General features: G+C 37.5%; 40 protein-coding genes. 8 read left to right on the forward strand and 32 right to left on the reverse strand.

Translation table 11 applies throughout. The features are described from left to right. Nucleotides 1–40: 40 nt before the first annotated feature. The 16 genes from B3P23_RS07030 to B3P23_RS07105 all read right to left on the reverse strand — a co-directional run bounded on the left by B3P23_RS07030 (nucleotide 41) and on the right by B3P23_RS07105 (nucleotide 26,094). A complete protein-coding gene (locus B3P23_RS07030) occupies nucleotides 41–403 on the reverse strand; it encodes a DUF7674 family protein (RefSeq protein ID WP_153195441.1) in 363 nt (120 codons plus the stop codon). A gap of 600 nt (nucleotides 404–1,003) precedes the next feature. After that, nucleotides 1,004–2,344, reverse strand: a complete 1,341-nt coding sequence (locus B3P23_RS07035; protein WP_293925227.1) for a DUF5125 domain-containing protein — start codon at nucleotides 2,342–2,344, stop codon at nucleotides 1,004–1,006. Between the two features lie 11 nt (nucleotides 2,345–2,355). Next, entirely contained in the window at nucleotides 2,356–3,828 is a 1,473-nt protein-coding gene (locus B3P23_RS07040) for a glycoside hydrolase family 30 protein (protein ID WP_293925228.1), read from the reverse strand. 39 nt (nucleotides 3,829–3,867) lie between these two features. Then, on the reverse strand, nucleotides 3,868–5,391 hold the full coding sequence (locus tag B3P23_RS07045; RefSeq protein WP_293925229.1) for a RagB/SusD family nutrient uptake outer membrane protein: 1,524 nt from the start codon (nucleotides 5,389–5,391) through the stop codon (nucleotides 3,868–3,870). 10 nt (nucleotides 5,392–5,401) lie between these two features. Then, the gene (locus tag B3P23_RS07050) at nucleotides 5,402–8,389 is read right to left on the reverse strand and encodes a SusC/RagA family TonB-linked outer membrane protein (RefSeq protein WP_293925230.1); all 2,988 of its coding nucleotides are present in this window, start codon (nucleotides 8,387–8,389) and stop codon (nucleotides 5,402–5,404) included. 241 nt (nucleotides 8,390–8,630) lie between these two features. Further along, on the reverse strand, nucleotides 8,631–10,259 hold the full coding sequence (locus B3P23_RS07055) for a DUF6377 domain-containing protein (RefSeq protein ID WP_293925231.1): 1,629 nt from the start codon (nucleotides 10,257–10,259) through the stop codon (nucleotides 8,631–8,633). 192 nt (nucleotides 10,260–10,451) lie between these two features. After that, nucleotides 10,452–12,740: a GH92 family glycosyl hydrolase gene (locus B3P23_RS07060; protein ID WP_293925232.1), complete on the reverse strand. Its 2,289-nt coding sequence runs from the start codon at nucleotides 12,738–12,740 to the stop codon at nucleotides 10,452–10,454. A gap of 197 nt (nucleotides 12,741–12,937) precedes the next feature. Beyond that, nucleotides 12,938–14,749 (reverse strand): RagB/SusD family nutrient uptake outer membrane protein, encoded by a 1,812-nt coding sequence (locus B3P23_RS07065; RefSeq protein ID WP_293925233.1) that lies wholly within the window; start codon nucleotides 14,747–14,749, stop codon nucleotides 12,938–12,940. Between the two features lie 17 nt (nucleotides 14,750–14,766). Beyond that, on the reverse strand, nucleotides 14,767–17,859 hold the full coding sequence (locus B3P23_RS07070) for a SusC/RagA family TonB-linked outer membrane protein (RefSeq protein WP_293925234.1): 3,093 nt from the start codon (nucleotides 17,857–17,859) through the stop codon (nucleotides 14,767–14,769). A gap of 12 nt (nucleotides 17,860–17,871) precedes the next feature. Then, nucleotides 17,872–18,447, reverse strand: coding sequence for a discoidin domain-containing protein (locus tag B3P23_RS07075; RefSeq protein ID WP_293925235.1), 576 nt, complete (start codon nucleotides 18,445–18,447; stop codon nucleotides 17,872–17,874). A 96-nt stretch (nucleotides 18,448–18,543) separates the two neighbouring features. Further along, nucleotides 18,544–19,230, reverse strand: a complete 687-nt coding sequence (locus B3P23_RS07080; RefSeq protein WP_293925236.1) for a response regulator transcription factor — start codon at nucleotides 19,228–19,230, stop codon at nucleotides 18,544–18,546. A 1-nt stretch (nucleotide 19,231) separates the two neighbouring features. Beyond that, the gene (locus B3P23_RS07085) at nucleotides 19,232–20,053 is read right to left on the reverse strand and encodes a sensor histidine kinase (RefSeq protein WP_293925237.1); all 822 of its coding nucleotides are present in this window, start codon (nucleotides 20,051–20,053) and stop codon (nucleotides 19,232–19,234) included. 22 nt (nucleotides 20,054–20,075) lie between these two features. Next, nucleotides 20,076–20,657 carry a hypothetical protein gene (locus B3P23_RS07090; protein WP_293925238.1) on the reverse strand — a complete coding sequence of 194 codons (582 nt, stop codon included), beginning with the start codon at nucleotides 20,655–20,657 and terminating at the stop codon, nucleotides 20,076–20,078. An 80-nt stretch (nucleotides 20,658–20,737) separates the two neighbouring features. Then, nucleotides 20,738–23,032, reverse strand: a complete 2,295-nt coding sequence (locus B3P23_RS07095; RefSeq protein ID WP_293925239.1) for a GH92 family glycosyl hydrolase — start codon at nucleotides 23,030–23,032, stop codon at nucleotides 20,738–20,740. 11 nt (nucleotides 23,033–23,043) lie between these two features. Next, nucleotides 23,044–23,757 carry a basic secretory protein-like protein gene (locus B3P23_RS07100; RefSeq protein WP_293925240.1) on the reverse strand — a complete coding sequence of 238 codons (714 nt, stop codon included), beginning with the start codon at nucleotides 23,755–23,757 and terminating at the stop codon, nucleotides 23,044–23,046. 6 nt (nucleotides 23,758–23,763) lie between these two features. Next, nucleotides 23,764–26,094 carry a GH92 family glycosyl hydrolase gene (locus B3P23_RS07105; protein ID WP_293925241.1) on the reverse strand — a complete coding sequence of 777 codons (2,331 nt, stop codon included), beginning with the start codon at nucleotides 26,092–26,094 and terminating at the stop codon, nucleotides 23,764–23,766. Nucleotides 26,095–26,350: 256 nt separating this feature from the next. Here B3P23_RS07105 and B3P23_RS07110 point away from each other — a divergent pair, with 256 nt between their 5' ends. Beyond that, nucleotides 26,351–26,542 (forward strand): cold-shock protein, encoded by a 192-nt coding sequence (locus B3P23_RS07110; protein WP_021190047.1) that lies wholly within the window; start codon nucleotides 26,351–26,353, stop codon nucleotides 26,540–26,542. Nucleotides 26,543–26,635: 93 nt separating this feature from the next. Here the strand turns inward: B3P23_RS07110 and B3P23_RS07115 are convergent, their stop codons facing one another. Next, the gene (locus B3P23_RS07115) at nucleotides 26,636–27,898 is read right to left on the reverse strand and encodes a chloride channel protein (RefSeq protein WP_293925242.1); all 1,263 of its coding nucleotides are present in this window, start codon (nucleotides 27,896–27,898) and stop codon (nucleotides 26,636–26,638) included. 620 nt (nucleotides 27,899–28,518) lie between these two features. Here B3P23_RS07115 and B3P23_RS07120 point away from each other — a divergent pair. The 3 genes from B3P23_RS07120 to gmd all read left to right on the forward strand — a co-directional run bounded on the left by B3P23_RS07120 (nucleotide 28,519) and on the right by gmd (nucleotide 32,867). Beyond that, nucleotides 28,519–30,465, forward strand: a complete 1,947-nt coding sequence (locus B3P23_RS07120) for a polysaccharide biosynthesis protein (protein ID WP_248755447.1) — start codon at nucleotides 28,519–28,521, stop codon at nucleotides 30,463–30,465. Between the two features lie 353 nt (nucleotides 30,466–30,818). Then, the gene (locus B3P23_RS07125) at nucleotides 30,819–31,766 is read left to right on the forward strand and encodes a GDP-L-fucose synthase family protein (RefSeq protein ID WP_248755446.1); all 948 of its coding nucleotides are present in this window, start codon (nucleotides 30,819–30,821) and stop codon (nucleotides 31,764–31,766) included. Nucleotides 31,767–31,796: 30 nt separating this feature from the next. Beyond that, complete coding sequence (gmd, locus tag B3P23_RS07130; protein WP_248755445.1) at nucleotides 31,797–32,867, forward strand: GDP-mannose 4,6-dehydratase; 1,071 nt, start codon at nucleotides 31,797–31,799, stop codon at nucleotides 32,865–32,867. 71 nt (nucleotides 32,868–32,938) lie between these two features. On the opposite strand, the gene B3P23_RS07135 is transcribed toward gmd, so the two are convergent. The 12 genes from B3P23_RS07135 to B3P23_RS07190 all read right to left on the reverse strand — a co-directional run bounded on the left by B3P23_RS07135 (nucleotide 32,939) and on the right by B3P23_RS07190 (nucleotide 46,632). After that, on the reverse strand, nucleotides 32,939–34,672 hold the full coding sequence (locus tag B3P23_RS07135) for a RagB/SusD family nutrient uptake outer membrane protein (RefSeq protein WP_293925243.1): 1,734 nt from the start codon (nucleotides 34,670–34,672) through the stop codon (nucleotides 32,939–32,941). 13 nt (nucleotides 34,673–34,685) lie between these two features. Next, a complete protein-coding gene (locus B3P23_RS07140; protein WP_293925244.1) occupies nucleotides 34,686–37,904 on the reverse strand; it encodes a SusC/RagA family TonB-linked outer membrane protein in 3,219 nt (1,072 codons plus the stop codon). A 548-nt stretch (nucleotides 37,905–38,452) separates the two neighbouring features. After that, nucleotides 38,453–38,974: an isopentenyl-diphosphate Delta-isomerase gene (idi, locus tag B3P23_RS07145; protein WP_293925245.1), complete on the reverse strand. Its 522-nt coding sequence runs from the start codon at nucleotides 38,972–38,974 to the stop codon at nucleotides 38,453–38,455. 16 nt (nucleotides 38,975–38,990) lie between these two features. Continuing rightward, entirely contained in the window at nucleotides 38,991–40,292 is a 1,302-nt protein-coding gene (locus tag B3P23_RS07150; protein ID WP_045753567.1) for a cryptochrome/photolyase family protein, read from the reverse strand. Next, nucleotides 40,279–40,839 carry a lipocalin family protein gene (locus B3P23_RS07155; RefSeq protein ID WP_293925246.1) on the reverse strand — a complete coding sequence of 187 codons (561 nt, stop codon included), beginning with the start codon at nucleotides 40,837–40,839 and terminating at the stop codon, nucleotides 40,279–40,281. Before B3P23_RS07155 ends, B3P23_RS07150 begins: the two co-directional genes overlap by 14 nt. A 5-nt stretch (nucleotides 40,840–40,844) precedes the next feature. Continuing rightward, entirely contained in the window at nucleotides 40,845–41,528 is a 684-nt protein-coding gene (locus tag B3P23_RS07160; RefSeq protein ID WP_293925247.1) for a lycopene cyclase domain-containing protein, read from the reverse strand. Between the two features lie 2 nt (nucleotides 41,529–41,530). After that, the gene (locus tag B3P23_RS07165) at nucleotides 41,531–41,983 is read right to left on the reverse strand and encodes a sterol desaturase family protein (protein ID WP_293925248.1); all 453 of its coding nucleotides are present in this window, start codon (nucleotides 41,981–41,983) and stop codon (nucleotides 41,531–41,533) included. Next, a complete protein-coding gene (locus B3P23_RS07170; RefSeq protein WP_045753570.1) occupies nucleotides 41,983–42,453 on the reverse strand; it encodes an SRPBCC family protein in 471 nt (156 codons plus the stop codon). The genes B3P23_RS07165 and B3P23_RS07170 overlap by 1 nt, the downstream gene beginning before the upstream one ends. Nucleotides 42,454–42,531: 78 nt before the next feature. Beyond that, nucleotides 42,532–43,392 carry a phytoene/squalene synthase family protein gene (locus tag B3P23_RS07175; RefSeq protein ID WP_248755437.1) on the reverse strand — a complete coding sequence of 287 codons (861 nt, stop codon included), beginning with the start codon at nucleotides 43,390–43,392 and terminating at the stop codon, nucleotides 42,532–42,534. Then, nucleotides 43,376–44,863, reverse strand: coding sequence for a phytoene desaturase family protein (locus B3P23_RS07180; RefSeq protein ID WP_293925249.1), 1,488 nt, complete (start codon nucleotides 44,861–44,863; stop codon nucleotides 43,376–43,378). Before B3P23_RS07180 ends, B3P23_RS07175 begins: the two co-directional genes overlap by 17 nt. 153 nt (nucleotides 44,864–45,016) lie before the next feature. Then, a complete protein-coding gene (locus tag B3P23_RS07185) occupies nucleotides 45,017–45,685 on the reverse strand; it encodes a MarR family winged helix-turn-helix transcriptional regulator (protein WP_293925250.1) in 669 nt (222 codons plus the stop codon). A gap of 374 nt (nucleotides 45,686–46,059) precedes the next feature. Continuing rightward, nucleotides 46,060–46,632: a fasciclin domain-containing protein gene (locus tag B3P23_RS07190; protein ID WP_045753574.1), complete on the reverse strand. Its 573-nt coding sequence runs from the start codon at nucleotides 46,630–46,632 to the stop codon at nucleotides 46,060–46,062. A gap of 193 nt (nucleotides 46,633–46,825) precedes the next feature. On the opposite strand from B3P23_RS07190, the gene B3P23_RS07195 reads away from it, so the two are divergent. The 3 genes from B3P23_RS07195 (at nucleotide 46,826) to B3P23_RS07205 (ending at nucleotide 48,987) form a co-directional block, all read left to right on the forward strand. Beyond that, entirely contained in the window at nucleotides 46,826–47,383 is a 558-nt protein-coding gene (locus tag B3P23_RS07195) for an RNA polymerase sigma factor (protein WP_293925251.1), read from the forward strand. A gap of 2 nt (nucleotides 47,384–47,385) precedes the next feature. After that, nucleotides 47,386–48,216: an anti-sigma factor gene (locus B3P23_RS07200; RefSeq protein ID WP_293925252.1), complete on the forward strand. Its 831-nt coding sequence runs from the start codon at nucleotides 47,386–47,388 to the stop codon at nucleotides 48,214–48,216. A gap of 360 nt (nucleotides 48,217–48,576) precedes the next feature. After that, on the forward strand, nucleotides 48,577–48,987 hold the full coding sequence (locus B3P23_RS07205; RefSeq protein WP_045753577.1) for a hypothetical protein: 411 nt from the start codon (nucleotides 48,577–48,579) through the stop codon (nucleotides 48,985–48,987). Between the two features lie 10 nt (nucleotides 48,988–48,997). On the opposite strand, the gene B3P23_RS07210 is transcribed toward B3P23_RS07205, so the two are convergent. Continuing rightward, entirely contained in the window at nucleotides 48,998–51,130 is a 2,133-nt protein-coding gene (locus tag B3P23_RS07210) for a hybrid sensor histidine kinase/response regulator (protein WP_293925253.1), read from the reverse strand. A 282-nt stretch (nucleotides 51,131–51,412) separates the two neighbouring features. After that, nucleotides 51,413–53,383 carry a polysaccharide biosynthesis protein gene (locus B3P23_RS07215; protein ID WP_293925254.1) on the reverse strand — a complete coding sequence of 657 codons (1,971 nt, stop codon included), beginning with the start codon at nucleotides 53,381–53,383 and terminating at the stop codon, nucleotides 51,413–51,415. Nucleotides 53,384–53,865: 482 nt separating this feature from the next. On the opposite strand from B3P23_RS07215, the gene B3P23_RS07220 reads away from it, so the two are divergent. Beyond that, entirely contained in the window at nucleotides 53,866–54,669 is an 804-nt protein-coding gene (locus B3P23_RS07220; RefSeq protein ID WP_248755430.1) for a tyrosine-protein phosphatase, read from the forward strand. Nucleotides 54,670–54,734: 65 nt separating this feature from the next. On the opposite strand, the gene B3P23_RS07225 is transcribed toward B3P23_RS07220, so the two are convergent. Then, the gene (locus tag B3P23_RS07225) at nucleotides 54,735–56,597 is read right to left on the reverse strand and encodes an acyltransferase family protein (protein ID WP_293925255.1); all 1,863 of its coding nucleotides are present in this window, start codon (nucleotides 56,595–56,597) and stop codon (nucleotides 54,735–54,737) included. Nucleotides 56,598–57,671: the final 1,074 nt, after the last annotated feature.

Raw genomic sequence — 57,671 nt, forward strand, 5'->3', positions numbered from 1 at the left:
ATACCCAATCTGATTTTAATAATATAACAACAAATCTAGGTTATGCTAATGCTTTTTGTGCAATATATACTTTCTTCAAAGCAACAGGGATACCTTTGTATAAGTTATTCCACTCTACTGCCGTGCATCTTCTTTTCATCCCATCAAATGATCTCACAAACAAGTTTTCAATGATAAATTTTACGTAGTCATTTCCGCGTTTATGCAACCACCCCATCACTTTGATTCGATCTCCAATCTTTTGTATTTGCCCATTTGTAAGTAAAAGTTTCAAGAAATTCACAGCTGCCTGAAGAATACCTGCGAAGTTTTCCCGACTAGACAATTGACGTATTTCGTCATGTATTTCTTTATAATAAGCAGTTATATAATCCGTTGCTTTATTCTCATTAATTGTATCCATATTATTTTTTCTATTTGCCTTGATTTAGTTATTAAGTTTTAACAAAGGTTCTTCCATCAAAAACGATAAAACATATCTCATATTGACTCGTACCCTTATTTTTTACGATTTTTTCGCCAATATATTATACTCATTTATTTTTTCTAAGATTGATTGATCAAAATCATACAAAATCCACGGCATTATTCTCGTTTTCTCTCTCATTCTTTTGCCAACTTATTTGCCACTACTACGAATAACGTGCCATCAGCACAAAAACAATGAAAACAGACATTAAAACAACAATTTCATTACAATTCAAGCCAAACTACGGACACAATTGTCAATCAAAATGATAGGGTTTTATCAAAATGATCAGTAACACATCCGCTATAAAAACTTATATATAACTGAAATTGGAAAATCAAAAGGTTGGATTTATAGAATCGAATGAAGAACTGTTATTGGGCAAAAAAACTACATATATAAAAGGGCTTGTACAATTATGTTTGTACAAGCCCTTTGCAATAGTTGCGTTGATAATAGACATTTTGTCTGAAATGTCTTATTATCGCTTAGTTATTTGGTCAATATTACCTTTTATTGTTATGCATTGATGACCTATTTTTTTACTACAGTCAACACTGCTTTGCTATTCCCTTGGCTCAGATCTACCGTTAGGATATAACTTTCACCTACAGTAAGTGATTTACCAGCAACAATGCCGAGGTTACCCGAATCTCGACCATTTGTTCCAGTGCCAATAAATATTAAATCACTTTCAGTACTGATCGTTGTTGCTCCAAACTCACCTCCCCAATTTTTTTGGTGGAAAAACTTAAAGTTGATATTGTCTTTATGAATAGACTCACCTGCTTTAACCGTAATTTGATACTTTTTATTACCTATAGGTACTAAACATAAGGCCTTATCCGTATTCCACCCGACTTGATTAGCTGCAATATTTGGTTTACCAATACCCTCGCCAATAATCCAAATGGCTCCTGTACCATCTGCTTTTAAAGTCGCTAAGTTTGCTCCATCCATCGCTTCTACAACAAAATATTTCATTTTAAAATCTGCTATCACACGGTATTTACCATTGATACCATTGAAATTGATTGTCCCATCTGATTTTTGAGTAAAATAATCGGGATCAATCCACCAATCTTTGAGGTCTTCTATCCCATCTATCGTTACTTTTTCCCCATTTTTCAATTCCAGTTCTGCTTTGAAATGATCATCGTCAATACGGCTATACACAGTTCCATTAATAGCATATGCTATAATAAAAGGTGATGCTGCATAAGTCAAGGTGTTAAACTTGATACTATATACACCTGAAGTTGAGTTAGAAAATGGAATTTCTGTAATAGAACCAAAGTCTACCGCATTATTTACCCATCCAAAATTCATTTCATTTCCTTGTGCTCCTACCTTAGGGGCATGAATATATCCCTTTACAGAAAATGGAAAACTTTCTGTCGCAGCATATTCATTTGGCCCTACTTTTTCCATTTTATACGATTTAGATTCAGTTACTAAATTCAAGTAAGGAAAATCAGGTCTAGTCAACTCAATTTCATAAGCTTGCTCAGTCGTTTTTTGACTTATATTCTGCAAGACAAATTTCAATGTCGCCTTTCCGTTTGGAATATTCTTATAGAAGGGTATCAAAATCTTTCCGCTATATTCCCCGTTCTCTTTTGTGCGAATAATAGTTTCAGAGACTTTATCATCGGTAAAAAACAGTTGTACTTTTACTGTTGACAATGCTATTTCTTGATCCGATGCGTGGAGTTTAAATACTAAACTATCTCCAAAATGAGCCGATGAAACATCGGATTTCAGTTCGATTTTAGGTTCTCCTATTTGATACACATATTTTTCATCCTTTTTACAGGAATACAAAGCTGCTAGTGCAGCCGTACCCAACAGGAAATTTAAAATAAGTCTTTTCATAATGTCATATTTTAATTAGCCCAACGATAAGAAACCACCGATTTAGCGGGTACTTCGTAGCTAAAGTGATTTTTTGTATCATTTATGGTTATTTTTCTATTCTCATTAGCATCATTTAGCAATACTAGAGCATACGAACCATCTATATTTTTAAATGCCGTATAGATCAGGCCTTCCGCCGTGTAACCGCTTGCTCCAATGCGCACCGCTCCAGATTTTACGACAGCTGAAAGATGCCCCACAATGTAATAATGAGAATTGCGTGTAATCTTTTTAAAGTTAGATTTACTGATATCTACTGCACCATAACAGGTTTGACAACCTCCGTCGCGATTCGGACCTTTATCGTTATCCAACATCAGATTCCAAACAATGACTGCTCGACTCCAATTATTAACAGTTCCTAAAGCGACCTCACGCATATCTTCCATCAATCTCTTTTCAAGATTACGGCCTTCATTCCATTCACCAATAGATGTTTCAGTAAATACCAATTCTTTATCTGGACGTTGATTATGGATATCCAATAACTCCGCTTTATCACCACCATAATTATGAAATGCTGCACCAGCAATAAAGGAAGCTGCTCCGGCATCATTATAAATTTTTACTGGATAATCGTTTTGATCTGCGATATTATCATAATTATAATTATGATCAAAGGCATAGATTTTTGTATCTAAAGAAGCAGCCTTCAACTGTGGACCTAAGGCTTGTTTAATAAAAGCCTGTTGCTCTTGCCAAGTCATATACATAGAAGCCGAATTTCCACGATTTAAAGGTTCATTTTGAACTGTAATCGAAGAAACATGGATTCCTTCTTTTTTCATGGCCTGCAGCCACTGTACAAAATACCATCCATAATCTTGGTAATATTTAGGATTTAACTGACCGCTTGTCCAAGAATCGAAAGGTTTTAAATCTATTAGATTGTTCACTTTCATCCATTTTGGTGCAGTCCAAGGAGATCCCATAATTTTGATCGATGGGTTGATGGCAAGTATTTCTTTCAATACCGGCAGAACATATTGTTTCTCTTCTGACTGCAAAGCAAAGTTTTCCTTACCTTCTTTATCCCAACAGGTATACTCACTGAGAGAGAAATCCGAACATCCAATAGCAATGCGAATGTAGTTCATTCCCATACCTTTGTCATCGGAGAAAGTTTCTGTTAAAAATTTTGTCCGATCTTCTTGAGTCATCTTCATCAGATTGTAACAAGTAGATCCCGTTATTGCTGCACCAAAACCATCCATAGTCTGAAACTTTTGAGTAGGATCTAAGGTGATCGTATTGGGCGACATATTAAATTTTGTACTGAAATCTATAAACCCTTTACTAAAATCTTGCGAACGGGTATTTGTTGTTGTATATATGGTGATATCGCCATTATCTTTTATCGAATCTATAGCAGAAGGTGTATAGCTGTCTCGGTTACATGATGTTGCCGTCATTAAACAGGACAACAAGAGTGTATATATCATAGTATTATTATTTTTACGTTTCATAAAGTTTTAAATTAATTAGTATCCTAGATTTTGTACCAAATTTGGATTCTGGTCGATCTTGGCTTGTGGTATAGGCAAGCGGTATGAATACTGATTAAATGGATAGACTTGAGACTTACGTCCTGAATCTTTAGCATATACAGCATTCATCACAGACTCTACCTTATCCAATCGAACTAAGTCAAACCAACGCTGTCCCTCAAACGCCAATTCCAGTCGGCGTTCTTTCAGTAATGCTTCCAACATACGATCTTTGCCTGCTCGTGTAGCATTATCTAATTTTGGAAGTTTTACTCTTTCACGGACACGATCAATGATTTCAGCAGCAGCAGTCAAATTTGGACTTGCCTGCATAATCAATGCTTCGGCTTTTAGTAATAATAAATCAGCATATCTTAATTTAACCATACTGCTCATTGAAGATCGCAGTTTGAACATAAATGGATAATGCGAAGCTGGATAGTAATTACTCCATTTGGCTACATAATAGACGATGGATTGATTCATTCGAATTTGATCACCTTCATTTTCATAAGTTTGAATCAAATCCCGAGATGGGGTGACCCACTTAGCCCATGTAAAGCTATTTTCATAATTTGCCAGATCACGACCAAACATCCATGTCGCCCAATTACCTGCTCCAGGCATAAATTGTGCTTCTAATATAGATTCGCGTGTATTGCGCTGTGCCAGGTCAGTATTGCCAGCATTCATCGCATAGATATCGGCATAATTGGTATTCAAGTCAAAGCCATCAGCTGTAAGTGCATCTACATATTGGATTACTTTGGCATAATCCCGAATCGGTTTTTCAGCATATACTTTTGCTAACATGGCTTTGGCTACAGATTTTGTAAACCGTGTTTTATCAGTTGCAGATCCATTAGGCGCATCCGCCAATGCTTCCACTAAATCCTTTTCGATCTGACGATATGCTTCTTCTTCGGTGCTTTGGAACGGAAAATATTGTGGATATACCTCTTCAATATTTTCAGCTGTAATATCTGCAGCTTGCGTCGTGATGACCGGAATAGATCCAAAAATACGTACCATATCAAACATCGCCAATGCACGGAAGATTTTAGCTTGTGCTTTGTATGATTTAATATCCGAATCACTTACGGATTTATCTGCTACACTATCGATATTAATAATTAATCGGTTAGCACGAGCGATATCTTCTAAATAACGACCCCAATCCCGATCGATGACGGAGTTAGATCCTTCAATGGAATTATTCTCAAAGGGTAAAACCTCAGCCCCTGTTGTTCCTGCATAGGCATTGTCGGCATGTGATTCGGAGATGAGTAATAAATCTACATACCAATGTTCTTGTCTGTCGCGCATCTGTTGATAAATTCCCGTTAAGAAATTATCCACTTCACTCTTGTTCTTAAAAACAATCTGAGTTCCTGATTCGGTCTTTCCCTGAGTATCATCCGAATAACTATCTAATGGGTCTCTATTTAAAGAACAAGAAGAGGCCAGAAGAGTGATGATAAGCAAGTTGAAAAATAATTTTATAGCTATTGTTTTCATGATTATTCCATTAAAATTCTACGTTTACCCCAACTACAAATGATCTACTTTGCGGATAAGTTCCCCAATCAATACCCTGTACACGTCCAGAGTTTCCATACTGGTTGACTTCAGGGTCCATACCTGAATATTTCGTCCAGGTCAACAAATTGCTAGCAGATAAATAAGGTTGTATTTTTTGAATACCCATTCTTTTCAATCGTTCTGGAGCAATAGCATAACCCAATGAGATGTTTTTCAATCTCAAATAACTTCCATCTTCCACAAAATAAGTCGAGTTTTTCATATCAAATCCCGCTTTCGGTACATGGGTTATCTGTCCTGGCACACGCCAGCGGTCTAATACCACTGTAGATTGATTACGGCCATCATACATGCCTTCGGTTTCCATACGGCTTGCATTAAAGATATCATTGCCGTAAGTCCCTTGAATAAATATGCTGAGATCAAAGTTTTTCCAAGAGAAACTATTGGTCATACCGTAAGTAAATTTGGGATTTGGATCACCAATATACGTTCTATCTGAAGATGATATTTTTTGGTCTCCATTCAAATCACGATACATCATCTGACCGGTCTCTGGGTTTACACCATCGCTAATATAACCAAAGAAACCTCCTAGTGCACGTCCAGGTTCATTTCGAACAGCATAATCATGCACATTGTCATTGGTCATCGCATCATTATAAAGCTGACTTAGTACCAGTTTATCGAGACGATTTTTATTGAATGATATATTAAAGTCAGTGTTCCATGTCAATTCACCTACTAAATTTTTTGATCCTAGCGCAATTTCAAGACCCTTATTCGTCATCTCTCCTTCATTACGCTTGATCACATTTGCTGCTGCCGATCCTGCTGGAAGCGTAACTTCCATCAACATATCCGTTGTCTTTTTATGGTAATAATCTAACGTCAAGGTTACTCTATTTTGAAAAGCGGTAAGATCAAAGCCTACATTTGTCTGAGTGGTGGTCTCCCAACCTAGATCACTAGATCTCAACGTGTTAGATTGCGTAATATTTGGAGTCGCATATTGATATTTAGTTTCAAACCATGGTAATCTTTCTATTTCATTGAATGCTAAATAAGAATAATCACCTAGACCCGATTGATTACCTGTTTGTCCCCAACCACCTCTTATCTTTAAGTCATCAATCCACTCCACATCTTTCAAGAAATCTTCCGATGAGAGTCTCCATGCTGCAGAAACCGAAGGAAAATATCTCCACCGATGATTTGGATTTAATTTGGAAGAGCCATCTGCACGCATGTTTGCTGTCAACAGGTATTTACCATCGTAATTGTACATCGCCCTTGCGAAATAGGACATGATCCCCCAGCTTGTAGCCCCCGAGCCTGTACCACTTTTTACCTCTAGGTTGTTTGCTGATGCAGAGCCTGCGGCAGTCCACAAAATTTTGTTTGCGGCATTTAATGTTTGTATCAAGCCGTTTGCATAGTGCGATCCATTGATATAGCTATTGGTGTACTTTGAATCTGTCCAGGACGAACCAGTCATGGCTTCGATATGGTGTTTTCCAAATCGTTTGTTATAGGTCAATACATTATCCCATGTCAATACCGTATTCATGTTACGGATATCTGATGCCTCACCATATTGATTTCTCCCCCATGTCGTGGTCAACGGATCTAAAAAAGTAGTCAATAAACCATTTCTACGGTCTAAAGTGAAGGAAGATTTAAAATTCAAATTGGGATCAAAGGTGATCAAGGCACTTCCCGATGCTAATATTCTATTTTCGCGATTGTTGTTATATTTTGTTCTGGCGAGATTTTCAATAGGGCTCGTGATATTATTGATTCCATAGAAATTATTATAGTAACGCTCCGGATCCGTTGGATCCCATATCGGTGCATAAGTCGGTGTTGTAATTACAGCAGTCACCACTCCTCCTCGATTAGAGCCTAAACCTGATGTAATACCATTATCATTGTAATCAGAATAGGTAATATTGGCATTAACTTTTAACCATTTACGGACTTGATTGTCAATATTAGCTTTAAAATTATAACGTTTAAAAAACGAACCTTTTAATGTTCCTTTGTCATCTGTAAAACCTCCAGAAAGATAATACCTTAATTTCTCCGTACCATCCGAAATCGTCAATTGATAATTTTGTTGAATACCCGTTTTATAGGTCTCTTTAAACCAATCGGTTTGATCTGTCAATCCAATAGGAAGGTTGACCATACCTATTTCGTTTTGAAGATCTCGATATTGCTGCGTATTCAATACATTTACGGTATTGTTCACGATGTTAGAGGTCAATTGCGCTCCAAATGTAATTTTTCCCTCCCCAACTTTACCTGTTTTAGTCGTGATCAAGACGACGCCATTGGCAGCTCTCGATCCATAAATAGCGGCAGAAGATGCATCTTTGAGAATCTGAATATCAGTCACATCATTGGGCGATAGAAATTTGATGTTATCCACAGGTACACCATCGACTACATACAACGGATCATTACTTCCATTAAAAGAAGTTGTACCACGTACACGGATATTGAACTCACCGCCAGGTGCACCATTCGGTTGCATCACGGCTACACCCGCTGCTTTCCCTTGGATCGCTTGCCCCACATTGACGATCGGTCTTTTTTCAAGATCTTTGGTTGATACCGATGAAATCGCAGTGGTGACATCTTTTCGTTTGACAGAGCCATAGCCAATCACTACGACGTCGTCCAACAGATTGGTCGATGCACTTAACTGTACGGTAAGATTGCTGGTATTCGCTAGTACCTCTTTGCTGTCATAACCGACATAGGTCACTAAAAGGGCTGTTCCTGCTGGAACCGAAATTTGAAAACGTCCATCTTCTTGAGAAGATACGCCATTTGTTGTTCCTTTTTGAACAATCGTCACTCCACCTAATGGTTTTTGATCTTGAGCGTCAATGACACGCCCACTGATCTGCATTCTATCCTGAGCAAAAGATGAACCCATCATTGCAAAGAAACAAATTAGCCACATAAAAAGAGTTGCTTTCTTAGTAAAGAAAATCATAAGTATTTATAAAATGGTTTCTAGAATTAGTTTGAGAACTACTCAAATAGCCATAGAGTTCCCCCGCTCTGTGGCTCAAACAAAGCTACTAGAACCCCAATCGGAATAAAAGGGTGCAATCTTAAAAAGTACTGGATTATTTTTTTAAATAATTACAAATGAGATTTTTACAAAAATACACATAAGTCAAAAAGTACTTAATTGATCGTTAAGAACGATCAATTACGCCTATCTGGCGGACAAAATCTTCAAAATCATCGCGATTTCCGATCGCTTTATTGCGCACTTTGGTTCGGTAGTTATACACCGTTCGCAACGAGTATCGTAAAAAACTGGCAATCTTTACACTGTCCGTAATACCTAGTCGGATCAATGCAAAAATACGAAGTTCGGTATTTAAAAACTCACCCTTCTTCGGTAGAATTTGCTCTTCTGGGACGAGGAGTTTATTGAAGTCTACTACAAATGAAGGATAAAGATTTAAGAAAATACGATCAAAATTAATATACAGCTGCTGTACTTCCCGCTCGACCATCTGTGTGGATTTCAATTGATCTTTGATCGCATCCCAGTGTTGCGCACTTGCTTTTTTAAGAAGCGCTATACGGATGTCTTCCATTTTGTCAATATAATTGGAGCAGAGATCAAAAAATTGGGCTATATACTCCTCTTTTATATGATTCGATTCGGAAAGTTGACTATTTTTATGATTGATCTCATCGTTCAACTTTCGTAAATTGGTATTGGTCACCGATAGCTCCTCTCTTGTTTGCCGCAATCGCTGTACTTGCCTAAAGATAAATATCAAACCAATAATCAAAATCACCGATAAAAAACTAATGACAAAGAGCATCATTTGCAATTGCTTATTTTGGGTATTAATTTTTTTCTGATAAGCGGCATTGATAATCGGATAAAAAGAGGTACCCTCAACGATACGATAACGAACATTACAACCCATGGCATCATCAATTGCTTTTTCAATAAATTTGAATGCATGATCAAAATCCCGTAATTCATAATAAGTCAAAGCCAAGTCTTGTAAAGAAGCATTATCTCGATTAGCAATTTCAATATCAGCAATCGCTGAGCGAGCAAAATAATAGCGTTGAGCTACAATATTCTTTTCTTGCTTATAGATCAATCCCATGAAATAGGCTATAAGTGCCCTTTGTTCCAAATTTTCTTCATGATCTACCCACATGGACTTAAATAATGCCTTCGCCTCATCTCGCTTTCCCTGAAATAGGGTTTTAATGGCAATTGTACTTTTATATGCAGATGATGTTGGATCAAGAACCATGAGAAGGGAATCCCGATAGCGTTCACTTGCCTGATAATATTGATCATGATTATTGCTTTGTCCATAATGGCTGTAAAAAGCACTGTAAATTTCATAATATTTAGGTAACAGAGCCTGAGGTAAAGTCTGAGACTGCAATTGCGCCAACACCTGAGCTGCCTCGATATATCTTCCTATTGAAGAATAAATCCACGCAAGATCCAGATTAATCACAACTGCTAAGGAATCTGATTTGTTCAAAGCCAATTTTCTGCAAAGCATAATATAATGAAGCGCCGAATCAGATTGAAATTTTTTATAACTTTTAAATATTTCGTAGTTTTTGTTCAGATATAAACCTTTATCATGTTGGATCATGACCGCTTCTTTTTTAAGTCTGGCGATTTGATCTTCCTTCTTTTTCACATAAAGTTCTTGATTTTCCATGACGTACTCCAATTTGCGATACACACTCGTACTATCACTCAAATCTTGGGCAATACCCGTAAAAACAAAAAAATAAAGTAAAAAAAGAACTGTTAAGCGTTTAGTCATTATTTAAATTCCCCCGTGGTTGCGGTTAAATATATCATATTTTACCTGTAATTCACAAAAATGGGGTAGACAAAAATTGTCTACCCCATTTTACAGTGTCATACAATGGGTGCAATTGTTTATATGCGTATCCGAGCTCCTCTTACAATTTTGATATGGGGAGGACGAATCACATGATGAACAATGATTACATTACTTTAATTCCATTTTACTAAAGGAATAAGGAGCATCTTCATCCTTTATTCCTCTTTTTTTATTGGGCTGATCAGACATCTCAAATTGTATTTTCGCCCCCTTTATCAGTTCCTCATACCTAAAAAAGTTTTTAGTATACGATTTTCCATTGATCTTGACTTGATTTACATATACATTTCCTTTGTCTTGATTGGTGGCATCAATTGTCAATACTTTCCCATTCTGCAATTTTAACTTAACGGATTGAAATTGTGGCGACCCCAGTACATATTCTCCCGATCCTGGTGCTACGGGATAAAAACCTAACGCTGAAAAAACGTACCATGCAGATGTCTGTCCATTATCCTCATCACCGCAGTAACCATCTGGAGTAGGCAGATAAAGCTTATCCATTATTTTTCGGACCCAATATTGTGCTTTCCAAGGTTCAGCAGCATAATTATACAGATAAGGCATATGCTGAATCGGTTGGTTGCCATGCGCATACTGTCCCATATTCATGATTTGCATTTCACGCATTTCATGAATCATGCTTCTACTTTTCATACCTTCATCACTTGGGATCACAAATACGGTATCTAACATCGCATTAAAGGCTTGTTTACTTCCCATCAGATCAATCAGTCCTTGAGGATCATGAAACACGCAAAAGCTCCAATGCCAAGCATTTCCCTCGGTATATTCTTTTGACCAAGCACTTGGATCAAAAGGTGCAATAAAAGTACCATCGGATTTTTTACCTCGCATCAATTTTGTCTCGGCATCATAAATATTTTTATAATTCAGGGCACGCTTTGCATAGATGGATATTTCAGATGCGGGTTTACCCAATGCTTTACCAAATTGATAGATACTCCAATCGTTGTAAGCATACTCCAATGTTCTAGCCACATTTTGATTGATATTTTTATCAGCGGGAATAAAACCCATTTGATTATATACCTCATGACCAAACCTTCCAGTTGCCGAAATTTTAGGATGCGCATGATGCGCTCCGTGCACGACAGCATCCCATAATATATGAGCATCGTACCCTTTCCTCCCTGTCACAAAAGCATCCGCAACGATTGAAGCAGAATTATTACCGATCATCGATTCGCGATGTCCTGGTGAAGCCCACTCCGGTAGAAATCCACTTTCCTTATAGGCGTTTGCCAAACCCGCTTGCATCCGATCATTCATCTCGGGATAAACTAAATTTAACAGAGGAAACAAGCTTCTGAATGTATCCCAAAACCCCGTGTCGGTAAACATCTCACCAGGAAGTACCTGACCATTATAAGGGCTATAGTGTACGCGGTTGCCTTGACGGTCTATCTCCGAAAAATCACGTGGAAATAAAGTCGAACGGTATAAACAGGAATAAAAAGTTTTTAAACGATCTATATCTGGATCTGTGACCTCAATACGTCCCAAGACCTCATTCCATTTGGCTTTTCCTGCGGTTGCAATTTCATCAAATGTTTTACCATTTACTTCTTTTAGATTGAGTTCTGCCTGTTCAAAACTGATAAATGATGATGCTACTCGAGCTAAAACTTGTTCGCCTCTTTTTAAATTTTTAAATCCGATGATGGCTCCGGCGTGATTGTCCTCTAATTCCAATACATTACTTTTGATCGCACCACTTTTGACCGCAGCTTTAAAATCAAAAGCACGATCAAAAACGATTACAAAATAATTTTTAAAATTTTCTGGTACACCACCACTATTACGAGTATTATATCCTATAATTTTATTTTCCTCTGGAATTATTTTTACATAAGATCCTTTATCAAAAGCATCGACAACGATATTTGCTTCTGCTGTCTTAGGAAATGTAAAACGAAATATCGCTCCGCGTTGCGATGGCGTCAACTCTGTCGTTACATCCCAATCCGCTAAATAAACGCTGTATAAATAAGGTTTCACGATTTCTGCTTTATGTGAAAACCAGCTTGCACGTTTCTCTTGATCAAAGACCGGTTCACCTGTTGTCGGCATGATTGAAAATTGTCCATAATCATTATTCCATGGACTTGGCTGATGGGTTTGTTTAAACCCTTTAATTTTATCGGCGGTATAAGTATACACCCAACCATCGCCCATATTACCGGTCTGAGGCGTCCAAAAATTCATTCCCCAGGGCACAGCAATAGCCGGGTAGGTGTTGCCATTGGATAATTCGTACTTGGACTGGGTACCGATCAATGGGTTGACATAATCAACTGGACTAAGAGATTGTGCTCCACTTACACAGATGGAGAACATGAAAAAAAGCGATCCTACAATTTTTTTTAAATTCATTATGTTGTTTTTCTTTTCGATCAAAATAGACAAAGGTCATGCTTTAATCTTTAAAAATAGTTTTTTATAAATTTACACATCTTCACGTTAACTCCTAAATAAGCTCTGGTTATTATGAATATCAAAGCATATTTAAGATGACTCGCAATAAATAAATCAAGGCCCTTTTGGGACCTTGATTCGATTACAAACAAACATTACCAACCTGCATTCTGTACTAATTTTTCATTTTTCAACACTTCGTTATTTGGAATTGGGAATAAATAATCCCTTTTTTTAAATATCCTGGTTTCAATAAGGGTCCGTTTAAAGAAGTCATTACCGTCTGCATTGAGATTCATTCCGTACACAGCAGTAGTAGCCGTACTTTCAGCAATTTTCCAACGGCGAGCATCAAAATGACGCACATTTTCAAAAGCTAATTCTACCTGACGTTCCTTTCGAATAGCTTCACGCATCGCTACCTGCCCCACAGGAAGCGCAACATCTCCTTCTCCGTATCCAGATACACCCGCACGTTTGCGAATCAGATTGACATATTTTATGATATCTGCATGTCCAGGTGAAGATTCATTAAGCGCCTCTGCATAGTTCAGATATATATTTGCTAATCTTAACAATAGCGCTCCTCTGCTATTACCATTAGATCCCACATTCTTTCTCACCGTATAACCTGTCGGTGTTACATCGGATGTACTTTGCGATCGTCCTGAATTACCACTATAGTTGAACAAAGAAATAACCGGAGCACTACTATTTGCTTGGTTTAACCAATAGCTTCCACTGTAAGTGATCCCGACATAAAAACGTGGTTCGCGATTGACATACATCCTGTATGTGGTACGCTCTGCGGGATCATACGGTGCCTTATAATTGGCAAATCCCTCTTCCGAATACGTTGATTTAGGATCAGAAATAGGCAATCCATTTTTCATAAAATAAGCATCGACGATGAATTGAGTTGCTCCGAGCGCACCACCACCTTGAGCTGCCGACGGAAAACCAACATGTTTTGGTGTACGATCATACTGCGTATTGTTTCCACTGTTCGATCGGGCAAATATCCATTCCCGATTCCAATCTGTCGTCATCACATTACGGCAGGATAAATATGCTGCGACAAAAGGATCTGCATTGGTTTCCTGATAAAGATCATAATAGTTTGGTACAAATTCATCTATAAATTCTTTAGAGGCTGTTGCTGCTACTTGCCACTTTTGTCGATCCTCAGTTGCACTGTATAATGCTGTTCCATCTGCATTTTTAATAGCTGCAAAATCAGCGTTACCATTATATAATGGACTTGCTTTCAATAACAGCGCCTCAGATTTGTATGCTTTCACGACACCTTTTGTGATCCTACCATATTCATTGTTACTCGGTACAAAAGGTAATTCTTGGTAAGCTTCATCCAGCTCGGTTACAATATAATCGATACAGGCATCAAAGGGACTCCTTGCTAGTTTAAGATCTTCTAAGGGTGCGTTGATATCCAATATTTGCTCTCCAATAAGTGGCACAGCCCCATAGGTCTTCACTAGATAATAGTAATACAGTGCCCGAAGTGCGCGCGCTTCAGCTTTGTAAGTCGATTTCATGACTGAAGTCACCTCAACAGGATTTGCATTATCGATATTTTGAATAAAATAAGATGCATTGCGAATACCCTCATAGTAGCTGTTCCAAAATCCTGCGACAACACCATCGGTGTTGCTCCATACACTCGAAGTCATATTGTTGGCATAATTGAAATCCCAGGTATATTTGGCTTCATCAGAAGCCGCAGTCCACGGACCTGCATTGCCCGAATTCGTAAATCGCTGTACCAACTCATTGGGAATAACACTATAGATATTGGCGAGAAACTTATCCGTATTCGTTTTGGATTTAAAAATATCCTCTACCGTAATAACATCATCAGGTACCTGATCCAAATAATTTTTACAACTATTAAAAGATGTCAAAGCTAATGCTGCAACTAACACCCAGCTATATTTATATATTTTCATTTTTGTAAGATTAAAAGTTAAAATGTGGCCTGTACGCCCATTGATATTGTCCGCACATTTGGATAGCGAGTTCCATTTCCTGTATTCAATTCAGGATCCCAGAGTTTAAATTTACTCCAATAAAGTAGATTTACGCCTTGTATATAGATGCGTGCATTTTTCATGTTTATCTTCTGCAAAAAGTCCTTTTTAAAATTATAGCCGATATCCATTGTTTTTAAACGTAGAAAATCCACATCTTTCACCCACCAAGTAGAAGCAGCAGAATTGTTCTTGTTTGCAGCATTACCATAAGCCAAACGTGGATAAAAGGGGTTTTCTAAAGGATTTTCTTCGGTCCAGCGATCTTCAGCAATGGTATAGAGATTACTTCTCTCCGCTCCAGTGCTGTTATTGAAAGGTATAATACCATCTCCACCAATAAGGCGCTCAGCCCCCGAAGTACCTTGAAAAAATGCGCCAACATAAAACTGTTTATAGGAAACATTGACACCAAAACCAAAGACAGCATTAGGCACATCACCATGTCCTATCCAGCTAACATCATTGGCATCTACCAGTCCGTCACCATTTAGATCTTTGTACCGAATATCACCGACACGCTGTGCTCCCAAAGCACTTTGATCAGCATGATTTTGGATCTCTTCTAGCGATTGAAACAAACCATCGGCCTGATATCCATAGATCCCCAACACATTGTTGCCCCTTCTTTCCATATAAGGAAATGGCTGTTTAGGTTGGTCATTCTCAATGATCTTATCTTTGTTATAAGTAAAAGTAGCACGCATGTCTACATGGACATTTCCAACTGGAAAAGGAGCCAACTCAAGAGTTCCGTCTATCCCCTTGTTTTCAATAATACCTAAATTTGCCCAAGGATTATTGGTCAATCCGACATAGTCAGGAAGTGAAGCTCTCTGTAAAAATACACCTGTTCTTTTTTCTTTAAAAAAATCAACTGTTAATGATAATTTACTTTTCAATGTTTTGATTTCAAGACCTAGATTTTGTTTATGAGACTCAGCCCATTGCACATTAGTACCATAATCTGAAATCGCAGTTCCACCATAGCCCGTATTATTGGTACCGTTACCAAAAGTATATCCGCCGGCACCGGTATTCACTAAAGTCAGGTAACCGAAGCGACGGGTTCCGCCATTACTACCATCTCCAACTTTACCGTCAGAATAGCGCAATTTCAAAAAGTTAATCCCATTTTTTACCGGTTCAAAAAATTTCTCATTAGACACTACCCAGCCGACACCAAAGGAAGGGAAAAATCCAAACTTCATTCCTGGTGCAAAATTCTCCGACCCATTGTAACCAAAATTACCTTCAACAAAGTACTTATCGTCATAAGAGTAGGTCAAACGACCTGCCGTACCCATATTACGAAAAGGTAGCGACGATGTCACATTATCTGCAAAGGCTTCCACGATCTCCCGTTGGTTATATAATAACATCGCCGATAGCTGATGTTTCTCTGCAATCACGGTATTATAATTCAATGCCGCTTCGGTATAAAATTGTCTATTGGAATTATTCGATTTTGAAAATGCGAGATCATCTGCCCCTTGGGAAATAATATTCAAGATTGGATTTCCCTGATCATCGTATGGGAATAAGCGATTGATCAAATAAGTACTCCGATTTCGGGTTCGATTGATGGTATGCTCATTCCAGATATCAAAGGAATATAATGCTGAAAAATTCAATCCTTTTAACCAAAATGAAAGATCTTGTGTCAATCGAGCATTTGTCATGATTTGATTACTGAATATATTTTGGTAACCCGTTTGTGTTATTTGTCCATACGGATTAGGTTGTGCTCCAGCTGAACTCACTCCAGGAACAAAATTTCCCGGATACATAGCAGGATACAACACTGGATTTGTTTGCATCACATTGCCAAAAGCTTCTTCCGGCCTCACTCCTGGATAATTGATGTTACCGATATTACCTTGCGTCCCCAATTCGAATTTGGTTGTTGATGTCCAGTTCATGGAGATATTCGAAGTGAAATTATACCGCTTATATCGTGTGGTAGCATCATATTTTTGCAGATCATCTGTCCTGAGCAAACTTGACTCATCATAATACGCTCCAGACACATAATAACTTGCAAATTCAGATCCTCCTCGAGCACTAAAATTTGCGCGACGGTTGCTTGCCGAATTTTTAAAGAGCTGATCCATCCAATTGACATTGGGATATAGGTAAGGATCATTGCCAAGAATAGTATTGTTGATATAATTATTGGAATATTCTTTTTGCATACCTGTCGCTATTCGAGCTTCATTGCGCAAGAGCATATACGTCACTCCATCCGTCAGTTCGGGTCTTTTTGTAAATGATGTAAAGCCTTGATTGTAATTAAACATTAAAGCAGGTTTGCCTGTTATACCTTTTTTGGTACTGATTAAGATCACACCATTGGCACCCGCCACACCATACACCGCTGTCGCTGATGCATCTTTCAGGATCGTCAACGAGGAGATATCCTCTGGATCTAGGCCATTGATATCACGCCCCTGCACTCCATCGACGACAACCAAGGGTCCTGTATTTCCCGACATACTTGAAATACCGCGGATCCAGAGATCGGCACCGTCTGCACCAGGGAGTCCAGAACGCTGCACTCCAACAAGTCCGGAGATACGTCCTGCCAGCATGGTACTCAGATTGGCTACCGGCAATTTCAGATCTTCAACATTCACACTGGATTGGGCACCCACAACAGAAATTTTCTTTTGTTGCCCATAGCCTACAACAACGACTTCATTAATACCGTTATTGATCGCTTTCAAAATAATATTTAAATTGATGGCATTATTGATTGCAACACGATAAGATTCATATCCCACATTAGTAACGGTCAAGGAGTCTCCTCGGCTAGCAAGGATCTCGAATTGCCCATTTTCTTTTGTTACAGCAGAAGTTTTAGTCATTAAATTGGTAACTGTTACTCCTGAAAGATTGACATTCATCTCATCACGCACGACTCCTTTTACGAGTACTTGTCCTGCCTGTTGCGCAACAGCTTCATTGCCCCAAAAACTACTGCAAAAAGCGACAAGAACGATTATTGTTCCGATTATTTTTTTCATCATCTGGTAGGTTAATTATTGATTAGTACTTTTTTGAGGATCGGAGATCAGCCGCCACTCGGCCAGTTGAAATAAGCCTGTTCCACCTGCAATTGCCTTAATATTCAGTTTATAAAACTTATATTTTGCTGTATTGGAGATGTCAAAACGAACTTTAAAATTACGATCAGGAAAAGCATATCCTGTTTTGCTCTCCAATGTGGTCCAATTTTCGCCGTCATTGGAAGCAACGAGATCCCAATCTTTCGGATCTCTTCCTGAAGCATCATTTGCAGAAGCTAATACATAAGAGGTGACAGCAATCCCACCAGGGAAAGTTAATTGTAGAAATAGATCATTGACATAGGGATTAATTAAAAATTTGGTTGAATAGTCATTATCGACAACTTTTGGAGAACCCTCACCTGCAGTAATACCACCACTATTTTCATGGTTCACGGTCAATTTACCATAAATGGTAATATCCATTTCTGGTTCGTTTTCAGCAGGTAATAATTCATAGCTCTTGACCTCAGTTTTCTGGCAAGCACTAAAAGACAACAGTATGCTAACAAGAAGTAACAATCGCCTAGATTTGGTTAGTTTGTTCATAATAGGCATAATTAGATTTACTAAAACGGATTAGTAGTCTAATATAGAAAAGCCTATTTCAAAAACTTGTTAATCAATTGTTAACAACGATTTTTTTTATCCATGCTTGAGCAGTCGGGTGATAAAGCCAACCTTGTATACCGTTTCAATTTTTAATTGAGTTGAATTTTGTAAGACTTTACGTATCCTAGAAATAAAGACATCCAAACTTCTGCCCATAAAATAATCACTTTCGCCCCATATTTTATTTAAGATTTCTTCCCTTGTCAATACACGATCCAGATTTTGCAATAAATATTTCCAAAGTTCAAATTCACGGGTTGTCAAACGAAGCGTTTTTCCACCATTCACCCGTACTTCCATCGCACTACAGAATAAAGTAACATCAGCAATTTGTAATTCCTCCATTTTCTTTTCTTTTCCACGTGCTAAAATATTATTCATACGCCACAAAAGCTCCTCGGTATCAAATGGCTTGGTTATATAATCTTCTGCCCCCAGTTTCAACCCCGTGATGCAGCTCTCTTTCGCATTTCTTGCAGTCAAAAATAAAAACCGAAATTCTGGCTTCAATATTTTGATACGCTTAATTAATTCAAAGCCGTCAAAAGATGGCAACTGAACATCAACAAGTAGTAAATCAAAATTTTGTCTTTTACTTAGCGCTAATGCTTGATCACCGTCATCGACCAAGTGCACTTCAAAACCGCTTCGTTCCAGATACCATTGCACTTCGCAACCTAGATCTGCGTCGTCCTCTATCAGCAATATTTTCCCTTCCATACTATTTAATAATTGGAATTGTAATTCTAAAAATAGTTCCTACATCTATTGTACTATCCAGATCAAGTTTCCATTTATGGACCTTAACAATTTTATGAACAAAATATAATCCTAAGCCCAGTCCTGTCATAGACCGCAGCTGATCACCCCTTTGAAACTTATTAAATATACGCTTTTGGTCACGTTTTTCGATTCCATAACCATTGTCACGAATTTCAATTTCCAACAGCTTCGTAGATAGCTGTACAACTTGCACACGCACATTTTTTTCATTACTTACATTATACTTTAATCCATTTTCGATCAAATTTGTGATTAATGTCGTGAACATAAAGTGGTCATAATAAGCACACAATTCGGCTATGTGATCGTCAAAAAACAAGGTAATTGTGGCTTCTTTTTTCCACTTGATCTGACTATCGAGGATAATATCATATAAATCTGTGATCAAAAAATGTTTATCAAATTGTGCTGTCTGCGGGTCGAAAGACGAAACCTCCAAGGCCTGATTGACCAATTTGTCCAGGCGCTGCACTTGTCGGTTGATGACCTCAACACTTCTAAAGCCTCCTGTCCATTTTTTGTCTTCTAGATCTGCTTTCAGATTTTTGGCTGATACCTGTATTGTGGTGAGCGGGGTTTTAAATTCATGCGTCACATGGTTGAAAAAGTCAGCAGAAATTTCGTTCAATTTCTTTTGCCTGATCCAATTGCGCATGGTGATGAAAAATAAAAAAACAATGACAATAATACTGCTACAGGATAACAGTAAAAATGGTGCAATGGCCAATAGGATATTTTTGACCTGATTATGCTTACTCACATAAAGTTTAAAACCTACTAAATTAGAATACGCAGAAGGTAAGTGTAACGGTAATTGCGGAGACAATATTTTGGGGTCTTACAACCTCCAGATGACCATCTATTAACCCCTTAGGATCTCCTGTACTGATATCAAATAAGGAATAGTAGGTGCTCCCATCAAATGTGAGACTAAGCCGGTCCATATATAGCGCATAATTATATTCTGCGCGATCAAGTTTTTGTTTCCGAACTATATTTTCAAATTCAACAGTAAAGTTTGCCTTTTTTTTGAGTGCTAGTAAGACTTGATCTCCTAATTGATGCAATTTTTGTTTAAAAAGCTTTTGATCTTCTCGCACTAGCTTTTCCAATGTGGTGTATTGCGGAATCAAGATGGAATCGATGATCTTTTGCCCACCACGATAGACCTTATCATTGATGATCGATTGTTCATATTCTAACTTAATTCCCGCTTTTTCATTTTTTAAAAAATCAAGTTGTTCGATTTTATAAACACTCGATATCAATCGGAGCTGCAGAAAAATTAAGACCACAAAACTGGTAATGGCTACCGCTTGTATGATCTTAATTTTACTTATCTTCTTAGGTGTATATTTGACCATTGACATTTTTCAAACCTGATATTTAGTCTATGTCCTGCCTATGATATTGATCGACTGTGCTTGATGTATAAAGTAATCTACTACTTACTTGGTTTACTTGCCATCTCAAATTGCAGTTCGCCACCATTTTTGATCGCCTCATAAGATAGTTTCAATCCCGATAAAGTTTGCCCATTTAGACTTACTTTCTTCACATACACATTCTTTTCCGATTGATTTTTCACTTGTATTGTGATCGTCTTACCATGCTCTAAGTTAATCTTCGCCGATTTGACCAATGGACTGCCTATCCAATAAGCATCTTCACCCGGTGCTACAGGATAAAATCCCAAAGCTGTAAATAGGTACCAAGCCGACATCTGTCCACAGTCATCATTGCCACCCAGTCCTGCATGACCATTATGATATTGATTGCGGATGATCTGGCGTACACGTGCCTGTGTTTTCCCAGGACTGTCCGTTAAATTATACAAATAAGCCACATGGTGTGACGGTTCATTACCATGAACATAATTACCGATGATCCCATCACGCGTTATATCTTCAGTGTGTTCAAAATATTTATCCGGCAATTCCATGGTAAATAAAGAATCCAGATAATTTTCCAGTTTTTTCTTTCCCCCCATCATCTCCATCATTGCTGCAGGCTGATGCGGTACGTATAAGCTATAGTTCCAGGTATTTCCTTCTATAAAACCTTGCCCATGCGTTTCCAGCGCATCAAATTTTGCTCTAAATACTCCTTTAGAATCTTTAGGTCTCATAAACCCGATTGTCGGATCATAGACATTTTTCCAGTTAGCAGCTCGTTTAATAAAGGTCTCATAAACATCATCTTTTCCTAACTTTTTGGCAAGCTGTGCAATACACCAATCATCATAAGCATACTCCAGGTTATTGGAAACTGAGGTTCCTGATAACTCATCAGGGACATAGCCCATATCGATATAGGGTCCGATTCCTTCATATTTTCGAGCGTTTGCTGTCTGTATACAAGCTGCTAGAGCTGCCTCTGCATCGCCTTTATAGACACCTTTCAAAATTGCATCTACCACGACCGATACCGAGTGATAACCACTCATGCACCAATTATCATTGGCATAATGCGACCAGATCGGCAACATATGCAACACACTTTGATCATAGTGCGCCATCATCGAAGCGACCATATCGGCATTTCGTGTTGGGTTGATCAAATTCATCAAGGGATGAAATGCACGAAAAGTATCCCACAGCGAAAAGGAAGTATAATTGATAAATCCCTTTGCTTGGTGCACCTCTTGGTCCAAACCTTTATATTCCCCATTGACATCCATATATACCGTCGGCATCAGACTGGCATGATACATCGCTGTATAGAAATTCACCAAATCTTCCTTATTGAGCATATCCACTTGAACTTTGTTCAACTCCTGTTCCCAAGACTGCTGTCCGGCCTGAACATAATTTTCAAAATTCCAGTGTGGCGCCTCTTGTTCCATATTGGCGAGCGCATTTTTCATACTCACCGGACTCAACGCCACTTTCATCAAGACTTCTTCTCCCTCCTTCGTATCAAAATCTAAGTGCATCTTAATTTGATGAGCCGCTAGATCTGGAAAATTATTCTTTTGATCAAATTTACGCCAAAAACCAGCATATACCTGTTTGCCATCTTCATATTTAGTACCATAATTTTTAAATGCTTTGGAGGTTTTAATCGCAAAATAAACGGTTCTCGTACGAGCCCAACCATTCGTCTGGCGATATCCCACCAATGTTGAGTCATTCAAAACCCGCACTACAGTCCATACATTTTTCCCTTCGTAGTTATAGATACCGGCTGTCAGATCCAAGATTAAATGGGAGGCATCCGATTTTGGGAATGTATATCGATGTATTCCGACACGGGTCGTGGTCGTCATCTCTGCTTTGATCTGATGTTTATCCAATAGCACTTTGTAATAGTTTGCCTCAGCAACTTCATTGCTATGCGAATAGGGTGAGCGATAACCATCTTGTGGTCGGTCTGCCTTGCCTGGATTGAGCTGAACTTTCCCCTGGGTAGGCATCACTAAGATATCTGCCAAATCCGAATGTCCAGTACCACTAAAATGAGTATGGCTAAATCCTACTATTGTAGGGTCATCATACTGATATCCCGCACAATACCTATAAACATTACCGTTATATTGACCATTCATTGAATAAGGAATGGTATCGGTATCGGGACTCAACTGTACAGAGCCAAAAGGTACCGTTGCACCTGGAAACGTATGTCCCATTCGAGCAGTACCAATTAACGGTTTTACATATTGTATTAAATGAGATGACTGCGCTTGCAATAGGCTCGGAAACAAGAACAGACCTAAGTATAGAAGTGGTTTATTGATCATGGATTTAAGTTTTATAAAGCGGGATTTTTGCTGTAGCTATCCCACAACTCATCAATTGTTTTTCCGGTTTGTTTTTTCCAAAATCCCTCTGTGTATGTCTTATCACGCATGGCAGCATCGAGATTTTTAACAAATCCTTTTTTGACCTTTTTTTCAATCCAGTAGAAAAAACGGGCGGTCACGCGGTAGGAATCCGAATAGTTTTGTTTTGCATTCCATTCCGGCAATTTCCAGTTTGCTCCAGCATTATCGATACCATCCACAAATCGGACATAATCGGCAATACCTTCTGTAATCCACCAAGGACCTGATCCATTCGGATATCCCTGCACAATATGCATCACTTCATGTGTCACGACATCGATATCTCCAGGATTTTTGGCAAACCATGATGGACTATAACGTACGATGCCACCTGCTGTTGCAGCGACACCTTTATAATCTGGATCAATGACAAAAGAGACTTTTTTCATCGTCTTCTTATTATAGGTATTCGCCAATTTGGGATAATTAACAAAAAATGTATGGATCAGTTTTTCCTTTAATGCAGGGCTAAAATCTTGGTCTTTATTGATCCAGATTAAGGTATACCCTCCTTTTGTAATGCTATCCGTATCAACTGCCACCTGGCGATCATGCTCGGTATGCTGCCAATTATCTTGAGCAAGGGCTGATTGACAAGCAATCAACCCCATGACACAACTAACTATCTTAATAAAATTCATCTGTTATTATTTTTTAAATATTGTTTTCAATTCCATAGTCATTGAATAAGGTGCTGCAGCCTTGGTCGCACCACGATCGTAATTCGGCTTAGAAGTCATATCAAATGATAATGTACCCCCTTTTAATAATTCTTGATGACTCAACCAATTTTTGGTATATGATTTCCCATTTACTTTTAGATCATTGACATAAAAATTCTGAGCACTAGCTTTATTCCCGATGATTTCTACTGTTTTTCCATTTTCCAATTTTAACGTTGTTTTTGCAAAAAGAGGAGCTCCCAATACATACTCATCGGTAGCAGGACAAACCGGATAAAATCCAAGCGAAGAGAAAACGTACCAAGCCGAAGTTTGACCATTATCTTCATCTCCACAATAACCATCCGGAGTAGCTTGATACATACGGTCTAAAACCTGACGAACCCAATATTGTGTTTTCCAAGGCTGCGCACTGTAATTATACAAGTAGATCATATGCTGGATAGGTTGATTACCATGTGCATACTGTCCCATATTCGCGATCTGCATTTCACGGATTTCATGGATCGTACCACCGTAATAACTATCATCAAAAGCTGGTGGCTGTGTAAATACACTATCTAACATCGTATTAAATTGTTTATTGCCCCCCATCAATTCAATCAGTCCTTCTATATCGTGGAAAACACTCCACGAGTAATGCCAGCTATTGCCTTCGGTAAACGCATCACCCCACTTCAGTGGATTGAATGGGCTCTGAAATTTTCCATCTTTATTCTTTCCGCGCATCAAGTTGGTCGAAGGATCAAATAGATGACGGTAATTTTGTGCTCTTTTAGCGTATAATTCAATATCTGCTTTCGGCTTTTTTAATGCTTTAGCTAATTGATAAATTGTAAAATCATCATAAGCATATTCAAGTGTACGTGCTGCGTTTTCATTGATTCCCACGTCATAAGGCACATAACCCAATTTGTTATAGTATTCAACTCCTTTACGGCCCACTGCAGTCATTGGTCCTTCATGATTAGCACCATGCTTCAACGCTTCATAGAGTGTATTGATATCGTATCCTCTTAATCCTTTTATGTAGGCATCAGCCACTACAGAAGCGGAGTTATTACCAACCATGATATCTGCAAAACCTGGACTGCTCCATTCTGGTAAAAAGCCGCCCTCTAGATAAGCATTTTTAAGTCCTTCTTGCATCTCCACATTGATAGATGGGTACATCAGATTTAAGAATGGATATAGCGCTCTGAAGGTATCCCAAAATCCAGTGCCACCGAATAGGTAACCCGGAAGTACTTTGCCATTATAGGGGCTGTAATGGACTTTTTCTCCCGATGCATTGATTTCATATAACTTATTCGGAAAGAATAAAGTACGATACAAAGTCGAGTAGAATGTACGCATTTGGTCAATATTATCTCCTTCAACAGCCAGACGTCCCAATTTTTCATTCCAGATGGCTCTTCCATCAGCTTTTACCTGATCAAAACTACGGTTCCCCAATTCATTTAGATTAAGTAATGCTTGTTCGGCACTGATAAATGAAGAGGCAACCCGCACCTGAACAGGTTTAGTCTTATCCTTCACTTTAAAACCCAGTATAGCTCCCGTTTGATCTGCCGTAGATTTTAATTTGCCTTTGAAACGTTCCTTACCTTCCCAAGTTGAATAATTATCAAAAGGTTGATCGAATATTAAAACAAAATAATTTTTAAAATTGGTCAATTTACCACGCGAATAACGTGTAGAATAACCGATCACCATATTTTTTTCAGGAATAATCTGTACTTCAGATCCTTTATCAAAGGCATCAAGTACAACGAATGCAGAATCCGTTTTATTAAATGTGAATTTAAAATAAGCTGCACGTTCTGTTGGTGTAAGTTCTGCCGTTACATCATGATCGGCTAAGTATACCGAATAATAATAAGGCGTTGCTCTCTCCGCCTTATGTGAAAACCAGCTTGCTCGCTCCTCCTGATCAAAAGCCGCTTTACCCGTCACAGGCATTAAAGAAAATTGTCCATAATCGTTCATCCAGGGAGAAGGTTGATGCGTTTGTTTCAATCCTCTTATTTTATCAGCAGCATAGGTGTACTGCCAACCATCTCCATTTTTCCCTGTTTGTGGTGTCCACATATTCATGCCCCATGGCAGTCCAATTGCCGGGTATGTGTTTCCATTTGAAAGCGAAGGTTTTGAATCTGTTCCCATTAAAGGATTAACCAAATCAACAGGATCGATAGGTTTACCATTTAATTTTTGGGCAGATACAGTACTTGTACAAAATAAGGATAGGCTTAAACTCCATGCTATCCCCCATTTTAGGGTTTTAAAAATCATATGTGGTAAATTAAATTGACATAAATTGGGTATTTCCAACATGATTGTAGGGAAATAATTGATTTAACAAAAATAAAGATAAAACCTTTTAGCAATAAATGAAAATAAAAATTTAGCAATTATTAATTCCTATCTTCTTTATTACAAAGGAAGTATAAGACAATTAGAATTGTCATCTGAAAGTCTTTTTTGAAGATCACTAGAAAATTATTAACATATTTAACCTATCCTTGTATCAATATAATTTTTAAATAAAATGAATAAAGGAACTGTAAAGTTTTTCAATGAAACTAAAGGATTTGGTTTTATTACCCCTGAAAATGGTGGAGACGATGTATTTGTACACATTTCAGGCTTAAAAGATCAAGTTAGAGAAGGCGATAGCGTTAGCTACGAAATTGAAAACGGAAAAAAAGGCTTAAATGCCGTTAATGTAAGAATAAACTAATTACTATTATATTTTCTTGCAAAGCAGCTTCCCTCATCGGAAGCTGCTTTTTTTATGTTACAAATCATGAGCATTCATTTGCCGCCTTTATGATTAGGCTACTTCTGGAGAAGTGTACACATTATAAGGATTTAATCTTTTTGCCACTGCATAGGCCAACCAAACTGCCATTGCTAAAGGCAATACTAAGCTATAGCCATTAGGAACCATACTACAGATTAGAAAAACAGCAGTAAACCGACCGTGTATCGCTGCTGCCAATGTCGAAGCAGCACCGATCAAAGCAAAATTAAGCACGATCAAATCTAAGCCAAAGATCAGATTACAAAGGATTGCAGTAGCCATTCCTAAAAATGCTCCAGCAACGATGCTTGGTGCAAATACCCCTCCGTCTCCACCCGCACCTAAGGTCAAAGAAGCAACAAATGGTTTTAATAAAATCAATAGCAGCAAAGAAAATGGTATAACGGCTGATGCAGCAGGTTGTGTAAGCAATTCGATCATTTCTTTAAGCCCATGATAGCTATCGCCATATAATGCTGGGAAAAACAAAATTAGAGTGCCGATCACGATAGCACCTATGTTAACACGAAGAAAATTATTACTAATCCTTACAAATAGTTTTTTACAAATAAGTACCAGCTTCATAAAATAAAGTGCCAATAGAGCTGCCAATACAGCCACTAAAGCCATAAATGGCAAACCGTACCAATGCCAATCTTGAACAGAGAAGGGTAATAACGTTTCTTTTTCAAAATAATATATCCCAACATAAGCAATAACTGCAGCTATACTACTGCTTAGGAGCAGTGTTTTTTTCCATCCCCTTGCAATAACTTCGATGGCAAAGAACCAGCCACCGAGGACAGACCCAAATAAAATCGCCACCCCTGCTGTTACTCCAGCACAGATTAACTCTCTCTTATATTTCATAGGCATCCATCCTTTTTCACTAAACTGATTGCCAACAGTTGCTGTAGCGACCACAGTAGAAACCTCTATCCCGGTAGATCCACCAAAGATAACTGTCAGAAAACCGTTGATATAGTGTGATGGGATTTTATAAAAAGGAAGATGATCCTGACGCGTATCCAATGAACGATAAATTTCACGAATTCCTTTGTTCTTCCTGTTCTGGAAAAAAGACTTTCTCAAAAAATAGATAATCGTGATTCCTATAGAAGGAAAGATCAGATATAAGTATATATGGAGGACCGGCACGAGCTCAAAAAGGTAATCTTGAAAATAGGTGGTCAGATGTTTAAGAGAATACGCCAATATCCCCGACAGCACAGCGACAATAATACTGCCTATCACAAGTTTAAAATAACTATAAAATTGTATCTTATCTTTCATGATTGAATTCATATTAACGGCACAAAGCTACCATAAAAAAAAACAGATATCTGGATAACTGCCCGAAAAAATAGCCTCAAATCTAAACCATTAAGATCATGATGACAATAATTTCATATTCTTTTGGAATTTTACAACTAAAAATAATGAGCCTAGAAATTTCACTACTTAAAACGAATACACAAAACCATCATCGACTATTCGTCAATCATTGAGATTATTTTTTTCTCTTTCACGAGATAATTAACGACATTTGCGACTTTAGAAACTAAATCAACTTGGTAACAATAAAATTTGTAGCTTTGTAGCTACAAAACCATAAATAATGTAAACATTACGCGATTTGAATACAAATGAAAAAATAACTGTTTTAATGACTAAAAACAGCTTTTTTGATCATCTGATAGGAAGAGCGCTTTTATAAAATTATTTAAAGGCCCTCGCTTGATTAAGATCAGACATTATATGTCTTTTGGCACGATTTTTTCAACAGGAAGCAAAATCTGGGAATTGGTTTTTACTTATATCACGCTAATGAAAGTAACGATGGGATCTGATGTCTATAAGCTATTTTTCCTTGAGCCATATATCAGTAATTACCTAATATTTGAAACACGAACATGATTAATATTACGCTGATAAAGAAAAAACTACGGAAAGATAACCCGCGCTGGGTGATACTTTTGATCGATTTAGTGATCGTATTTGGATGTTATGCTATTTCCAACTTTATCTTCAATAGCATCCATGAACAATATTCTACAGCCATGATGCTTAAAAAGAGTGTGTTCATTCTAGTGGTTTATAGTCTAGCATTTACGATGATGCGCACCTATAAAGGCATTATCCGACAAACAGGGATTCAAGATGCTACAAAAATCTTCAAAACGGTATGGCTTGCCTTTATGTTATTGGCCATCCCAACCATAGCTATTCGCTATTATATACCTAAAGGTACGATAGCTGGTGATTTTTTACGTCTGTCGTATATCATTCTATTTATGCACAGTTTTTTTACGATGGTGATGTTGGTTGCTGCTCGTGTAACCTATAGAAGCATTTATGAAATGTTATTTCTACCCAATCGTAAAAACCGCAATGTACTGATCTTTGGAGCTTCAAGACCTGGTTTAGTCGCTTATTCTTTATTACGTGACGACCGCCGCGTGAAAAATCACATCGTCGCTTTTGTTGAAGATAAAGTTTCACGAGTTGGTAACCGCATAGCAGGGCTTCGCATTCTATATTTAGAAAAAATAGATCACGCTTTTATTGAACAATATAAGATTTCCGAAGTCATTATTGCTGTCGAAAACAATGATCCCGAGCGCTTAGTCCAAGTTACCGACCACTTTCAACAATTGAATGTTGAACTGAAAATAATGCCAAACTCTCGTGTTATGTTGAATTCGGGCGCGAAGCGTGAAATTCGAGCATTAAAGATTGAGGATTTATTAGGAAGAAAAGCCATTAAAATTGAAAATCCAGGTATTGATGCAGAATTGGATAATAAGGTTATTTTAATCACCGGTGCAGCCGGCTCAATTGGAGGGGAATTGTCGCGTCAGATTTCACAACGCAATTACCGTCACTTAATTTTATTGGATCAAGCCGAATCACCGCTGTACGATTTACAACAATCGCTAAAAGCGTCACATCCTGACCGTGTCAAGTGTATTGTAGGAGATGTGCGCGACAAGGTATTTATGGAACGGATCTTTAAACGCTACCGTCCACAGATGATCTTCCATGCAGCAGCATATAAACACGTTCCTTTGATGGAGCAAAATCCATATGAAGCAATTTGGACCAATTTGGTGGGCAGCAAAAACATGGCCGATCTTGCAGTAGCCTATGGTATCCATAAATTTGTCATGGTCTCTACAGATAAAGCAGTAAACCCGACTAATGTCATGGGAGCTACCAAACGTGCTGCAGAAATTTATGTCAATAGTTGCAGCTCTCTTGGAAAAACTAATTTTATCGTAACCCGATTTGGTAATGTCCTCGGATCTAATGGCTCCGTAATCCCATTGTTTGAAAAACAAATGGAACATGGTGGACCATTGACGCTTACACATGAAGATATCACACGTTACTTTATGACGATTCCAGAAGCTTGTTTATTGGTTCAAGAAGCAGGTGTAATGGGAAAGGGAGGCGAAATATTTGTTTTTGACATGGGCAAATCAGTCAAAATTATAGATCTTGCCAAGCGCATGATCAAATTAAAAGGATACCGCTATCCTGAAGATATCGATATTAAGATTGTTGGATTAAGACCTGGGGAAAAGATATTTGAGGAATTACTTGCCAATGATGAAAATACGCAAAAAACTCATCATCCAAAGATCATGATAGCACAGGTCAATCGCGAAGATATTGCTGAAAAATGCCATCTGATCCACAAGCTCAGTGAAGACATCACTACGATTGGTAAAGGAGAAATAAATGATATGAAATTGGTACAGCAACTTAAAAAAATAGTTCCCGAATTCAAATCTCAAAATTCGATATTTGAAGATCTTGATGAGGAAATTCAAGAAAAAATCATTGCTGAAGTTTAATCATATTCTGCAGCTTAATCCCTAAAAAAATAAAAATAGCCCGTAACAAAATTACATGGGCTATTTTTTACCATTAAAAATCCCCCAATATTCGATAGAAAATTTAAGAATATTACCATAGCTGTGCAACTATGTAAATTGACAGATGTAGACAAAACAGTTTGGTATCATACTATTAATTCTGTAATTATTTCAAATATTCTTTCGTAATTTGCCTAAGTAATCTGAATGGATTACTTAGGCATTTACCAGCATCAAGGATAGGAAGAAAAAGCTTACGCATTAGATTGATCTATACATTATAGATAAAAAAATCAAGAATTAAAAATATGCTTTAAGCAATAAGAATAAGCATGAAAGAAAAAAAAATATATATAGCAGGACACCGTGGTATGGTAGGTTCAGCTATAAAACGAAAATTAGAAGACTTAGGTTATCATAATTTTATTTTCCGCAGTTCCAGCGAATTAGATTTACGAGATCAATTACAGGTAAAGGAGTTTTTTAAACAAGAAAAACCTGCAATTGTTATTGATGCTGCTGCAAAGGTCGGAGGTATACTGGCCAATAATAATTATCCATATCAATTTTTAATGGACAATATGCAGATTCAGAATAACCTCATTCACGAATCACTAGAAAACAAAGTAGAAAAATTTATTTTTTTAGGATCTTCTTGTATATATCCCAAATTTGCAGATCAGCCTTTAAAAGAATCTAGTCTATTGACTGACAGCTTAGAACCAACCAATGAATGGTACGCATTAGCTAAGATTACTGGTGTAAAAGCTTGTCAAGCTATCCGTAACCAGTTTGGAAAAGATTACGTCAGCCTAATGCCTACCAATTTATATGGTACTCATGACAATTTCGATTTAACTAGTTCTCATGTATTACCAGCGATGATACGTAAATTTCATGAGGCAAAAATTCAAGGGAATACTTATGTAACTTTATGGGGATCTGGTAATCCTATGCGTGAATTTTTATTCGTAGATGATTTAGCAAAAGCTGTAGTCTTTGCTTTAGAGAACCAATTACCTGATTACCTATACAATGTTGGTACAGGCATAGATTTGAGCATTAAAGAATTAGCACATCTTATTCAATCAATAGTTGGGTACCAAGGAAATATTATTTGGGATAGTAGTAAACCAGACGGGACACCTCGTAAGCTAATGGATGTCAGCAAAATGCATGCATTGGGTTGGAAACATCAGATCGAACTGAAAGAAGGTATTGAGATCACATATCAGTGGTTTCTCAAAAATCAAAACAACTATAAAGAAGTAAAATTATAAGTATTAGATACTACATAAATTAAGCATAAAATGAAAATTGCATTAATCACTGGTGTCACAGGACAAGATGGCTCTTATTTAGCAGAATTACTATTAGAAAAGGGGTATATGGTACATGGCATCAAACGCAGAGCCTCCTCTTTCAATACCCAACGTATTGACCATATTTATATGGATCAACATGAAAGCCATGTAAACTTTAAGTTGCACTATGGCGATTTAACTGATTCAACCAATATAATTCGCATTATCCAAGAAGTACAGCCGGATGAAATTTATAATTTAGGGGCGATGTCACACGTAAAGGTATCTTTTGATTCACCCGAGTACGTTGCTAATGTCGATGGAATTGGTACATTACGTATCTTAGAAGCAGTTCGTATTCTAGGACTAGAAAAAAAGACACGTATTTATCAAGCTTCCACATCTGAACTGTACGGTCTAGTACAGGAAGTACCTCAAAAAGAAACCACACCTTTTTATCCAAGATCTCCTTATGGGGTTGCTAAAATATATGGGTTCTGGATCACTAAAAATTACCGTGAAGCTTACCACATGTATGCGTGTAATGGTATTTTATTCAACCATGAATCTCCACGCCGAGGAGAAACTTTTGTTACTCGAAAAATTACGATGGCCACTGCAGCTATTGCTCTGGGTAAACAAGAATGCTTATATCTAGGCAATCTTAATGCTCAACGTGATTGGGGTCACGCAAAAGATTATGTTGAAGCAATGTGGCTTATGTTACAACAAGATGTCGCCGAAGATTTTGTTATAGCAACAGGAGTTACTACTTATGTTCGAGAGTTTGTCAGAATGGCTTTTGCCGAAGTGGGTATTGAATTAGCTTTTGAAGGAAATGAGGCTACAGAAGTTGCCAAAATTAAAGCCTGTCATCATCCAGAATATCAATTGGAAATTGGAAAGATAGTTGTAAAAGTAGATCCACAATATTATAGACCTACTGAAGTTGATCTTTTGGTAGGTGATCCAACAAAGTCAAATACACAATTGGGATGGAAACCTAAATACGACCTTGCACAACTGATAAATGAAATGATGCGATCCGATATTGCCTTAGCGAAAAAAAATAGTTAGCGCTAGATTCATTAATTTTTACAATTAAAAACAAAATATCCCGAGGTCAACTCGAGATATTTTGTCAATATCTACCACTTTGGATTTTGCACCAATTTTGGATTTTTGGCAATTTCCGATGTGGGTAGTGGCCATAGATAATCTCGCTCCACATCAAACTTACGTAACGATGCGGGTTGTAGGACAATATAGTTCTGATCATTGACAACCGTTTTGTCCGACCATTTGTCACCCGTAGCTGTCAGATATTCTGTAAATAAATAACTCCCCAATAATGTTTTTGGCAATTCTACTTCTGCTGTTTTCCAACGGATGAGATCCCAATATCCATGTCCTTCAAAAGCCAGCTCTACTTTCCGTTCACGACGAATTTCCTCGCGCATACTGAGCCCATTACTGTTGACAAAAGCATTACTCAATTTTGACATGGCGACATATTGAGGTGCATCACCAGTCCCCACATTCACTTGAGGCAATCGCCCTCTCAATGCATTGATCGTTTGATCCAATACAGCATCACTTATCTGCTCATCCAATTCATAAATAGCTTCTGCATAATTTAGCAATACCTCAGCATAACGAATCACGGGACGGTCGATGTAAGAAGCCTGCAGTGTCCAAAAATCTTTTTTGGCATATTTTCGAATACCATATCCACTCCTCTGATAACTCGGATTTGGGATCGTATAGTTACTACTGGAGATAAATTCATCCCCTCTCTTAAAGATACTAAAACTCATCCGCGGATCTTTCTTATTGAAATACTGTGCATGAGTCATGGACTTGTCCGGTTTCTGATATAAAGGTGATTTTTGAATAGGCAATCCATCAGCCATCAGGTAATTGTCTACAAAATTTTGAGTGGGCACCACAGAGTTACCCTCATAATAGCGTTGTACCGGAGTAGATATAATACTATTCTCGCGATTGACTCCATAAAGTTTGACCATAATATTTTCCTTATTCGCACGACCTTCTCCCGCTTCTTGGAATAAATTATAGTACGCATTGTTGTTGGTCTCCCCCTGGCTTCCTGTTGTCGACATACTAAACAGGGCATGTGCTCCGGAATTGATCACCGCTTCAGCAGCCTCTTTAGCTATAGTCAGATGTTTCTTTGAATCGCCATATTGATGAAACTTCTCGCGCGTTCCTTCAAATAATGCAATCCTTGACTTAAAAGCCAAAGCCGCAGTTTTAGAAATACGACCATACTCTTTTGCCGTATTCAATTCATCTGCCGATCGCAATACGGATATGGCATAGTCAACATCGTCTAAAATAAACTGCAACAGTTCTTCCCTAGAGGCGCGCTCTTTAAAAACATCGGGATCATCAACAGCCATTGTTTTGGTGATCAAAGGTACGCCTCCAAAACGTTTGAACATATCAAAGTAATACCAGGCTCTAAAAAACCGTGCTTCACCGACATACCAGTTAATCTGTGTCTGATCACCTCCCTTTTTTATCACCTCTTCGGACTTTTCAATCAACTTATTTGCCTGAAAAATCCCATAATAACTATAATCGTTACTGGTTGCAGGAGCAACACGAGAACCATCACTAATCGTATTGGATGAGGTATTGGGATATGCATCTGTCGACCAATTATCGACCGTTACATCCGCAGTGGTTAAGCCCGGTACTGTCGAGTAAAAATAATTAGCTGCCAATCGCACATCTGCCACAGTGTTCCAAAAATTGGCATCACTCATAGCAGTTTCAGGCACTTCATTGATATCGCAAGAAGTAAGTGAACCTAACGATACAGAAGCTACTAATAGATATAAAATTCTTTTTTTCATGATCACTGTCTAATTAAAAATCAATATTTAAACCAAAGGAAATGGATGTTGCAAATGGATATGGCGATACTTTACCATCTTCAGGCTTCATCTCAGGATCGATCACACCTTTATAAATACCCAATTTGGAAATTGTCAATAAATCTTCTCCAGAAACATACATGCGTACCCGTGAGAATGGTAACTTTTTCATGGTTTCCTTGGTCAAAGAATAACCCAACTGAATATTTTTCAAACGTGCGTAAGCCCCGCTCATAAACCATTTATCCGAATTCTGAAAATTTTGTGTTCCTTCTAAGTAAGGTCTTGGATAAGCAGCATCGCGGTTTTCTGGAGTCCAGTAATCCATATGAAAATTCATCGGTAAATAATACGAATATAACTGCGGTTGAATCAATTCATTGCTAGGTTTGAATTTACGTTTACCGATCCCCTGAATAAACATGCTGAAATCGATATTTTTATATCCAAAATTAAAATTGAAACCGTATTGATATCTAGGGTTGATGTCGCCTAAGTACACTAAATCACCGGTATCACCAAGGACATTTTTACCCGGAGAGATCTCTCCATTGCCATCCAGATCCACATAACGGATATCGCCCAATCCAGGTACGCCCGCTTTATTGATCAATTTCGCATAGCTCGGTGCATTTTTTAGATCCTCTTCCGTCTGAAAATAGCCATTGGTCTTATAGGCCCAGATCGAATTCAGCGCATAGCCTTCTACTAGATTATTGACGCCTGAATAAACGATATGATCAGCACCACCATACTTGACCAATTTATTTTGATTATCCGCCAGGTTAAATGATGCTCCAAAAGTAAAATCATCACCGATCTTATCTTGATAACCCAAGCTGAGTTCCCATCCCCAGGTTTTCATTTTTCCAACATTTGATTTAGGAACATCAATACCAATAGTTGCAGGTAAGCTCACCCGAACCAACATATTATTGTTGTACTTATTATAATAATCAAATGAACCTTTTAACTTTCTATTCAAGAAACTAAAATCTAAACCAAAATTTTGAGTCTCTATCGTTTCCCAAGATAGATTTGTTGCCGGAATCATACCCTGATTGAGATAAGTCTGTCTACTATCGCCCAACAGTACATTTGATCCAGTCAAGAGCTGAGCAATAAAATCATAGTACCCTATCCCGACTTTGGAGCCCACTTTACCCCAAGATACGCGTGGTTTCAACTCATTGACGATAGATGATAAACCATCAAACCAGGCTTCCTTCGACATATTCCAACCCGCTGAAAAGGAAGGAAAGACCTTAACGCGCTCACCTGGAGTCAATCGTGAACTTTCATCACTACGTACAGTGGCTTCAAATAAGTATTTTTCTTTATAATTGTAATTGAAACGACCAAAGTAAGATTGCATTTTTTCAGTAGCCGCCGACTGCGAATTGGACTTATTGAGTGGATCTGAGGTAAAGTTCAAACTCGGATTATCGTTGACATACAAATTCTTTGTCGACGCACTTAAGGTTTGATAGTCGTAAGCATAGAGCTGATACCCGCCCATGATATGGAAATTATGTTCATCCGCAATTTTAACGTTATAATCTGCCACAGCTTGATAATTCTGGCTCAACGTTTTATAATCCGTGATTGCATAATTATTCGGATTGTTTAATTGACTTGCGGTATTGGCTGTAGGACCCGAATAGAAGGTCACTGTTCGTCTGAAATTGCGATTTTGTTTCGTAATATCTTCACGGCTATACATCAATTTAACCTCCAGACCTTTCACCAACTTGTGTATGGTCGCGGTTGCATTGTTGAAGTAGGTACTGCTACGGTCACGGTTAAATCCACCATCTTTCAATAACGCATACCCAAATGCTGATGAAGTACCACTTCGGTAATAGGTACCATCTTCATTGAAAAGCGGAAAACGCATTCTGGAAGAGAAAAATTGACGTAAAATACCATTTCCGCCCCCATCTAGTCCATAGCCCCCATCCTGTGGATTATCAGTAGCTTGATTAATATAAGCACTCCCGATATCTAATTTGATATATTCATTGACTTTAGCCGAAATATTGGCCCTTGCATTCCAACGTGTAAAATGATCTTCACCGACCTTAAACATACCCGCTTGACTCATATTGCCCAATGAAGCCATGTACGTTACATTTTCACTACCGCCCGAAAACTGCAGGTTGGTGTTGTTCATCGTGTAAGACTTCTTCACAACCTGGTCAATGAGATTTTCTTGATTGTAAGTCCGCCATTGTCCATTCGATCCCAGCACAAATGTAGGTCCATTCACCGCATAGTTGAGATCCTCCTCATTATACTCAGGAGCCAAACCAGCATTTGCCCGTGCGGTATTGACATAATTCATTTCATCAATCAAGGACAATCTTTTAGGGATATTGGCCGGCATTTGCCAAGCCATATTGCTCATCAATGAAATCCGTGATTGTCCTTTTTGGCCTTTTTTTGTCGTGACCAATATCACCCCACCCGCTGACTGCGCCCCATAGATAGCTGTTGCACCACCATCTTTCAGCACACTGATATTTTCAATATCATTAGGATTTAAAGCCATAAACGTACCTTCCGAACTGATCACACCGTCAATCACAACTAGAGGAGCAACAACACCATTGGCAGAAGTGGCACCCCGGACTTCCATATTTAATCCTTGCGCCCCCGGTCTACCCGAATTTCGACTGATCACTAAGCCCGGAGCTGCCCCCTGCAACATATTGACCACCGTTGGTGAAGGTCGATTCTGTAACACTTTGGCATCGATCTGTGACACTGCACTGGTCAGGTTGGTTTTCTTTTGACTACCATAACCGACCACGACCACCTCATCAAGCATATCTTCCTGCGCTACTAAACGGACAACAGATGCCGCAGATGCAACCACTTCTTGATGGATATAACCGACAGAACTGAAGATCAAAATCGGATTAGAAGTTGTGATAGCGAGGGTATATTGACCATTCATATCCGTGGAAGTAGAACCCTTGCCACCTTTTTCTCTGACCGTTACGCCTCCCAGGCCTCTACCAGTTGCATCAACTACTTTTCCTGAAATTTGTTGTTGCCATACCCCTTTTGAATCTACTTTTTCCATCGCAAACAGGGGATGAGCGCCTGCCAAATTGGGCAGTGTGCTCAACGAAAGTGGTGCTAAAAATGCAAGCTGACAGTATAATCTGGACCAGCTCCTGTGCTTTGAGTAATTGTGTTTAACCATATCGTGATTATTAGGTTTTTATTCGTGTAACTCTTGGTTATAGTCCAGCAATTGTAAACAAAAATAAATCACGGCTCCTATTTCATTATTCAAGCAAACGATTGCACATCATACGAAAACGATGTAGCAAATCATGCCTCAAATCCTGAATAGAGCGATTGATAACAATCAATGAAAACTTAAATAAATCATCATAATAGAAAGAAAACAAGGTAAATACCAAAAAAAGGGCTGGTACACCATTGCATAGTATCAGCAGTCATCATCAGCGCATGGCAACGATTTACACAGGAATAAAAATGGATTGTTAATGGGACAAAACGCTATCTGGAGCCGATATAGCATGCCGATTTATGCAAGAGCTACCAAGATTAGTATCTGTACAAATAGCGATGTTTGAGATCGGCAAGCGCAACAACTATATCAAGCGGAAAACGTCGCATAGCAGGATTTGTTGCTGTTTATTGAAACAGTAGAAGTATCAAACTCAACATGAATTAGTAGAACTGTACCAGATTGAACTGTGCACTGATAGCCGTGAGCAGTTTTTAATAGGTTTTTACCTCATCAATAATCTGTGGTACAGCCATCCTAAACCAATATGTGAATTTCTCCGGTTGCTCCGTGAGTTGTTTCATCAGTTCTGCTTTATCGATCCATTGATAATTTTGCACTTCATCGGGATTGAAGTTTGGCTGATCATCGGTATATCCGATCAATACATGATCATATTCATGCTCAATCAAGTTATTTTCAACTGGAGTATGGTACATAAAAGAAAAGAGATGATCGATATCACATTTTAATCCCATTTCATAGGCTAATCTTTGCGATGCACTCGCTTTAATATCTTCCCCCCATTGTGGATGAGAGCAGCAGGCATTGGTCCACAATCCACCTCCATGGTACTTGTGCTGAGCACGTTGATGGATCAGCATCTGTCGCTCACTATTGAAGATAAATATAGAGAACGCACGGTGCAACATTCCTTTTTCGTGTGCCTCCATCTTATCCATTTCTCCCAGAGCATGATCTTGCTCATCAACCAATACAACTTTATTTCTGTCCATAAGATTTTATCTTTTGCTATTTATCTTGCAGTGCCGCCTGATATGCTTGAAGTGCCCTTGCTCGAGCAAATTCATGTCCTACAATAGGAGCTTCCAAGAGCTGTCCATAATCTGGATTCCAAGTTTTAACATATAGGAGGTCTTCATCAAACTTTAATGTTTGTGCCGTAGGGTTGAAAATCCGAAAATAGGGTGCGGCATCACATCCTGAACCCGCTACCCACTGCCAATTACCATTATTTGCAGCAAGATCGTAGTCTAATAATTTTTGTGCAAAATAAGCTTCACCCCAACGCCAATCGATGAGAAGATGTTTGCACAAGAAACTAGCAACCACCATCCGTACCCGATTGTGCATAAAGCCCGTCTCATTGAGCTGCCTCATGCCAGCATCTACAATGGGATATCCCGTTTTTCCGGAACACCATCGTTCAAATTCCACCTCATTATTTCGCCATTCGATGGCATCGTATTTTGGTTTAAAACTAGCTGTCACGACCTGTGGAAAATGGTACAGGATCTGCATAAAAAACTCACGCCAAATCAATTCAGAAAGCCAAGTTTCATTATTTTTCAACGCAAAATCCACACATTTTCGGATTGATATCGTTCCAAATCGCAAAGCGATACCCAGTCGGGTGGTATGGTCCAGCGCAGGAAAATCACGCTTTTCTCCATAATCTTTTATGATATCTATCGCCAGTTGCGGCTGTTCAAATACGAGGTCGGTCTTTTGAAAGCCTAATGTTTCTAGACTTATAATATCTTGAAATGCTGCTTTATAAAAATTTTCCAGGGCAATGGTCTCCTGCCCGTAGTGTGCAGGCTGCAGCATACTCTTCCACTTTTTAGCATAAGGCGTATATACAGTATAGGGACTTCCATCCGCTTTAACAACTTCCGACTTTTCAAATATGACCTGATCTTTGCTTGCATAGCATGGAATACCGATCTCTTTTAGATCACGTTGCACAGCATCATCTCTTTTGATCGCCTGCGGTTCATAATCACCATTGCAATACAACCCCTGTACATCATACTCCTGGCAGATCATTTTTATCACATCCAACGGGACTCCTGAATAGGTGTGCAGCGTAGAGCCATGCTTTTGCAAAGTCACATTCATCGCATGCAATGCCTGATGAATATAATCTACACGTCTATCATAACGCGTTGCTAGCCGGGTCAATATATCGCTGTCAAAAATAAAGATAGGCAGTACCGCGTATCCAGAAGCAATGGCCTGTTGCAGACCCCTATTATCTGCTAAGCGCAGATCTCGTCTAAACCAAAAAATAACGACTTTATTTTTCTTCATCGCCAACTCCTATTTCTTTGTCATGTGCTACCCATACGAATCGACTGGTATCATAACCAATCGCTTGAGCTGTTTTGATAAAGGAAGCTTTTATATCCTCTGGAATTGTGGTGTCGCGAGAAAGGATCCACAAGTAGTCAAAATTTTGACCTGCGACTAAGGCATAGCGATATGCAGGATCCAATGCAATAACATTATATCCACCATAAAAAGGTCCAAAAAAGGAAACTTTCAATGCTGCAGTCGTTTTCTGAGATCTGAACTTTGCTTTACCTTTGGCCGATTTCCACTCGTTTTTTACGGTATCATAGCCCCTATTCAATACGATTAAACTACCATCATCATCCAAATGATATTGAGCAGTGACCCGCTGCAGATTTTTTTCAAAACGATTGTCAACACGGACGATCTCATACCATTTACCTAAATAGCGATCTGCATCAAAATCACGGATAGGCTGTACACCTTTAGGTATCATGGCACATGCGGAAAAAAGGAGCATCACCAAAAAGCTAGCTATCCAGATATAGCGGTAGTGATTTTTCATGATCGTTATTTTTTTTGAAACCGTTTAAAAAAGTAGATATTGAGCATAAATTGTGCATACCCATACACCGCATCCTCCACTGGAATCGTCAGCATACGGATATTCAATATTTGATCCGGATTGTAATTAACGATTGGCGATTCCAGACCCGTACCCGTCAGTACCCCATTTACCATAAAGAAACCCGGCATCAAACACAGGTAGACGAACGATCCCTTTCCTATCCAACTTACTTTTGCGATATAATGCAGATAAAGTACAGTCGCTGCAGTGATCAGCACGGTAACCAGAGGATATATTTTTTGGTGAAATAAGACCGCCACCAGTAAGCACACCAACACGGTAAACCACACCACGATCGTATTCAACTTATTTGCCCAATTGAGGTTGAAAAATTTATCCAGACAGAAATAAGTAAACACACATGAAAACGGTATGCAGATAAAAAACAACCATTCTTCGATCGGTAAACCACCGATTCTAAAAGGCATGGTATAGCTCGAGTTAAACCACCATACTCCCATTTTAGTAAAGGCGATATCCCATGCGATAAATGGAATTGCCACCAAAATACTTCCTTTAAGAAATGCTTTAAAATGTTTATTGAACTGTATTCTGCGATCAAATGAAAAAATAAAACAAATGATAACCGTCAAAAAATTGATCAGTATATACGTATATGTCTGCATCTTTAATCTTTTTTAAAATACATTTTAAAATATTTCACCGGCACCCAAAGAAATCCAAAACATTCGCCCTGCTCTCGCCCTAGATGTTTATGGTGCTGCTTGTGCGCACGCCTTATGGCCAATAAATAGGGGTTTTTTGTATTGCTTAGAAAACTGATCCGTTGGTGAATAAAAATATCGTGCACAAAAAAATAAGCCAGACCGTAGCACGTCACCCCCAATCCTATGTAGAAAATATAACTATATCCCTGCTGGCTACCGATATACATGAGTATAATAGCAGGTATTGCAAAAATGATAAAGAAATAATCATTTTTTTCCAGATGTCCCCCGGTACTGTGGTCATGATGATCTCTATGCAACATCCATAGAAATCCGTGCATCACATATTTGTGAATCAACCAAGTCGCTCCTTCCATCAAAAAGAAGGTCGCTATTACAATTAAGATATTCATCAAGATTGATTTTTAGTGTTAAACATTTTTTCTAATACTTCATATCGGTAAGCAAAAATATCCACGAGTTTGTTGCGTATCATCAATTTATGCGCGATTCGACCCAAATATCCCAATGGAAGCTTATAGGTCACGACATCCCTCATCATTACCCCTTCCTCATTAGGCGTAAATTCATGAAAATGACGCCATAGTGTATAAGGTCCATTTAACTGCTCATCCGTAAAACTGGCATAATCTTCTACCTGCGTTATTTTAGTTCGCCATTTCATCCTTATGCCCAACAAAGGCGTGACTTTATAATCGATGATCAGACCTTGATGGATGGGTTTATCTGCTAATTGGTTAACAATCACAAAATTCATCTTTTTAGGGGTGATCTTAGCTAAATTATGGGGTGACGAAAAAAAATCCCAAGCCGTTTGGATATCGCAATTCAACTGCTGTGTGGTCTCTATCTGATATATCATATTTATAAATTTTAAGCTAACATCAACCCTTGAGGCCTAAGTTAGGATCCAAAACACCTGCTATAACTGTTCGTATTATTACAGACCAAATATTCGAAATGGTCTCACCACCTCCATCTTGTATTGTACATAGCAGCTCATCATCAAAGAAAGCTTTTGACTGTTGGGGATACGAATACGTTCTTTTAATATGCTATGGGCAGGAATCTGTTTAATTTTTTTCAATAATGACCAATAATATTTATAGGCAAGATAAACTCCGAATTTAGAAGAACTTGGCAATTTTTTTATTCCAACTAATGCTTCCCTAAATTCACTTTCGATATCCTGCTCGATCGCAAATTTAATATGGTTATCAAACCCCCGCATATCGACATCCGGGAAATAAGTACGCCCCAGGATATGGTAATCATCTTTCAGGTCTCTGAGAAAATTAATTTTCTGAAAAGCTGAACCAAGCTTCATGGCATAAGGTTTCAATTTTTGGTATTCTTCTTTGCATCCACCCACGAAAACATGTAAACACATCAGTCCCACCACTTCTGCCGAACCCAGTATATATTCCTTGTACCTATCTTCATCGTATGTCACTTGATGCAAATCCATCTCCATACTTTTCAGAAATTGATCGACCAAGCTACGATCTATTGCGTAGCGATGTACCGTCTCCTGAAAAGATTGCAGTATCGGGTTAAGTGAAATCTGCTCGTTGAGCGCTTGATCCGTCTGCTCCATAAAACGGGTCAGCAGCAACCGTTTATCATAGCCATGAAAACTATCTACAATTTCATCTGCCAGCCTAACATAGCCATAGATCGCATATATAGCCTGCCTGATGGAGGGATGGAGCGCCATAATACCTAATGAAAAACTCGTACTGTATTTTTTTGTCGTGGATTTGCTTACCTCGTAAGATAATTCATCAAACAGTTTCTTCATGGTGCTTTAGGTTAAGTTTATGAACTTCATTTGCAACTATTTTTCCGGAAATAATAGCCGGAGGAACCCCTGGTCCCGGAACAGTCAATTGACCAGTATAATATAAATTAGCTAGTTTCTTATTCTTAATAGCCGGTTTCCAAACCGCAGTCTGTCCCAAGGTATTGGCCAAGCCATATGCATTTCCTTTATAAGCATGATAATCAGCGATAAAGTCACTTACACAGTAACTTCTCTTATAATCAATTTTGGATTTAAGATCTTCTACCCCTACATGCTTAGCCAATCGTGCCAGCATTTGATCCAGATAACGCTCTCTGACAGCCTCATCATCCTCAATCCCAATGGCCAATGGCATCAATAGAAAAATATTTTCATGGCCTACAGGCGCGACATCAGGATCGGTCTTAGAAGGACAGCAACTATAGAACAAGGGATTATCCGGCCATTTTTTTTCCTTATAAATGGCATCGATATGAATATCCAGATCATGCTCAAAGAACAGGGTATGATGTTTCAGATTGGGTATTGGTTCACTAAATCCAAGATAATAAATTAAACTCGATGGTGCAAATATGCGATCTTCCCAATACTTAGCGGTATAATTGCGATACTTTTCGTCCAACAGCGTTTCGGTATGATGGTAATCTGATGAGGCGATAACCGCATCAAATGCCATAGAAACACCATTGATCAGCAATGTACTTACCTGATCATGTTGCGTATCGATCCGCTCCACATGATGATTAAAATAAAATTTTACACCCTGATTTTCTGCGACAGTATGCATCGCTTTGATCACTTCATAAAACCCGCCCATTGGGTACCATGTTCCCAAGGCGTACCCTCCATAATTCATCAAGCTATAAAGCGCCGGAATATTTTTCGGTGAAGCCCCTAAAAATATGACAGGAAACTCCATTAAAGCAATCAGTTTGGGATGAGTAAAATATTTCTTGACATACGACCTAAAGTCAGATAATAAATCCAACTTAAAGGCACTCTTGGCAATCTTTGGTGAAAAGAATTCCCACCATGAGTGACAGGGTTTATAGACAAACTCTTTCATCCCGACCTCATATTTATAGCGAGCGGCTTCCATAAATTCATCCAGTTTTTGGCCACTTCCTGCTTCTATATCTTCGAAGATCACGCGCAATTCATCATAATTTTTTGGAACTTCAAAATTTCCATCTGAAAAAATCATTTCAAATTGAGGATCAAGAGCTACAAGCTTATAAAAATCTTCGGGTTGATAACCGAAATCATGAAAAAAATCAGCAATAATATCAGGCATCCAGTACCAACTAGGCCCCATATCAAAGGTATAACCATTGTCTGTTTTAAATTGCCTAGCTCGTCCACCCGGGATACTATTTTTTTCATAAACATGTACCTCGTGACCAGCTTTAGCCGCATAGCATGCTGCAGAAAGACCGGAGAAACCTGAACCTATAATCGCTATCTTCATTGAAATCAAATTAATGGTATTTGTTATTTTAAGAGTAAATAAATAACCTCATTTATACACTTTTTGTTTTTAAAAGACACAAAATATCATAAATTGACACCCTGCCCACCCTATTATCATGCAGACTCTTCTACAATCTAGAGTATATACCCGTTAATTATCACTGTAAGGATAATTTTCTGATACTGAATTCAGTAAATCAGCAACATCAATATTTTGATTATAGATGGATTGATGAAAATGTGCTAATTTCTGCAACAACCGAATCAATTCCATCTTTTCCTTATGCGTCAGATCACCTGTAACAATTTGGGTTGCTTGACGAATTTTATGCATTTGATCTTCCAGGACTCGTAACCCCTCAGCTGTGATGGATATGACTTTACTCCTTTTATCTTTCTCCGAATTTTTCTGTTCTACCCATCCTTGATGAATAAGCCGATTGATAATTTGCATACCAAGAGGTTTATCATGAATGTTACGTTTGATGAGTTCCATTTTGATCATAGCTCCAAAAACCTTGAGATTGATCAAATAAATAAACTCTTCTTGTGTAGAAAACGCCGAATCATGAATAGCCGATTTGGAATACGTCCTGGCATATCGATTCATATGCACAATTAGCGTACTGATCACACTCTCAGCATTGCGTCCATCCGCTTTCCCTTCCCAATCGGGTTCTGCTAGTAGTTCTGCTTCAAAGTGATCGACAATGTATTTCCGAAGGCCTTTGCTGTCTTCGCTATATGTATTTCCTTTTTTACATTCGTATTCGAATTGCTCGATCAGGTCAATCGTTTCTTTTAATAAGTTATAATTCATAATGTTGATGATTATAGAATGTGATATTCCTTAAGCATAACAAAGGTATAAAAATATACTATATTTTATATGAAAAATAAAAACAAGTCAACTAGTAATCTAAATTAATAATGAAAGAATTCGATCCCATTGCATAAAACAAGCAGGAACTATATGTTAATTTATAAAATTTTTTATATAAAATAAACCAGTAAAATTTATTAAACTTGCCTGCTATTACAGTAAATAAACTTAAGGAATTAATACTTCGAAACACCAACGATATGCACATTCATGTATAAAAAAAGCTGCAACCCCATTCTAGATCGGATTACAGCTATTATAAAGGATTAAAATGGATTTAAAAATTATAGGAATTTCAATACAAGATCTGCTTAAGGCATCAAAACATGATCGATCACATGGATCACACCATTTGACTGCTGTACATCAGCTATGGTGACTTTAGCATCCTTTCCTTTTGCATCGCGGATATACAGATCTTTCCCTTTCATCCAAAACGTTAACATTCCACCTTCTACCGTCACCATCTGAGCTTTACCACCTTTTTCTTTTACTGTTTTTAAAATGGTAGCAGCATTAAAATTTCCAGCCAATACATGATAGGTCAAGATCTGTGTCAACATCTTTTTATTTTCTGGCTTCAATAGATTATCCACCGTACCTTTTGGCAATAAATTGAATGCTTCATTGGTAGGTGCCAACACCGTAAAAGGACCTTTTGACGATAATGTTTCGACAAGGCCGGCAGCTTTGACAGCAGCGACCAATGTGGTATGATCTTTTGAGTTGACCGCATTCTCCACAATATTTTTAGTTGGATACATAGGTGCTCCGCCTACCATTACTGTTTTCATTTTGTCGGCATGTTGTGCCAGTACATTTCCGCTGCATAGAACACCCATGACTAACAGACTGAGTGCCATAAAATTTAATTTCGTTTTCATTTCTTAGTTTTTTAAAGATGTCATTTCTATCATATACGACATTATGGTGCAAGCGGATTTTATGTGCAACAACTATTTTAAAGATAAAAAAGAGCTGCGATGTTAGTGCATCATTACCAATGCATTAAATTTTTAAAGAGATGCATAATTTATTAATCTAAATACATATATTTGGAACTCAAAGACTAATTGATTGAGCCCGATACACCATTTAGAAGAAGACACCCTCATTTCCTTACTGCAAAAGAAGGATCAACGTGCATTTAATTATCTATACGATCATTATGCAGGGGCGCTCTATGGAATCGTGATCCGGATCGTGTCGTTAAAAGAATATGCGGATGAAGTAATTCAGGATGTATTTGTCAAAATATGGAAATATATCGATTCATTTGATGCGGCACGTGGCAAGCTTTATACTTGGATCATCAATATAGCCCGCAACTCGGCTATCGATTATGTCAAATCTAAGAGTGTTCAAAACGAACAAAAAAACCAATCTCTTCCAGATATCGTAGATGTTAAAGAAAGACATAACTTTAGCATCTCGACACACGTTGATCATATTGGTTTTAAAAATGTATTGAATGAATTACGAGCAGAGTGGAGAGAGCTTATTGAGATGGCGTATTACGAAGGGTACACGCAGCAGGAGATTGCTGAGAAATTGAATATTCCTTTAGGAACGATCAAAACCCGTACTCGGGGCGCACTTTTAGAATTAAAAAAAATACTTAAAGAATACGAATAACAGTGGATACTAAAGAATACATATCGTCAGGAATTATAGAAGCGTATGTGATGGGTCTCGCCAGTGAAGAAGAGGTGAGTATCTTGATGTGCATACGTCAACATAATACTGAAGTAGAGCAAGCGATTTTGGAGGCAGAAATGACCTTAGAAGATCTTGCTACTCGTCAAGCTATGTCCCCTCCTCCCGAACTGAAAGCTGCGATCTGGAATACACTATCGCAACAGGAGACGACCTCTTCGAGTCCATTGGAACCACAACAACAAGATCTTGCGTCCATCAAACCGATGGCGTCACCATCATCTGCAGCAGAAAGACCATTACGCACATTGGCCGCACGCAATTGGGCCATTGCAGCTTCGATATTACTGGTGGCCAGTATCGGTGCCAATATCTTTTACCACAATCAAAGTGTCAATGATCAAGATATGCTGGTGCAGGCATTAGTAGAAAACCAGTCCACTGAGCAAAAGCTTCAACATATCCAAGAGAAATGGAAATTGTTGCAAGACCCCGTGATCAAGACCGTGACTCTGGCCGGTGTGGAGCAGCACCCGCAGCTCAAAGCCCATGTTTTTTGGAATACAAAAACAACAGATGTATACCTGAGCTTAGAAAATCTACCTGCTGCACCAAAAGGCAAGCAGTATCAGCTATGGGCAATCGTCGATGGCAAACCTGTCGATGCAGGTGTATTGCCATTGGACAAAACCGACCAGGTGACTATAATGCACCAGATCCCAGCAGCACAGGCCTTCGCCATAACACTTGAAACCATAGGCGGTAACCCCACTCCAGACCTCACACAGTTATATGTAATGGGCAACACCTAATCGGGTGTTTCTTTAATCTTTAGACTTTGTCCACAATTTTTCATTACCCCAACAGAAGCATTTAATTTTCGTAACAGGGCTCATACTTTTGTTTTATTTTGTAATTAATGAGCAAAGCATCCGATCTTTTTGATCACGTTGAATCATTTTTTTGCGCATTAATAATAAGATTTTAAGTATTTGAAAAAATAGCTTAATATTAACGGTAAATTATTACAAATAGAACCCCAGGGTCTCTATATAAAAGCTTCTCGTGCTGTTATATTTGCTTTATAAAACGTTGAATGTAATCGAATACAGGTCATTACATTTATAAAAGAGCACTTAGTTTGTCATTTTACATAACCATATATTACCCTTATGAAAAAGATTTTAGCACTTGTCCTGCTAACGATTACGCTGTGCTCAGCGGCATGCAGTTCAAAAGAAAACATTGAACCCGAAGAAATCAATATCTTAAGCCAAACCGTTTGGCTCAGAAAAGATATGTCCTCAGAAATCATTTATGGGGGAGGCGATAATTATCTCAAATTACATTTTAAGCCAGATTACTCCTATGAAATCGTGCGTATAAAAGGCGATAAGGTCAATAGCATCTATGAAGAAGGATCATACACGATCGCAGACAATAAAAATGTGATCTTGAATACGCAGAAAAACAATCAAAAAACCTCCTTACGCTATGTTTTGGAGAATAATAGAACACTCAATCGCGTAACTGAGGATGGTCAGATTCTGACACATGCCTATGAAGCTTATATTAAACAATAAATTACACTGATCACTTTACATCCTTAATACAAGAAACAAGATCATGGGCATCCATCGGTTTTTTCAGCTTAGCATCAAAGTAAATTTGATGCTTTTGCTGTTCTACCTCCATATACATACTATCGGCTGTAAAAACAAAAACTCGGATATGTTGCCATGCTGGATTATTGCGAACCCGATTTAGAATTTCCCAGCCGTCCATATCGTTCATATGCAGATCGGTAATCACAATTTCTACAGGCTGCTCTTCCATATAGGCTAGTGCGGCCTCCCCTTTTTCAAAAATATGTATTTTAGGAAAATTCTTAAAATAATGTTTCAGATAAAGAATATTGATCCGATTATCTTCAATGATTACTATATCTATATCAGGAAGATCTTCCAGCACATACGTTTGTGGCACCTGCTCGATCTTCTTCGTCTGCTTGATAGGCACTGATAGTGTAAAGGTCGATCCTTTTCCCAGTACACTGACCAGATCTATGGTTCCTGCTAGTTGCTCGGCAAATAATTTGGAGATATACAGACCAAGACCAAAGCTACTCGACTGATTTTTAGCACCAGCCATATAATACTGTCTAAAGACCAGAGCCTGCTCTTTTTCCGAAATACCGACACCACTATCCTTCACTTCAACAGAAAGAAATGATTCACCATTTTTGATTTTCATGGATGCAGCGACATACACCTCTCCTTTTGGGGTGTACTTAATGGCGTTGCTCAATAAGTTTGAGACAATTTGTTTGACTCTAAAAGCACTGCTATAAATGAGTAAGGTGGGATCAATATCAATTTTAGCCACGAGTCTGATAGTTTTTACTGAAGCCTGATGCTCATGAACCTTAATGATATCCAAGAGCAATTGATACGCTGCAAAATACTCGTATTGAACCTCCAGTGCGCCAGCCTCCAATTTACTCAAATTCAAAATATCATTGACCGTCGTATTGATCACCTCAATTTCATGCGATGCCGAACCCAAATATTCCGGAAGAATCAATTTATTGTCATTATTCTTTCTCAAAATATCAATGATACCGAGCAATGAATTGATCGGTGAGCGAACCTCATGGCTTACGCTGGCCAAAATGGTCGTTTTTTCAGCAGCTACCTTATCGGCATAATCCCGCTCCTCTTGTAGTTTCCGTTCATATGAAACAGCGTTGGACTGATAGAAAAAGGTGATGATAATTAACAAGAGGATAATAATAAACGATGCAACCAGTTGATTTCTGAAATTAACCGTGTTTACTTGATAGAGCGTCAGATCCTTTGCCTGCGCTTGACGAAGCTGTACCGTCTCCTGATCCCTGATTTTATCAATACCTTTTCGCAGATTGTCCAACAAGTCACGATTAGCTTGAATAAGTTCCTTTTCTTTATCTTGCAGTGCCGTAAATTTCTCTTGAAGTGCGCTTAAATTCTCGCGGTACACCTTTCTATTTTGTTGGATCAAATATTCGATGTTACGCGAAATCACATCTCTTTGGATCGTGCTAAAATCCTGTGTGATGGTACTGGCAACTAGTGTATCATTTTTAGCTTTAAAAATCCGGTTAAATAGTTTTTCCTTTTTTCGGATTGTCGTATCGCGTTTGAGTGTATTGAAAGAGCTATCGCTCATGATCCGATTGACAATAGAATCCAGTTTCTCAAACTTAGGCTCCCGATAAGATGTTTTAGTTTCCGAAGATAATGTTGACAAAGAATCACTGGTAAAAAAGATCAGCTGATCGACCGTGTGCTTGAGGGAAGCAAATTCTGTGGATAATCTCTTTTTATGAGCAACATCCGCAGCACTGACTTCCAAATTGTGGTCATGTAGTGTTAATTTGGATAATGAATCAACAAATAATTTGACCGTGTCCAACTTATTTTTATAGGCATCGTAGTTTTTTTTATCAAAATTGACGGTATATAATCGAAAAAGGTTGTCCGCTTCATTATACACAGAAAACAAGCCGTATAATCCAGATGATCGCTCATTCAAAGCCGCATAGGCCGCATTAAGCCGTTCTTTTAATTTTTGCTGCTCAAAGTACTGATATATAAATATCGTCATGAGGTAAGCAAAAGAAGCAATAAGTGCTGCTATTAATATTTTCCTGAGCAGGAATGTCTTTTTCTTTTTTACTGTGGACAAGAGTTCGTATTTTTACAGTTAACAGATGAACGCCAACATCTTCCTAGATATTTTTGCCTAATGCCGAATTATTTGTGATTTAAAATACAAGCAAAAATAACTATTTTAATCATCCATATATCCTAAAAGCAGCTAAAATAGAGGAGTATTCATCAATTTGTAGTTACTTCACTACATGCAAACAGATTGTATCAAGTAATTTAAATAGAGTCATCATTATGCTCCGTTCACTTGAGTCATGATTACTGATATCTTGATTGTAAACTACAACTCAAATTTAAATTATGCATTCTTAACTATGGGATAGATCGGCACTTCATCCTCTCCTCGTAATTCAGTATCAAGAATCTCAAATTCTGAATTTTGAGATCTAAATTCTGGGACAATTTTCTTCATACACCTGACCAAATGCATAAAATTGGGCAAATTTATTTGAGCTTGTAAAATCATTTGGCATAAATCATTGATTAACTCCATCTTTCCATTCAAGTTATCATGATTCACCTGAGCAATCATGATTTTAGGGTGATGCGTTTTAATTGTATTCTCATTATTTGCTAAAAGTTCTTCATAAATCTTTTCACCAGGCCTTAGACCGACAATTTGAATATCAATATCTTGAGGATAACGATATCCCTTTAAATTAATCATACGTTTCGCTAGATGAATAATACGAATTGACTTTCCCATATCAAATACAAATATCTCCCCTCCTTTACCCATTACACCCGCTTCTTGAACTAGTAAACAAGCTTCTGGAATAGTCATAAAATATCTGGTGATTTCTGGATGTGTTAAAGTTAACGGCCCACCTTGAGCCATCTGCTTTTCAAATAAAGGAATTACAGAGCCATTGGATCCCAAGACATTGCCAAATCTTGTAATAATAAACTGGGTAAGGGATTTTCCACTACAACTACTGATATATATTTCTGCTATACGCTTAGTTGCTCCCATAACGTTCGTCGGATTAACAGCCTTATCTGTCGAAACTAAAACCACTTTCTTAACCTGATATTGCATCGATAATTCTGCAATATTTTTACTGCCCAAGACATTGGTTTGGATAGATTCGTATGGATTTGCCTCCATCAATGGGACATGTTTATAAGCAGCGGCATGGAAGACTAAATCAGGATGATAATCTGCAAATATTTTTTGCATAAAAGCATAGTTTCGAACATCAGCCACCACACAATGTAAGTTTTTTGACTCTGTACATCGGATTGATTGCTGTATATCGTATAAAGCAGATTCTGCCTGATCCACCAAAATCAATCTCTTATATGGACGCTGTGCAATCTGTCTAGCCAATTCCGATCCTATAGAACCAGCAGCACCTGTAATCAGGATGACTTTCCCATCCATTTCTGCATCGATTTCTTGACGATCCAATTGAATGGCCTTTCTTCCAAGTAGATCATGGATTTCCAAAGGACGAATTTCACGCTTGACACTTGAATTCGGCAAAATACGTGCAGGAGACATTATTTTCAGTTCTAATCCCAACTGATGAAACCATTCAGACACATATTGTAAACGTTCAGGATCATTATTTTCTACTGCAATAACCACATCAGATATCTGATTTTTTTTGATAAAATCTTGGGTAACCTCTGTAATATCTAAAATTTTCAAACCTGCCAACCTATTGCCTACACGAGATATCTGATCTTCTACAAAAGCAACAACATGGTATTTGACTTCAGAATCTTCATTTAACATGGAATATGTAGAAATACCAGGTCTAGAAGCTCCAAAAATCAAGATATTCTCAATCTTTCTGGGTGGTAAAACTAAGTATTCAAAAATTGTACGGTAAATTACACGCGCCCCGACCATAAGCAACATCAAAATACAAAACTGCATAGTCAATACGCCATATGGGATCCGTAAATATTCTCCTGCAAGGCTGTCTTTCTCTACCTCTGCTCTGATCATAATCATCAATCCAATCAGAATTATATATGCAGTTCCCGTGGTCTTAAAAATTTTCACCGTATCTCTAATACCTGTTTGACGAACAATACCTTTATAAGTACTTTTATAGAGGAAAAGTATGAAATATACTAGACCTATTAGGATCAGTTTTTTCAAAACAAAGGATGTATTAGAAAATCCCTTTAAATTATATAGAACATAAATAGAAATGACATAGCTTAAAAACACTAAGCACATATCGATCATTAAAATGACCGACCGAGGATTATCTTTACGTAAGCAGCTCTTGACAGCAGCTAAAAAACCAATCATAACCTAATTATTAATTTATACTCTGTTCTTAGCACTGGTTAGTTCATCACATAACACATGGAAACATTTTAGGTCACATGCTTTTTTATGTTAATTGATATATACTAAGATAATTAAAATTTGACAATTTAAACATCACTTGATAAAATATTATTAATTAGTAATTTAACCAAAGACCCCTATCAGAAATCATCTCGTTTATGATTAAATAACAACAATCTTACAATAGATCATAATTCTCAAAGAAATAAGACTAAATACAACTATTTTTCAAACAGTTGACCTGATATTACAAAGGCTACAAAGAAATGAATTACAAAAAATTTGGCATGTTGTTTGACATAGCCAATAATAGAAATGAAAAAAAATGTTGTGGTAATAACACATGATCGCCGACAATTAACATTTATTTTAAATTATACACGACGACTATTAATAGCATTAAATCAACATTATTGAAAAACAATTACTAGTATCAAAAAATGGCTTTTTTTAGCAATCTATTTACAAAAAAGAAAAATTCCACTTCCGTTAGATCGTTAACCCAGTTGGATTTTCTAGAAGTCGATATGCATAATCATCTACTTCCAGGGATTGATGATGGCAGTACTTCAGTGCAACAGTCATTAGGGTTTATTAAGGAACTTAACAGTTTAGGATTTAAAAAGTTCATATGTACACCCCATATTATGGATGGCGTACATCCTAACACCAAATTTACGATCGGAAACGCACATCACGCCTTGAGCGAAGGTTTAAAAAAAGCAGGAAGTGATATTGAGATTTTCGCTGCTGCCGAACACATGATTGACGACGGTCTACATATGCTTATTCAAAACAATGATTTATCCTTGATCCCAGGAGGCTATGTTTTAATAGAGATGTCTTACCTATCCGAATCAAAAGCATTATTTCAAACTATTTTAAACATACAGAAATTAGGATATAAACCAATTTTAGCACATCCCGAACGCTACAATTACTATCACACTAATTTTGGTATATATAAGCAAATAAAAGATGCAGGCTGCTTGTTACAATTAAATCTATTGTCCCTTAGTAGATATTATGGTGTAGATGTAAAAGCGATTGCCATGACATTAGTCAAATCTGGTATGTATGATTTTGTTGGCACAGATCTCCATCACGAGAAGCACTTACAATCTTTAAAAAACATTGTTGATAAATATCCAGTAAGAGAAATGTTAAAATCCTGCAACATCCTCAATCACACATTAATGGATCATATTAATACGGAAAATGGACAGCATATTATCGCTGGATAAATATGATAAAAGGCAATGTTTTTGACAATATTGCCTTTTATCATATTTATAGATGTTTGTACCAATTACAAATATCCATGTCTAGTCAGGTAATTAACGACTTCCCTTGCACCAAAATCCGTCAGATGATGCCTATCATAAATATAAGGCATATGTTCTTTAACCGAATGATGGGCTATTTCTTTATTTTTATATAGATCTATATAATGACCAGATGGTATTATTCGCTTCATAAAATTATTTACATCCTTTGCCTCCTCGACACTGTACTCGTATTCATTCATTTCTGGATTGAACAATTTTTTTAAAGCAATCTGTCTATAGGGGATCCGATAAGATTCGATCTGACCAATAAAATAATAGTCTATACCATAGTGATCAAAAATATTAATAATCTGTTGCAGACCCGCCTTAATTTCTGCTGGAGTATAATTCATTTCATCATAGTTATGCATCAACCAATGCACAGAAATAAATATCTTATGAACATGCTCGTGATTTTGAGGTAAAAATTCTTGATAAAAATAGCGCCATAAATCAACCGACTTTTGATAACCTTTCGGACTTGGAAAAGGGAAAGTTAAACTTAAACTCATTTCCAGTAAGTGTTGTTCTTTTGTCAAAACATTTCTCAAAGCCGTTGAAAGTTGAGCAGCATGGCTATCACCCATCAACAAAATATTTTCCTTTGCCGAATCTATCTTTAGACAGGTATGTTGATCATAGTCATCATAACGGTCACTACGAGTGATATAACAATTACACGGGTTTAAATGCTGATATTCCTCATATTGGAAATAATGGATGTATGATGAATCTATTCTGCGAACATAATTCCAAATCATATTTTTGGGCCAAATAAATAAAATCATCGAATAGGATATCAGAAAAAAAGCTACTATCATCAGTTTTTTCACACTCAGGTTATTTTTATTCCTTTCCACTAGATAATAAGATATTATTGCAAAGAAAAATGATAAAAAGAACACCAAAAAAATCCAATAAGGAGATTGCATCAAAAATTCGTATTTTTTATATAATACATATATCGGCCAATGCCATAAATAGAGCGAATAAGATATTTTTCCCAAAAACTGTATGGCAGGAATTTTATACCAGGAGAATTGAATATCCAAAGCGAGTATAATCATAGTCGCTATCACCGGAATTACGATCATGGTTGAAGGCCAAGCATGTCCAATATCGAAAAATATTACCGAAAGAAACAAAAGACCTAGCATACCTACAGTAATAGGAACAAGTATTGATTTGAATGCATAGCGCAATTCCCGACTATACAAAAATCCTAGAGCTCCAAGTAAAAATTCCCAAGCTCGGGTAGGCATCATATAAAAACTCCAAGATTGAGCATAGGGATACCACAGCCCAGCCGTAAAAGATAAAATACTAAGTCCGATCATGAAATATCGAAAACGATGAAATCGATAAAAATACATTCTTCTTAATAGCAACAAAATAACGGGATAAAGGAGATAAAATTGCCATTCTACTGCTAGCGACCAACTATGCAAGAATAGATTATCCTGATATTCCGGAGAAAAATAATCACCCGATAGTGTGGCATAATAGATATTGGAAATAAATGCAAGACTTACTGCGATGTATTTCGCATTCATTTTGAGATCAACATCAAAATACAATAACGGTAACACAAGAAGCATAACTGTCGCTACAAAAAGTTGGGCCGGTACGATTCGCTTTATTCTGCGGCAAACAAAATCAAGATAAGAAAAGCTCTTATTTTTGACATCTGCTAATATAATTTTGGTCATCAAAAATCCAGAGATGACGAAAAAAATATCAACACCTATATAACCACCTTCGAAAAAAGGAATTTGATAATGATAAAATAAAACAAAGCATACAGCAATTGCTCTCAATAGGCCTATATCATAGCGAAAGCTCATTTTAGGTTCATATCCAATTTGATGGACAACCTAAATGTAGGGAAATTACATGAACAAAAAAAGAGCACTTTCTTTTGGAAAAGTACTCTTTATATAGGTAGATGAGAATATTCTTTATGTTATTTAAAAATTTTATCGCAATCATCCTTCCATTTGAATTTCCACACTTTCAGTTTTAACCGATTATGGCCCCTTAAAAAATACAGCGAATATGAAATACTGCACCAAAATAAGTAATAATCTATCAGCTACATCAGCTTCTTACCTATATAAATAATTTTTGTAAATAATCAACTACAATTAAGAAGCTATTCGCCTTATAACCAATTTTAATCATGACCTACAGAAAAATTCGTTAGCCACAGATACAATTTTACTAAAACTTGTTACCAAACACACTAGATTTTGATATTTTTTTAAAAATTTTATCGTCATCCCGTTCATCTCCACATGACTATTAATGATGTTGATATTTTACCTTTTTACATGCAAATTTCGATTTAAAAGATAGAATAAAGTAGCGTACTAATTCAATTTTTTTGCCGCTGATCAAGTATAGTTTACTAAGCAATTAAATTCATTTCATAAACAATTTTGGTTTAATGTAAATCATCAATTTTATGCAATAAAATATTTTGTAAACATATAGCTACAGCTAAAATTTATAAATAAAAATAAACCATATAGATGAACTGATTTAGCAACATAATGCTTGATCTCATATCTCCAATAAAAAAACTATTTATGAAATTTTAATTATTGAATCCATTTTTCTAAAAATGGATTCAATAATTAATAGAACGATTTAGCTTTCATCAAACAAGAATAATCAATATCAAATTTTCATACAATATATATACTTAAAATTAAACATAAGTAATCAGAAATAAAATTAAAATATTTTATAACAGCACCCTGATTTTTTTATCAAAACGCTAAAAAGAAATATAATTATATTATAAGTTACAACACGCACCGTAAATAATTACAATAAGCATAGTTGCACATTAAACTTATGGATAAAATTAATACATAACGAAAATATTGAAACATAAAAAATTCACGGAAAACAAA

The sequence above is a fragment of the Sphingobacterium sp. UBA6320 genome (assembly GCF_002440335.1).
GTDB lineage: Bacteria > Bacteroidota > Bacteroidia > Sphingobacteriales > Sphingobacteriaceae > Sphingobacterium.

What these genes read in the sequence shown, in the direction of transcription:
- B3P23_RS07175 (WP_248755437.1), bottom strand. Translation starts at nt 43,392, where the DNA reads ATGAAGAAACTGTTTGATGAATTATCTTACGAGGTAAGCAAATCCACG.
- B3P23_RS07090 (WP_293925238.1), bottom strand. Translation starts at nt 20,657, where the DNA reads ATGGTCAAATATACACCTAAGAAGATAAGTAAAATTAAGATCATACAA.
- B3P23_RS07165 (WP_293925248.1), bottom strand. Translation starts at nt 41,983, where the DNA reads ATGAATATCTTAATTGTAATAGCGACCTTCTTTTTGATGGAAGGAGCG.
- B3P23_RS07105 (WP_293925241.1), bottom strand. Translation starts at nt 26,094, where the DNA reads ATGATTTTTAAAACCCTAAAATGGGGGATAGCATGGAGTTTAAGCCTA.
- B3P23_RS07075 (WP_293925235.1), bottom strand. Translation starts at nt 18,447, where the DNA reads ATGAACAAACTAACCAAATCTAGGCGATTGTTACTTCTTGTTAGCATA.
- B3P23_RS07050 (WP_293925230.1), bottom strand. Translation starts at nt 8,389, where the DNA reads ATGTGGCTAATTTGTTTCTTTGCAATGATGGGTTCATCTTTTGCTCAG.
- B3P23_RS07180 (WP_293925249.1), bottom strand. Translation starts at nt 44,863, where the DNA reads ATGAAGATAGCGATTATAGGTTCAGGTTTCTCCGGTCTTTCTGCAGCA.
- B3P23_RS07125 (WP_248755446.1), top strand. Translation starts at nt 30,819, where the DNA reads ATGAAAGAAAAAAAAATATATATAGCAGGACACCGTGGTATGGTAGGT.
- B3P23_RS07060 (WP_293925232.1), bottom strand. Translation starts at nt 12,740, where the DNA reads ATGAATTTAAAAAAAATTGTAGGATCGCTTTTTTTCATGTTCTCCATC.
- B3P23_RS07150 (WP_045753567.1), bottom strand. Translation starts at nt 40,292, where the DNA reads ATGAAGAAAAATAAAGTCGTTATTTTTTGGTTTAGACGAGATCTGCGC.
- B3P23_RS07045 (WP_293925229.1), bottom strand. Translation starts at nt 5,391, where the DNA reads ATGAAAACAATAGCTATAAAATTATTTTTCAACTTGCTTATCATCACT.
- B3P23_RS07040 (WP_293925228.1), bottom strand. Translation starts at nt 3,828, where the DNA reads ATGATATATACACTCTTGTTGTCCTGTTTAATGACGGCAACATCATGT.
- B3P23_RS07185 (WP_293925250.1), bottom strand. Translation starts at nt 45,685, where the DNA reads ATGAATTATAACTTATTAAAAGAAACGATTGACCTGATCGAGCAATTC.
- B3P23_RS07215 (WP_293925254.1), bottom strand. Translation starts at nt 53,383, where the DNA reads ATGATTGGTTTTTTAGCTGCTGTCAAGAGCTGCTTACGTAAAGATAAT.
- B3P23_RS07140 (WP_293925244.1), bottom strand. Translation starts at nt 37,904, where the DNA reads ATGGTTAAACACAATTACTCAAAGCACAGGAGCTGGTCCAGATTATAC.
- B3P23_RS07155 (WP_293925246.1), bottom strand. Translation starts at nt 40,839, where the DNA reads ATGAAAAATCACTACCGCTATATCTGGATAGCTAGCTTTTTGGTGATG.
- B3P23_RS07100 (WP_293925240.1), bottom strand. Translation starts at nt 23,757, where the DNA reads ATGAATTTTATTAAGATAGTTAGTTGTGTCATGGGGTTGATTGCTTGT.
- B3P23_RS07030 (WP_153195441.1), bottom strand. Translation starts at nt 403, where the DNA reads ATGGATACAATTAATGAGAATAAAGCAACGGATTATATAACTGCTTAT.
- B3P23_RS07120 (WP_248755447.1), top strand. Translation starts at nt 28,519, where the DNA reads ATGATTAATATTACGCTGATAAAGAAAAAACTACGGAAAGATAACCCG.
- B3P23_RS07220 (WP_248755430.1), top strand. Translation starts at nt 53,866, where the DNA reads ATGGCTTTTTTTAGCAATCTATTTACAAAAAAGAAAAATTCCACTTCC.
- B3P23_RS07190 (WP_045753574.1), bottom strand. Translation starts at nt 46,632, where the DNA reads ATGAAAACGAAATTAAATTTTATGGCACTCAGTCTGTTAGTCATGGGT.
- B3P23_RS07095 (WP_293925239.1), bottom strand. Translation starts at nt 23,032, where the DNA reads ATGATCAATAAACCACTTCTATACTTAGGTCTGTTCTTGTTTCCGAGC.
- B3P23_RS07170 (WP_045753570.1), bottom strand. Translation starts at nt 42,453, where the DNA reads ATGATATATCAGATAGAGACCACACAGCAGTTGAATTGCGATATCCAA.
- B3P23_RS07115 (WP_293925242.1), bottom strand. Translation starts at nt 27,898, where the DNA reads ATGAAAGATAAGATACAATTTTATAGTTATTTTAAACTTGTGATAGGC.
- gmd (WP_248755445.1), top strand. Translation starts at nt 31,797, where the DNA reads ATGAAAATTGCATTAATCACTGGTGTCACAGGACAAGATGGCTCTTAT.
- B3P23_RS07055 (WP_293925231.1), bottom strand. Translation starts at nt 10,259, where the DNA reads ATGACTAAACGCTTAACAGTTCTTTTTTTACTTTATTTTTTTGTTTTT.
- B3P23_RS07035 (WP_293925227.1), bottom strand. Translation starts at nt 2,344, where the DNA reads ATGAAAAGACTTATTTTAAATTTCCTGTTGGGTACGGCTGCACTAGCA.
- B3P23_RS07080 (WP_293925236.1), bottom strand. Translation starts at nt 19,230, where the DNA reads ATGGAAGGGAAAATATTGCTGATAGAGGACGACGCAGATCTAGGTTGC.
- B3P23_RS07110 (WP_021190047.1), top strand. Translation starts at nt 26,351, where the DNA reads ATGAATAAAGGAACTGTAAAGTTTTTCAATGAAACTAAAGGATTTGGT.
- B3P23_RS07065 (WP_293925233.1), bottom strand. Translation starts at nt 14,749, where the DNA reads ATGAAAATATATAAATATAGCTGGGTGTTAGTTGCAGCATTAGCTTTG.
- B3P23_RS07205 (WP_045753577.1), top strand. Translation starts at nt 48,577, where the DNA reads ATGAAAAAGATTTTAGCACTTGTCCTGCTAACGATTACGCTGTGCTCA.
- B3P23_RS07225 (WP_293925255.1), bottom strand. Translation starts at nt 56,597, where the DNA reads ATGAGCTTTCGCTATGATATAGGCCTATTGAGAGCAATTGCTGTATGC.
- B3P23_RS07070 (WP_293925234.1), bottom strand. Translation starts at nt 17,859, where the DNA reads ATGATGAAAAAAATAATCGGAACAATAATCGTTCTTGTCGCTTTTTGC.
- B3P23_RS07160 (WP_293925247.1), bottom strand. Translation starts at nt 41,528, where the DNA reads ATGCAGACATATACGTATATACTGATCAATTTTTTGACGGTTATCATT.
- B3P23_RS07135 (WP_293925243.1), bottom strand. Translation starts at nt 34,672, where the DNA reads ATGAAAAAAAGAATTTTATATCTATTAGTAGCTTCTGTATCGTTAGGT.
- idi (WP_293925245.1), bottom strand. Translation starts at nt 38,974, where the DNA reads ATGGACAGAAATAAAGTTGTATTGGTTGATGAGCAAGATCATGCTCTG.